This is a genomic window from Saccharopolyspora halophila, from assembly GCF_039531955.1.
GTDB classification, from domain to species: Bacteria; Actinomycetota; Actinomycetes; order Mycobacteriales; family Pseudonocardiaceae; genus Saccharopolyspora; species Saccharopolyspora halophila.
In genome coordinates, this window is the sequence record NZ_BAAARA010000002.1 from 287,332 (window position 1) to 344,396 (window position 57,065).

The following is a 57,065-nucleotide window of genomic DNA, read 5'->3' on the forward strand; positions in this document are numbered from 1 at the left end:
GGAACGCCAGTCCCGGGTGCCGCTCTACCAGCGCGCCGAGGGCTACGGCTTCCGCGGCATCCGCGTGGACGGCAACGACGTGCTGGCCAGCCTCGCGGTCAGCCGCTGGGCCATGGACGAGGCCCGGCACGGCAACGGACCGGTGCTCATCGAGGCGTTCACCTACCGGATGGACGCCCACACCACTTCCGATGACCCGACCCGCTATCGGATGTCCGATGAGCAGGAGGCCTGGAAGCTCAAGGACCCGATCGAGCGGCTCAAGGCCTACCTGATCCGGGAGCACGAGGCCGACCAGGACTTCTTCGACAAGATCGATGGCGAGGCCGACGAGCTCGCCGAGCGGTTCCGCGAGTTCTGCTTCAACATGCCCGATCCACCACCGGAGCGGATCTTCTCCGAGGTCTACGCCGAGGAGAGCCCCCAGCTGGTCGCGCAGCGCGAGGATCACCTGCGCTACCTGGACGGATTCGCCGACGACGAAGCGGTGGCAGGAGGTGTCAGCTGATGGCCGCGCCCGCGCTCGAACGCCCGACCACCCCGTCGGGAACCCAGACCGTCACGATGGCCAAGGCGCTGAACATGGGATTGCGCGCTTCGATGGAGCGCGACCCGAAGGTGCTGATGATGGGTGAGGACGTCGGCAAGCTCGGCGGCGTCTTCCGGATCACCGACGGACTGCAGAAGGACTTCGGCGAGCACCGGGTGCTCGACACGCCGCTGGCCGAGTCCGGGATCATCGGTGCCGCGATCGGCCTGGCCATCCGCGGCTACCGCCCGGTGTGCGAGATCCAGTTCGACGGCTTCATCTTCCCCGGTTTCGACCAGATCGTGTCCCAGCTGTCCAAGCTGCACTACCGCAGCCAGGGCAAGGTCAAGATGCCGATCGTCATCCGCGTGCCCTTCGGCGGCGGCATCGGCGCCGTGGAGCACCACTCGGAGTCCCCGGAGTCGCTTTTCGCGCACGTCGCCGGGCTCAAGGTCGTGTCCTGCTCGAATCCGGTGGACGCCTACTGGATGCTGCAGCAGGCCATCGAGTCGGACGATCCGGTGCTGTTCTTCGAACCGAAGCGCCGCTACTACGAGAAGTCCGAGCTGGACACCTCCGTCGAACCGATGCCGCTGCTGCGCTCCCGCGTGGTGCGGCCCGGCAACGCGGTGACCGTCGCGGCCTACGGCCCGATGGTGCGCACCTGCCTCGACGCCGCCACCGCGGCGGCCGAGGACGGCCAGGAGCTCGAGGTCGTGGACCTGCGCGCGCTCTCCCCGCTGGACCTGCAGCCGGTGTACGAGTCGGTGCGGCGCACCGGTCGGCTGGTGCTGGTCAGCGAGGCGGCCGCCGAGTCGTCGGTGACCTCCGAGATCGCCGCCCGGGTGCAGCAGGAGTGCTTCTACTCGCTGGAGGCCCCGGTACTGCGCGCGACCGGGTACGACACGCCCTACCCGCCGTCGAAGTTGGAGGAGAGCTTCCTGCCCGACCTCGACCGGGTGTTGGACGTGGTCGACCGTTCGCTGGCGTACTGAGGGGGCTTTCATGGCAGTCAAGCAATTCCCGCTGCCCGACGTCGGCGAAGGGCTGACCGAAGCGGAGATCGTGGGCTGGAAGGTCCAGCCCGGTGAGAACGTCACCGTCAACCAGACGATCGTCGAGATCGAGACCGCCAAGGCCTCGGTCGAGCTGCCCTGCCCGTGGGCGGGCACCGTCCGCGAGCTGCTGGCCGAGCCCGGTCAGACGGTCGACGTGGGCGCACCGATCATCACCATCGACATGGCGGGCGCCGAGCCCGAGCCGGAACCCGAGGCCCAGCCCGCCGAGAGCGGGTCGGGCGAGAGCGGTTCCGGGAAGATCGGCGAGGAGTCCAACGGCCGGGTCGCGACCCTGGTCGGCTACGGCCCGCGGACGTCCTCGGCCAAGCGCAGGCCGCGCAAGGACAAGACCGCGCCCGCGGCGCAGACTCCGGCCGCCGCCGAACCGCGCCCCGAGCCGGAGCCGGTCCAGCCGGAGCCGGTCGCGGCCACGCCGAAGACCGAGGAGGGCGGCTACGTCCCGCTGGCCAAGCCACCGGTGCGCAAGCTGGCCAAGGATCTCGGTGTCGACCTGCGCTCGCTGGCCGGATCCGGGTCCGGTGGCGTGATCACCCGCGAGGACGTCCGGGCGGCGGCCGAGGGCACGGCCGCTCCGGCCGCCCCGGTGCGCAGCGGCGAACGCGAGCGGCGGGTGCCGGTCAAGGGCGTCCGCAAGGCGACGGCGCAGGCGATGGTGGACAGCGCGTTCAGCGCACCGCACGTCACCGAGTTCCTCACCGTCGACGTCACGCCGATGATGGAGCTGCGCGCGAAGCTCAAGTCGGATCCGAGGTTCAGCGACGTGAAGGTCACGCCGCTGGCGTTCGCGGCGAAGGCGCTGTGCCTGGCCGCCCGCCGGACTCCGGACGTCAACGCGACGTGGGACGAGGAAGCCGGCGAGATCGTCTACAAGGACTACATCCACCTGGGCATCGCGGCCGCCACGCCGCGCGGCCTGGTGGTGCCCAAGGTCCGCGACGCCGACGGCATGTCACTGCGCGAGCTGGCCGAGTCGCTGGAGCGGCTGACCGAAACGGCCAGGGAGGGCAAGACCGCCCCTGCGGACATGGTCGGCGGCACGATCACGATCACCAACGTCGGCGTGTTCGGCGTGGACACCGGAACCCCGATCATCAATCCCGGTGAGTCGGCGATCCTGGCGTTCGGCGCGATCCGGGACATGCCGTGGGTGGTTGACGGGCAGGTCGTGCCGCGCAAGGTCTGCCAGCTGGCGCTGAGCTTCGATCACCGGGTGGTCGACGGGCAGCAGGGCTCGCAGTTCCTCGCCGATGTCGGCGCCATGCTGGCCGACCCCAGCATGGCGATCACCTACTGAGCGCTCACCCGCTGAGCACCGCGTCGAGGGCCTCTTCCGCTCCGGGAGAGGCCCTCGTCATGTCCGCCGGAACGTGCGCAGCCCGTCGGCCGGGGTCCACAGGGTGATCACCAGATGCGTCTGGTCGTCGGCGACCGCCGTGCTGACGACCTCGGTCAGGTCCAGCCGGAACAGGTGCGCGGCGGCGTCCGGTGGCTGCACCTCGGCCAGCCGGGCGGCGTGCTCGTCGCCGGTCACCTCGATCGCCGCGCCGCTGAGCTTCACGTCGGCGTCCGCACCGGTCATGGACCCGTCGCCGGGGTTGCAGTGCAGTGCGAAGCGGGAGTCCCGCTGCAGGTCGCGGGCCTTGCGCGCGGCGGGCATCGAGCCGATGGTCAACTGCTCGCGGTGCCAGGCCACCTCGGTGCCGCTGACCCGCGGTGCGCCGTCGGCCCGCAGGGTGGCCAGCACGTGATGCCGCGCGGCCTCCAGTCGGCCGCGGACGGTCGTGGCGAGCTCGGGTGCCTGCGCGGCGAATTCCTGCCAGTCAGCCATGGCCGGAGGATGACATCGGCCACCGACAGCGGACCGACACGACGAACGGCCCGTTCACCATCCCCCCGGAGGTAAACGGGCCGTTCGCCGCGTCTCGTCTTCTCAAGCGTCGTTCGCGCCAGCTCTCGAAGATCCGACACCTGCATCCCGGCGTCTCGCGCCGGTGGTCTGGTGGGGCCGCTCACGCAGCGGCCGCGTTCGGTGCGGCCGCGTCAGCTCCCCTTGCGGCGGCGCCCGCCGCGACGAGAGCCACCCGAACCGCTGCCCGCGGCCGCGGCGACCGGTTCGCCGGTCTCCTCGTCCGCTGACTCCTCGGCTTCGGCCGTCGCCGTGGTGTCCTGCTCGGACTTCTGCTCGTCGTACTCGCGGAGAAACTCGAACGCGTGCTGGTCGAAGTCGTGGATGTCGATCTCCGGCAGATCGCCGAGCTCCTTGTTCAACTCCTGGAAGATCGGTGTCTCTGCCTCAGGGTTCAACTTCTTCACCGCTTCGCCCTCCCGTTCTCTTCGAAGCGTTGGTCGAGCTTCGAGCTCTCCCCGCAGAGCTCTGCCGACGAACTGCGGGCTCCTTGCGCCCGCGCTCGCCGGTGGGACGAACACTGTCGCTCCGCATGACGCGACAACGCCAGTCATTCATCCATTCGGCCTAGGGATTGGTACACCTTGCCCACGCGCATGCTGCACCCGCCCCTCCCGAACGGCCAGTTGGCCGGAGTGATCCTGCCTGCCAAAGGGTTGAACACGCGATTGAAATGTGCAATTCCGCACGGTGTCATACGACACGAGCGCCCTTAACCCTCCGCTCACGCGCATGTAACCCGAGCGGGGGTGGTCGGCCCGTCCCGAGGTGGGAGACGGGCCGACCATCATCAGCAGGAGGTCCACCGTTGGGGGGCGGATACGGCGGGCTCGAGCTGACGTCAGGGTTGCGGGATGCGGAACAGCTTCGGCAGCGCGGCGGCGAAGGTGAGATCGCCGGAGACCTTGAGCCTGCCGGTCATCAGCAGCTTCCCGGGCGAGGTGTTGCCGGCGGCCAGCTTGATGAACTCCAGCGGTGGCATTGTCAACGTCGTGCGCGGCTCGCCCGCGGTCGAGCCCTTCGAGACGGTGCACTCGCCGCCGGCGAGCTCGCACTCCCAGCGCAGCAGGTCGTCCCCGGTGTCGACGCGCCAGCGCACCGTTCCGGCGGCCTCGCCGCCGGTGTAGTGCTCGCGCATCCGCCGGAAGACCTCCTCGAGGATCTTCTCGCGCAGCTCGGGCCGCCCGAGCACGGCCTTGAGCTGCTCGCTGGTCGCCCGTGAGACGATCCGCGCGAACTGCTCCGGGGGCAGCGCGGAGAGGCCGGTCCCGTCGCCATCGGGTGCGGAGGCGGCTTCCAGCAGCGTCACGAACTCATCGCGGCCGAGCCGTTTCGGGTCCGTCTCGCCGAGCGCTGTGATGGGGTCGTCCTGAGGCCGAGGCAACGCTGCCACCTCCAGTTAGGAGATATCTCGGTGTGGGGCTCGCGTGGCGGTGCCGGTGGCGGAACCTGACGCGTCGTGCGGCTGCGGGATCCGCTCCTCGAGCAGCCCGTCCTGCGCGGCGTCGCGGCTGTCCTCGCCGCACGACGCGTCAGAACCGGCAGCGGTGGGAGTTGCGGTCCCGCGAGGACCCTAACTACTGAAGAGTAAGTCTACGTAGGAGTAGGTTGGCGGGCAAGCAATCGCGGTTCGACGGGGCACTCGACTAACCTGATCGAGATTTTCCAGTGCGTAAGAGGTGAGATGGTCGATCAGCGGGAAGACGAACGCCCCCGTTCCAGGAGGTTGCCGAGAGAGGTCCGGGAACGCCAGATCCTGGACGCCGCGGTCGAGGTGTTCGCCAAGCACGGTTACTACAACGCTTCGATGGACGAGATCGCCGAGACGGCCAGCATCTCCAAGCCGATGCTGTACGCCTACCTCGGCGCCAAGGACGAGCTGTTCATCGCGTGCGTGCGGCGGGAAGCGGCTCGTCTGGTGGAGGCCATCGGCGTCGAGGTCGAGTCGGGCCTGACTCCGGCCGATCAGCTGTGGAACCGGCTTCAGCTGTTCTTCGAGTACGTGCGCTGCAACAAGGACGGCTGGCGGCTGCTGCACCGGCAGGGCGACGTCTCCGGCGAACCCCAGGTCGTCGAGCTCACCGAGTGGCGGGACCGCGCCACCGAACTGATCACCGCGCTGCTGGCCCAGGCGACCGAAGACCAGAAGCAGCCGATGCAGCCGGAGCAGACCGAACCCTTCGCGGCCGCGCTGGTCGGCGCGGGCGAGGCGCTGGTCGAGTGGTGGTTCCAGCACCCCGAGCACACCGCCGAGGGCATGGCCCGACGCCTGATGAACCTGCTCTGGCTCGGCTTCGGCGAGCTCGTGGAGGGAAAGACCTGGCACCCGCAGGGCGAGGCCTGAGGAGATGCTTCGGTGCGGGGTTGGCGTGGCGGTGCGGGCTGAGCCCCGCACCGCACGCGGCTGCCGCCGCGTACTCGAACGACCCCTGAGCCCGGCGGGCGGCCGTGCCCGGAACCGCGCGGAGATCGCCGAGCGGTTCCGGGCGCGACCGAGGGTCAGCCCGCGGTTCCGGTGAGGTGGGGCTTTCCGGAACGGGAGTGCAGGGCGAAGTCCCAGCCATCGCCGTTGGGCCGCATCGTGAAGTCGACCTTGGACGGCAGCAGCAGCGGCTTGGCGAAGTCGACCTCGACCGTGCAGGCGTCCGGCAGCCGGCCCTCCAGCGCCGCCAGGCAGCGGGCCTTGGACCACATGCCGTGCGCGATGGCGCGCGGGAAACCCAGCGCCTTGGCGGTCAGCGGGTGCAGGTGGATGGGGTTCTGATCGCCCGAGACGCTCGCGTACGCGCGCCCGATGTCACCGGGCACCCGCCAGGTGCCGGACGGCGCGCCCGGTTCGATCTCGCGGCGCTCGCCCTGCGGCGCGTCCGGGTTCGACTTGCCGCGGCGCAGGTAGGTGGAGATCTCCTCCCACACCACCTGGTCGCCGACGCTGGTCTCGGTGACCACGTCGAACTGCAGCCCTTTGGGGTGTGGCCGCAGGTCGGCGACCCGGACCCGCTGGCTCAGCTCGTCGGTGACCAGGACCGGCCGGTGCTGCCGGATCCGGTTTCGCACGTGCACCAGCCCGACCAGCGCGAACGGGAACTCGCGGTCGGTCATCAGCTGCACCGACAGCGGGAAGGACAGCACGTGCGGGTAGGTGATGGGCAGCTCGTCGCGCAGCCCGAAACCGCAGACCCGGTTGTACTCGGCCAGTTCGGCGCGGTCGATGGTGATCCCGTGCCGCACGTACTCGGTGTCCGGCAGCGTCTCGCCCCGTCGGGTCGGGCCGGTCGCGGCCGCCTTGAAGTAGAGCGCGCCGAGCTTCGGCGCGGTGGTCAGTTCCGGCATTGCGGCCTCCTCTGAGTGCCTGTCGTTGATCCGGCGCGAGCGGTGGACCCGCTGCCCGGCCCGGCGGCTCGCGACTCGCGGGTCGGGCGGTTCCGCGGTCGGGCGGCGGGTCGTTCGCCGCCCGCAACACCGAGCAGACGGGTTCTTAGGGTCCTCGCGGTATGCGGTGGTAGCCGCACGCGGTGCGGGACTCAGCCACGCGGCGCGGCAGGTTCCACCACCCGCACCGCCACGCAAACCCCCGCGCTGAAACGTCTCCTCAGGCGCCGAGCAGGCTCTGGCCGCACACGCGGACGACGTTGCCGTTGACCCCGGAGGACGCCGGGTTGGCGTACCAGGCGATGGTCTCGGCGACGTCGACCGGAAGGCCGCCCTGCGACATGCTGTTCATCCGCCTGCCGGCCTCGCGCACGAACAGCGGGATGGTCGCGGTCATCTTGGTCTCGATGAAGCCGGGCGCGACCGCGTTGATGGTGGCGCCCTTCTCGGCGGCCAGCGGCGCGTGCGACTGCACGTGACCGATCACGCCCGCCTTCGAGGTGGCGTAGTTGCCCTGGCCGACGTTGCCCGCGATGCCGCTCATCGAGGACACGCAGACGATCCGGCCGCCCTCGTTCAGCGGCGAGCCCTCGCCGAGCAGCTTGGCGTTGATGCGCTCCTGCGAGCTCAGGTTGACCGCGATCACGGACTCCCACTGCGCGGCGGTCATCCGGCCGATGGTCTTGTCCCGGGTGATGCCCGCGTTGTGCACCACGATGTCCAGGCCGCCGTGCCGCTCGTCGAAGTGCTCGGCGAGCTTGGCGGGCGCGTCCTCGGCGGTGATGTCGAGCTGCAGGGTGGATCCGCCGACCCTGTTGGCGACCTCGGCGAGTTCGCCGCCCTGCGCGGGCACGTCCAGGCAGACCACGTGCGCGCCGTCGCGCGCCAGCGTCTCGGCGATCGAGGCGCCGATGCCCCGGGAGGCGCCGGTGACCAGCGCGACCTTGTCCGCCAGCGGCTTCTCCCAGTCGGTCGCCGGGACCTTGGCCGCGCCGATGCGGATGACCTGCCCGGAAACGTAGGCGGACTTGCCCGAGAGCAGGAACCGCAGCGTCGAGCCCAGCGCGCCCTCGCCGCCGTCGGCGACGTAGACCAGCTGGGAGGTGGCGCCGCGCTTGAGCTCCTTGCCCGCGGTGCGGGTGAAGCCCTCCAGGGCGCGCTGCGCGGTGGCCGCGCGCGGGTCGCTCAGCGATTCGGGCTGGGTGCCAAGCACGATCACCCGGCCGCAGCGGTCGACCTGCTTGATCGAGGCGGAGAAGAAGTCGTAGAGGGAGCGCAGCTGCTCGCTGTTCTCGATACCGGTGGCGTCGAAGACCAGCGCGGCGTAGCGCTCGCCGGTGGCCGGGTCCTTGTGCGCCGCGGCGCCGATCTCGCGCAGCGTGTTGCCGATGGCGTCGCAGAGCTTGCCGTTGCCGCCGATGAGCACCGGCCCGGTGAGCAGCGGCTCACCCGGCTGGTAGCGGCGCAGCGGCGTCGGCTGCGGCAATCCGAGCCGCTTGGTCAGCTGCCGCCCGAGCGAGGACTGGGTGAACTGCTGGTATCGGTCGGTCATGGGGCGCTCCCGCGACGGTCAATGTGGTTGGTGGACGAAAGTCAGGCTGCCGCTCGACGGCTAACTTACCCGCGGGTAGGTTAGATTGGCCAGGAACGAAGCAGCAACGAGGGAGTCAACATGGCCACCGTTCGGCGAGTCGCGATCCTCGGCGGCAACCGGATCCCGTTCGCGCGATCCGGCGGTCCGTTCGCCAGCGCCTCCAACCAGGACATGCTCACCGCAGCGCTGGACGGGCTGGTTGCCCGCTTCGGCCTGTCCGGCAAGACTATCGACGAGTTCGTCGCCGGCGCGGTGCTCAAGCACAGCCGCGACTTCAACCTCGCGCGCGAGACCGTGCTGGGCTCCAAGCTCGACCCGCGCACTCCCGCCCACGACGTGCAGATGGCCTGCGCCACCGGCCTCGAGGCCGTGGTCTCGGTGGCCAACAAGATCGCGCTGGGCCAGCTGGAGGTCGGCGTGGCCGGCGGCGTCGACTCCGCCAGCGACGCCCCGATCGCCGTGAACGACGACCTGCGCAGGGTGCTGCTCAACGCCAACCACGCGAAGTCCACCGGCGCCCGGATCAAGGCCCTCGGCGGCCTGCGCCCGAGCCACGTGGTGCCGGAGATCCCGCAGAACTCCGAGCCGCGCACCGGCCTCTCGATGGGCGAGCACGCCGCGAAGACCGCGCTGGCCTGGGGAATCTCCCGCGAGGAGCAGGACGAGCTGGCCGCCCGCAGCCACCGCAGGCTCGGCGCCGCCTACGACCGCGGCTTCTTCGACGACCTGCTGACCTCGTTCCTGGGCGTGTCCAAGGACCAGAACCTGCGCCCGGACAGCTCGGTCGACAAGCTCGGCAAGCTCAAGCCGGTCTTCGGCGCGGGCGAGGGCGCCACCATGACCGCGGGCAACTCCACCCCGCTGACCGACGGCGCCTCCACCGTGCTGCTGGCCAGCGAGGAATGGGCCGAGGCCAACAACCTGCCGGTGCTGGGCTACTTGACCGACGCGGCACCGGCCGCCGTCGACCACGTCAGCGGTGACGAGGGCCTGCTGATGGCCCCGGCCTACGCGGTGCCGAAGCTGCTGGACCGCAACGGCCTCGACCTCGGCGACTTCGACTACTACGAGGTGCACGAGGCGTTCGCCTCGCAGGTGCTGGCCACGCTGAAGGCCTGGCAGGACCCGGAGTTCTGCAAGAACCGCCTGGGTCGCGACAAGCCGCTGGGCGAGATCGACCCGGCCAAGCTCAACGTCAACGGCTCCTCGCTGGCCGCGGGCCACCCGTTCGCCGCCACCGGCGGCCGCATCGTGGCCACCCTGGCCAAGCTCCTGTCGGAGAAGGGCTCCGGCCGCGGCCTGGTCTCCGTCTGCGCCGCGGGCGGCCAGGGCCTCACAGCGATCATCGAGCGCTGACCCGAGCCCCCGCGGGGCCGAGAAGCGAGCGAGGGAACCTTCCTGTCACTTCAGCGGCAGGAAGGTTCCCTTCTTCATGTGTGGAGCGACAGGAAGGTTCCCTCGCTCGTCATCGTCGCGGGACCGACGGGATGCGGTCGGTCCCGCGACTCCCCGGTTGAACACGCCCCGGAGGTCGCTGCGCGGCAGCCGGTGGTCGAGTTCGTGGTGCGCTCGGTAGAAGTGCTGGTCGGTCCGCACCGCCGAGGTCCACGTGACGAGCACACCCGCAGCGAGCGCCACCCGTCCGGCGGGCTGCGGGCCGAGGAGCAGCGCGGTGACCAGCAGGGCGAAACCGAACCCGAGTCCGATCCACGTGGTGGGACGCACCGACTTGCGCTGCCGGGCCAACGCGATCGTCGCGATCAGCGTCACGAACGTCATCCAGCTTCCGACGAGCCATGCCACGCCGGGCAGGGTGAACGCGACGACGAGCCACAGCGCGAACGGCAGCACGAGGAGGGCTCGGTTCCGGTTCATGGCGGGAATGTTTTCCGTTCGGCGTCGAGACCAGTGGTCAGCGCACTTGCGCGTTCGGGCGTGCCACGGCGAGCCGATGATTCCCTCGGGCTGTATTCGGTTTTCTAGGGATATTGATAGAAATCCAAATACGACCCGATCGGTGACACGCGGGATTCGGGTTTCTGGCGAAGTATCGGTTCAGGGCTAGAGAAGTCGATACAGTCCCAGAGCTATGGACCCCGTCCGCAACCCCTTCGCGCCCGGTGCCGGTCAGCGCCCGCCCGAGATGGCCGGTCGGGACAAGGAGGTCGATGCCTTCGAGATCGTGCTGGAACGCGTCGCGCGCGGTCGTCCGGAGCGCAGTCTGGTCCTGACCGGGCTGCGCGGTGTCGGCAAGACCGTGCTGCTCGGCGAACTCCGCTCGATGGCGGTTCGCCGCGGTTGGGGCGCGGGCAAGGTGGAAGCTCGGCCCGATGCGGGGCTGCGGCGCCCGCTGTCGGCGGCGCTGCACCGGGCGATCCGGGACCTGGCGGTCAAGCACCGCGCCCCGGACCGGGTCGAGGAAGTGCTCTCGGTGCTGAAGGCCTTCGCGCTCAAGGCCAACCCGCAGGACGCCAAGCTGCGCGACCGCTGGCAGCCGGGCATCGACGTCCCCGCCGCGCAGGGGCGCGCGGACTCCGGGGACATGGAGATCGACCTGGTCGAGCTGTTCACCGAGGTCGCCGAGCTGGCCGCGGACGTGGGCACCGGCATCGCGCTGCTCATCGACGAGATGCAGGACGTGCAGCCCGCGGACGTCTCCGCGTTGTGCGCGGCCTGCCACGAGCTCTCGCAGTCCGGTGCTCCGCTGGTGGTCGTCGGGGCCGGGCTGCCGCACGTGCCTGCGGTGCTGTCGGCGAGCAAGTCGTACTCCGAGCGGCTGTTCCGCTACGTGCGCATCGATCGCCTGGATCGCTCGGACGCCGATCACGCGGTGGTCACCCCGATCGAGCGCGAGGACGCGGGCATCACCTCGGAGGCGCTGGACACGCTGTTCTCCGTCTCCGGCGGCTACCCCTACTTCGTGCAGGCCTACGGCAAGGCCGCCTGGGACGCGGCCGTGCGCTCGGAGATCGCGGAGGAAGACGTCCGCCTGGCCGCTCCGGAGGCCGAGCAGGAGCTCGCGGTCGGTTTCTTCGGTTCCCGCTACGAACGCGCCACGCCCGCCGAGCGCGAGTACCTGCGCGCGATGGCCGAACTCGTCGAAGGCCGCGACGAACCGGCGCCGACGGCGCGCATCGCGGAGTACCTCGAGCGCCGCGCGTCCTCGCTGTCGCCCGCGCGCGACGCGCTGATCAAGAAGGGGCTCGTCTACTCCGGCGAGCGCGGGCAGATCGCCTTCACGGTCCCGCACTTCGGCCGCTACCTGCTCACTCAGGACTAGCGTCCGATCGGACTCTCTACCGCCGTATAGCTCTGGATTTATACAGCTGAATACGGCGCGAGTTGCGGACCAAAATCGACACGAAAAGTGCAAAACCATTGCCGTTACGAGTGAATATATGTGACCTAAGGCACACCTCCCAATCTGTGTAACGAACGCAGGGTGGGCATCGATATCCAGGATGACCCCGCGGTGCTGTCGGACCCCCGACCTGGCAGCATCGCGGGGCTTTTCAATTTCCGGGGCCTGTGTCCCCCTTCCCGGTCTCCGCAAGCGCCGGGAACGTCGGTGGTGCCCGGCATGCTGCTCGCATGATTCTCTGGTCTCTGGTCGAGGTGGAACGAGCGCTCCGGTCCTCCTGGGGGTCGGATACCTGCGCGCCCGAGGACGTCGCGGATTGGCGATCCGACAACCCGGCCGGCGGTCAATGCGGCACGACGGCCCTGGTGCTGCACGACTTCTTCGGCGGTGACCTGATGTGCGGCGACGTTCACCGCGACGGTCGGCTGTCCGACCACCACTGGTGGAATCGCCTGGGCGATGGCTTGGAACTCGACCTCACGCGCGAGCAATTTGCCCTAGATGAGCTCGTCGGACCTGGCGAACCCGTCGCCCGGCCGACCGGTGTTCACCGACTCGACGGCGAGTATCGAACGCTCCGCCAGCGAGTCTTGGCGATTCTCTCGGGCGCGAGTTGTGGTGGCTGATCACCTCGGTTTGAGGTGTCCTCTTGCGTGGGTATTCGAACTACCGGCTACCCCTGAAGGAGGTTGGACATGGCTGACGAGCTCAACGGTCGCAAGGTCGCGATCCTGGCCACCAACGGTGTGGAGCAGGTCGAGCTGGAGAGCCCGCGCAAGGCCATCGAGCAGGCCGGCGGCCAGGCCGAGGTCGTTTCCTTGCAGGCCGGTGAGATCCAGGCGATGAACGGCGACATCGACAAGGGCGACAGCTTCCCGGTGGATCGCGAGGTATCCCAGGTCTCGGTGAGCGACTACGACGCCCTCGTGCTGCCCGGCGGCACCATCAACCCCGATCAGCTGCGACGCGACGGCACGGCCGTGTCGTTCGTCCGCGACTTCGTCACCGGGGGCAAGCCCGTCGGCGCGATCTGCCACGGCCCGTGGACGCTGGTCGAGGCCGACGTGGTGAAGGGGCGGCAGCTGACGTCGTACCCGAGCATCCGCACCGACATCCGCAACGCGGGCGGCGAGGTCACCGACCAGCAGGTGGTCGTCGACGACAACCTGGTGACCAGCCGCAACCCGGACGACCTGGCGGCCTTCCAGGACGCGGTGATCAAGGCCATCGCCGCCAGCTGAGCGATGCCGGCGGCAGGGGACTCACAGTTTTAGGCAAAACTGTCAGGTCGTTGACCACCTCGAGTACCGGCGGTGGGGAGCTGCGCGCGAGACGGCCGCGTGGGTCGCGTGAGGTTGGCCTCCCGGGCGCGTCCCCGGGGAACAGTCGTGCGTGCGGTGTTGTTGACTGCTCATGTGAGTGCTGAGCAGAAGCGTCGCGCCAGGGTTCGCGCACCCGAGCTGGCCGGACGGCAGTGGTTGAACACCGGTGGCAAGGAGCTGCAGCTCGCCGATCTCCGGGGCAAGGTCGTCGTCCTGGATTTCTGGACCTTCTGCTGCATCAACTGCCTGCACGTGATCGACGAGCTGCGGCCGTTGGAGGACGAGTTCTCCGACGTGCTGGTCACCGTCGGCGTGCACTCGCCGAAGTTCGAGCACGAGGCCGACCCGGACGCGCTCGCCGCAGCCGTGGAGCGCTACGAGGTGCACCACCCGGTGCTCGACGACCCGGAGCTGAGCAGCTGGCAGAACTACGCGGTCAAGGCCTGGCCGACGCTCGCGGTGGTCGACCCCGAGGGCTACGTCGTGCACGTCGCCGCCGGTGAGGGGCACGTCGAGGCGCTGCGCAGCGTCATCACCGAGGTGATCGCCGAGCACGAGGCCAGGGGAACCCTGCACCGCGGCGACGGGCCGTACGTGCCGCCGCCCGCCTCGGAGACCACGCTTCGCTTCCCCGGCAAGGTGCTGGCCCTGGAGGACGGGAACCTGCTGGTGTCGGACTCGGCGAACCACTCGCTGGTGGAGTTCGCCGCCGACGGCGAGACCGTCCTGCGCCGCATCGGGAGCGGTTCGCGCGGGTGGACCGACGGCACCGAGCCGGAGTTCTCCGAACCGGCCGGACTGACCCGGCTGCCCGCCGAGGTCGCCGAGCGGGTCGGCTACGACGTCGTGGTCGCCGACACCGTCAACCACCTGCTGCGCGGCCTGCGGCTCTCCGACGGCCGGGTCAGCACGCTGGCCGGGACCGGTCAGCAATGGCGCGACGGCGAGGACGCCGGGGTTGCCGCCGAAACCCCGCTGACCAGCCCCTGGGACGTCGCCTGGTGGGAGCCCGCCGGTGGCGTGGTGATCGCGATGGCCGGGAACCACACGCTCGGCCTGTTCGACCCGATCGCCGGGCGGGTCCGGCGCTTCGCGGGAACGACCGTCGAGGGGCTCCGGGACGGGGCCGCCGAGGACGCGTTCTTCGCGCAACCGTCCGGGCTGGCCGCCGGGGGCGAGCGGCTGTGGCTGGCCGACTCCGAGACCTCCGCGCTGCGCTGGGTCGAGGTGGACGGGGACGGATTCGCCGTGCGCACCGCGGTGGGGACCGGGCTGTTCGACTTCGGTCACGCCGACGGTCCCGCGGGCGAGGCGCTGCTGCAGCACCCCTTGGGCGTGGCGGTGCTGCCGGACGACTCGATCGCCGTCTGCGACACCTACAACGGCGCCGTTCGCCGCTACGAGCCCGCCACCGAGGAGGTCTCCACGCTCGCCACGCACGTGTCCGAGCCCTCGGGCGCGGCCGTTGTCGACGGGGAGCTCGTCGTGGTCGCCTCCGCCGCGCACCGGCTGGAGCGGCCGGTCCCGCCCGGACTCGCGGCCAAGCTGATCGACGGCGGATCGCAGCAGGTCAAGCGGCCCGCTACCGAGATCGGTTCCGGCGAGGTCGAGCTCGAGGTGGTCTTCACCCCGCCGCCCGGGACGAAGCTCGACGAGCGCTACGGGCCCTCCACCCGCCTGGAGATCACCTCCACCCCGGAGGAGCTGCTGGTCGAAGGCGCCGGTGCGGGCACCGACCTCGCGCGCAGGCTGGTGCTGGCCGAGGGCATCACCGACGGCGTCCTGCACGTCGTCGCCGCCCAGGCCGCCAGCTGCGATGACGACGAGACGATCGAGCACCCCGCCTGCAGGCTGACCAGGCAGGACTGGGGCGTCCCGATCAAGGTCAGCCCCGATGGCCCGGCGCGCCTGCCGCTCGTCATGGGTGGTCTGGACGCCTGACCGCGGCGTCTACGCGTCATGAGTCGGATGACCCGGTCGGGTAGTGGTAGAGGCGGCCGCTACCCGCCGTGGCCGGGAGCTTCGTGCATCACAGGTCACCTGAAACGTCGTGAAATGCGAAAAGGACGCGTAACCGGCATCGGGTCGAAAACCTCGATACATACCCCCTTGCTGATTGGTCATCCGTTGGGGGCAAGTAAACTTTTCGGGTGACCGATGCCAAGCTCGAGATCCAGATGCTGCACGACCGGGTCATGGTGCGCATCTCCCCGGACACCGGGGAGCGCCGCAGTAACGGCGGCATCGTGATTCCGGCGACCGCCCAGGTGGCCAAGCGGCTGATCTGGGGTGAGGTCTTCGGCGTTGGCAGCCACGTGCGCACCGTCAAGGTCGGTGATCAGGTGCTGTTCAACCCCGATGAGCAGTACGAGTTCGAGGTGCAGGGCCAGGCGTACCTCGTGATGCGCGAGCGCGACCTGCACGCCGTCGCCACTCAGGACACCGAGCAGGGCACGGGTCTGTACTTGTAGTCCCCGAGCCGGACCCCCGGCGAAGCGGGCGCAACGCCCCCACCGCAGGACCGAGGAGAAGGGGAAGCGGTGCCGGAAAACCACGATCACTCCAACGGAGCGGGCTCCACCGGGTGGAACCGCGACCAGGACCAGGGGCCTTCCGACAACGCGCAGGCAGAGCCCCAGTGGCCCGCTGCGGATACCCCGCCCGCCGAATCTGCCGCCGAGCAGACCGGCAAGATCGAGATGCCGCCGGAGCAGGGCGAAGCCCAGCCGCCGCGCGCTCCGGAGCCGGACGCCGAGCAGACCCAGCAGATCGCCGCACTGCCGGACGACTTCCACGGGTTCCCCCTCGGCACGACCCAGAGCATCCCCACCGTCGGCTCCGAACAACCGACCACCGGTTTCGGCCCGGTCGGTGGCGGGGTCGCGGGGAGCGGACTCGGCTGGAGCGCGGCCGAGCAGCCCGTCACTCCCGCCGAGGCCAAGCGGCAGCAGCTGCTCAAGGGCGGCCTGATCGCGGGCATCGCCGCGGCCGCGCTGGTGCTGCTCTACATCGGGGACCTGGTGTTCACCAGCGGTTCGTTGCCCCGCGGCACCCTGGTGGCCGGCGTGGACGTCGGCACCATGAGCAACCGGGAAGCCGAGTCCAAGCTGCGCAACGAGCTCGGCGCGGACATGCAGGGTCCGGTGGAGCTGCAGGTCGGTGAGGCCTCCACGACCATCCAGCCGGACCGGGTCGGGCTGGAAACGGACTGGGAGGCCACCGTCGCCAAGGCCGACGACCAGCCGCTGAACCCCTTCACCCGGATCGGCTCGTTCTTCTCCACCCACGAGGTGGAGCCGGTCAGCACCGCCGACCGCGGCAAGCTCGTGCAGGCGCTTGAGGACGCCCGCGTGCAGCTGGACCGCCCGTCGGTCGAGGGGACCATCCGCTTCGACGGCACCACCCCGGTCGCGGTCGACCCGGTGCACGGGCAGAAGCTGGACGTCCAGCGCGCCGCCGACAAGATCATGGCGCACTACGCCGAGGGCTCGACGATCGAGCTGCCCGCCAGCCAGAAGCCCGTAGGCACCACCGAGCAGGGCGTGCAGCGCGCGCTCGAGGAGATCGCCAAGCCCGCGGTGTCCGGCCCGGTCACCGTGCGCGGCGACGGCACGGACGCGACCTTGTCCCCTAAGGACATCGCCGACGCGCTGCGCTTCGCCCCGAACGGCAAGGGCGGTCTGCGGGCGAGCTTCGACGAGCCGACCGTGATCGGCGAGATCGAGCCGCAGCTGGCCGACACCATCAAGCCGGGCAAGGACGCCGAGATCGTGCTCGAGGGCGGTCGCCCGACCGTGCACCCGTCGGAGGACGGTCGCGGCATCGACTGGAAGAAGTCCCTCGAACCGCTGATGCAGACCCTGCGCCAGCAGGACGGCCGCGAGATCAAGGCCATCTACCACCCGCAGCCCGCTCAGTTCACCACCGAGCAGGCCAATCAGCTCGGCGTGCGCGAGGTCGTCGGCCAGTTCACCACCGGCGGCTTCGAGCAGGCCTCGGGCGTGAACATCCGGCGGGTCGCCGAGCAGGTCAACGGCGCGCTGATCCGGCCGGGCGAGCAGTTCAGCCTCAACGGCTACACCGGCCCGCGCGGCAAGCCGCAGGGCTACGTCGAGTCCGGCATCATCAAGGACGGCCGTCCGGACAAGGCCGTGGGCGGTGGCATCTCGCAGTTCGCCACCACGCTCTACAACGCCTCGTACTTCGCGGGCATGAAGGACATCGAGCACAAGGCGCACAGCTACTACATCAGCCGCTACCCGGAGGGCCGGGAAGCGACGGTGTTCCAGGCGCCGAACGGCAAGAGCATCATCGACGTGAAGTTCAAGAACGTCTCCGACAGCGGCATCATGATCACCACGCAGTGGACGCCCTCGGACATCACGGTGACGCTGTGGGGCACCAAGCAGTTCGACGTGCAGTCCAAGACCGGGCCGCGCTTCGACCCGACTCCGCCGGAGGAGAAGGTCGTGCCGCCGGGCGAGCCGTGCGAGCCGAGCAAGGGGAAGCCGGGCTTCTCCGTGGTCAACACCCGGACCGTCCGCGACCTCAAGACCGGCCAGGTCCGCACCGAGGACCAGAAGACGGTCTACGACCCGCACCCGATCATCCACTGCGGCGCGCCACCGCCTCCCGGTCCGCGCTGACCCGACCGATGAGGGCCCTTCCCGTGCGCGGGGAGGGCCCTCGGTCGTGCGGAGGCGGAACCGGTGGGCGAGTTGTCGACATGGCGATGACGCGCTCGGGCGATTCGGGGACGTGGCGATTTGTCGACACGGTGAGTGCACGGCGAAAGTCGAGGGATATCCGATCCCGGCGCCTCCGCCAGTGGTGGTCGCCACAGCCGAATGACGCTTTGCCGGTCGGGCCATGCGGACATCCGGCGCGAGTGGGGCTCAGGGGCCGAAAATTCTTTCTCCGGGATCTTGCGGACGCTCAAGGTTTACCGAGCGTGACCGGATGTGCGGCGCGTGATTTCCGAGGAACTTGATGGATTCGCAACATGAACTATTGGGTTTACGTCCGATCGAGTGGCACCATTCGTTCACTTGCGTTCTCACATACTAGGAGTGACATCGTGGCGCGTCGCAGAACCCTTCGTGCGCTGGCATTGTTGCCCGCGGTTGCCGTGGCGTTGGCCGCCGCGGGCTGTGCGGAGTCGACCAAGAGTGAAGGAACCGTCGCCGGGGGCGAGATCAGCCTCGTCGAGCCCGGCACGCTGACCACCTGCACCCACCTGCCCTACGAGCCGTTCCAGTTCAAGCAGGGCGGCAAGACCGTGGGCTTCGACGTCGACCTGGTCGACCTGGTCGCCAGGGACCTCGGCGTCGAGCAGAAGATCGTCGACGCGCCCTTCGACGAGGGGATCCAGTCCGGTGAGTCGCTGAACTCCGGGCAGTGCGACGTGGCCGCGGCCGCGATGACCATCACCGAGGAACGCAAGAAGAACCTGGACTTCTCCGACCCGTACTTCAGCGCCGAGCAGGCGCTGCTGGTCAAGAAGGGTTCCGAGATCACCGACCTGTCCCAGCTCGACGGCAAGACCCTCGGCGTGCAGGTCGGCACCACCGGCCAGATCTACGCCGAGGAGAACAAGGACAAGTTCGGCTACAAGATCAAGGTCTTCGACGACCTCGCGCTGCAGCAGACCGACGTGCGCACCGGGGGCGTCGCCGCGGCGATCAACGACAACGGCGTGCTCCTCAACTTCGCCAAGAACCACCCGGACACCGAGGTGACCAAGGAGTTCACCACCGGCGACAAGTACGGCATCGGTGTCCAGAAGGGCAACAAGGCGCTGCTGGCGAAGGTCAACGAGTCGCTGGCCAAGGCCAAGCAGTCCGGCGAGTACGACAAGATCTACGAGAAGTGGTTCGGCGCGAAGCCCGAGTGACCAACCCTCGTCGTCACCCCGGGGCCGGTGTGGAACACGCCGGCCCCGAGCGGTGCGCGGACCACCGCGCCGGAAAAGGGCGTCCCGCCGGATACATGGAGATTCGATGACAACCGAGACCGAGGAGCGGCCCAAGCCCCGGATGGGCAGGCGGCAGCGGGAGCGGCTCAGCCGCGGCATCCAGTACGGAGTGCTGGTGGTCGTGGCGGTCGTGCTGGCCTTCCTGGCCGACTGGGGCGAGATCGGCCGGGCCTTCTTCAACCTCGAGGTCGGGGCCGCGCAGTTCCCCGACGTGATCACGACGGCGTTGGTGAACACCATCGTCTACACCGCGGTCGGCTTCGCCTTCGGCCTCGGCCTGGGCGTCGTGCTGGCCCTGATGAAGCTCTCGTCGGTCGGCCCGTACCGCTGGATCGCCACCGGCTACATCGAGCTCTTCCGCGGCCTGCCCGCGCTGCTGGTGTTCATCGCGCTGGGCTTCGGCGTGCCGATCGCCTTCCAGCTGCGCTTCGACATCTACTCGACCGTGATGCTCAGCCTCGGCCTGCCCGGTGCGGCCTACATCGCCGAGACCATCCGCGCCGGCATCCAGGCGGTGCCCAAGGGGCAGATCGAGGCCGCGCGGTCGCTGGGCATGTCGTCCAGCCGCACCATGCTGACCGTGGTGCTGCCGCAGGCGTTCCGGATCATCCTGCCGCCGCTGACCAACGAGCTGATCCTGCTGACCAAGGACTCGTCCCTGGTCTACCTGCTCGGTCTGACCTCGCAGCAGTACGAGCTGGCCAAGTTCGGCCGCGGCGCGCTGAATCAGTACCAGTCGCTGACGCCGATCCTGATCGCCGGTCTGTGCTATCTGATCATCACGGTTCCGCTGTCCCGGCTCTCCGAGCTGCTGGAGCGCAAGTACGGCGGGGTGCGAAGCAAGGGAGCCAGCAAATGAGCGACGTGATGATCGAGCTCTCCGGGCTCGGCAAGTCCTTCGGTGACCTGGAGGTGCTGCGCGGCATCGATCAGCAGGTCGAGCGCGGTGAGGTCGTGTGCGTCATCGGCCCGTCGGGTTCGGGCAAGTCGACCCTGCTGCGGTGCGTGAACCTCCTCGAGGAGCCGTCCGCGGGCAAGGTCGTGGTGGACGGCAACGAGCTCACCGACCCGGACAACGATCTGGACGGGTCGCGCAGGCACATCGGCATGGTGTTCCAGCAGTTCAACCTGTTCTCGCACCTGTCCGTGCTGGACAACCTGACCGTGGCGCAGCGCAAGGTGCTGGGGCGCGGCAAGGAGGAGGCCGTCCGGATCGCCGGGGAGAACCTGGAGCGGGTCGGGCTGTCGGACAAGGCCGACGCGATGCCGGCGCAGCTCTCCGGCGGGCAGCAGCAGCGCGCGGGCATCGCGCGGGCGCTGGCGATGAACCCGAAGGTGATGCTGTTCGACGAGCCGACCTCGGCGTTGGACCCGGAGCTGGTCGGCGACGTGCTCGGCGTGATGCGCCAGCTCGCCGACGAGGGCATGACCATGCTGGTGGTCACCCACGAGATGCAGTTCGCCCGCGAGGTCGCCGACCGCGTGCTGTTCATGGACGGCGGCGGCATCGTCGAGCAGGGCAAGCCGGCCGACGTCATCGGCAACCCCAAGGAGGAACGCACGCGCTCCTTCCTGGCCCGCGTGCTGAACCCGACCCACGCGGACGCGGCCGAGTAATCGAGCCGATCGCGGTCCCGGCGAGTCGCTGAACGACTCGCCGGGACCGTTTCACGTGGAACGCCCCGCGCCGCTGCTCCGTTCGGAGTGTCATACCCCGCTGCTAGAAACCAATCGCCCGGTTCGCACGTCTCACCAGTAGGTGATCGGGAACGATGGGGGACCATGGCGATTCTTCCGGGGGCGAGGATGCCTAGTGGCAAGGAGAACGGGAACGGTCCCGCGACGGCGGCCGAGCGGCAGATCGACGAGCTGCTGCGCACCGGCCGGGCCGAGCGTGCCGAGCTCGAGCCGCTGGACGTGCACGCCGACGAGCACGATGCCGAACGGGAGATCCGCGGTGCGTTCCTGACCCGGCGATTGATCGACTCGCCGGACGAGGGCTCCTCCGGCTGGCACCCGTTCGCCAAGAGCGACGGCGGGCAGCGCCCGGTGATCGTCATCGAGGACGCGGTCATCACCGGCGATTTCAACCTGCGCGCCGCCGACCTGCCGTACCTGCTGGAGTTCGTGCGCTGCCGGTTCGAGCGGCAGCCCGACCTGCGGCAGGCGACCCTGGCCGGGCTGGTGCTGCGCGGGTGCCTGCTGCCCGGCCTGAGCGCGCGCAACCTGCGCACCGGCAGCGACACCGTGCTGCAGCGCTGCACCAGCCGCGGCGGCCTCATCCACCTCGCCGATGCCGAGCTCGGCGGATCGCTGGTGCTCAACGACAGCGAACTGATCAACCCGGGCAGGCGCGCCGTCTACGCCGACCGGCTGCGCGTGGCGGGCGCGATGCTGGGAATGCGGCTGCGGGTCTCCGGCGAGATCCGGATTCCCGGTGCCCAGATCGGCGGAAACCTGACGCTGTCCGGGGCCGCGCTGCGCAATCGCGGCAGGCTGGCGTTCAACGCCAACGGCGTCCAGCTCGGTGGTTCGCTGCGCTGCGACGTGGACCCGAACACCAAGCAGCCGTTCACGGTGGCGGGGCGGGTGTTCCTGCCGAGCGCGAAGATCGCGGGAGACCTGCGGATGCGGGACGCGGTGCTGGAGCCCGGGATCGCGGCGCCGCAGCGCGGCGAGTCGCCGCACGACGACCCGACCAGCACGCTGATCATCGACCGCTCCACGATCAGCGGGGACGCGCAGCTCGACGAGGGCTTCCGCAGCGGCGGCACCATCCGCATGGTCAGCTCCACCATCGGCGGCGACCTGCGGATGTCCCGCGCCTGGCTGGATCTGAGCTGGGCGCGGACCCCGCAGCAGTCCGTCGACAACCCGCTGCGCGCGCTGCACATCGACGGGAGCGCGATCAGCGGCAACCTCGACGCCCGGCAGATCGTGGTGCTCGGCCAGATCCGGATGATCGATGTGCGGGTGCAGGGCAGCTTCCAGCTGAACAAGTCGCGGTTGCACGGCCCGCGCACGGACGTCCTGCAGGCCAATCGCAGCACCGTGGGCAGCAACCTGGAGATCCGCGAGGCCGACGTGGTCGGCTCGCTGCAGCTGCAGGGAACCTGCATCGGCGCCAGCTTCGACCTGCGGTCCACGACGCTGACCAGTCCCGCGTGGCACCAGCACAAGCTCGCCTACAAGCCCTCGCTGGACCTGCGCGCGGCGCGGATCGCGCGGGACCTGGTGTGCGCCACGGGCAGCCGGCCCTTCCACTCCGAGGGCGAGATCCAGCTTCGGCGGGCCGAGATCGGGCGGCAGACCAACTTCTGGGGCGCGCGGCTCGGCGACTACATGAGTCCCACGGCGATCGGGGCGTTCGGGCTGGTCACCCAGGAGCTCACGCTGCTGCCGGAGCAGCCGCCGCTGGGCCGGGTCCTGCTGCGGCAGGCGCAGTGCGAGCTGCTGGACGACAACGCGCAGCTGTGGAAGGCCGAAGGCGGCGTGGACGTCGAGGACTTCAGCTACGACAACCTCGCCAAGATCGTCGAACCGACCGATCGCGAGACGGTCCGCGAGCGGCTCTCGTGGCTGCGAGCCAATTCCGGGGGCCGCTACCAGCCCGGTCCGTACGACCAGCTGGCCAGGGTGTTCAGCGGCAACGGCAACGAGGAGCACGCGGTCACGGTGCTGATCGAGAAGGAGCGCCGGCGCTACCAGGCGATCGCGCGGGCGACCCGGCCCGTGTTCCGGCCGCCGGTGCGGTTGTGGAGCGCGATGCAGCGGTCCACCGTCAGCTACGGCTACCGGCCGCTGCGGGCGTTGATCTGGCTGGTGATGCTCACCGCGGCCGGCACGATCTGGTTCAGCTGGCATCCCTTGCGGGAACCGGTGAATCGCGATGACAACCCGGTGTGGGACCCGTTCCTGTACACGGTGGACCAGCTGGTTCCGATCATCAACCTGGGCCACGACTCGATGTGGCAGAGCACCGGGGCCTCGAAGTGGATCACCGTGGTGCTCATCGCGGCGGGCTGGATACTGGCCACCACCGTCGCAGCGGGCATCACCCGGGCGTTGCGGCGCGAAGTGCGGTGAGCAACGAGATTCCTTTCGGGCGAATCGGGCTCGTGAACGGGTGAATTCGGCTGTTATCGGCGGAGTTCCGTGCTCAGATCAACGCGGTTTGAGCTACGAGCACGGAGGTTCGCGTGGCCCGGTTGTCCCTCGCCGTCACCGCCGCGATCGCGGCGACCGCACTGCCCCTGTCGCCCGCGCAGGCGGAGGAGTCCGTGGAGTACGTCGCGATGGGCGACTCCGCCGCGGCCGGGCCGCTGGTGCCGCACCCGGATCCGAACCTGCTGTGCTTCCGCTCCACCTCGAACTACCCGCGGGTCGCCGCCGCCGAGCTGGGCGCCGAGCTGACCGACGTCACGTGCTCCGGCGCCGAGACCGAGGACTTCGCGGGACGTCAGCACGTGGTGCTGCCGCCGCAGTACGACGCGCTGAGCCCGTCGACGGACCTGGTCACCGTCACCATCGGTGGTAACGACGTCGACCTGGTGCAGGCCGCGGTGTCCTGCCTGAACCCGCTGCCGGAGCCGATCGCGAACTCGTGCGCGGACGAGTTCACCGAGGACGGCGACGAGCTGGCCGAGCGCGTTGCCGCCCTGACGCCGGAGATCGACGCGATGCTGGACGAGATCGCCTCGCGCGCCCCGGACGCGCGGATCGTGGTGGTCGGCTACGGGACCTACATCCGGCCGGGCGGTTGCTATCCGATGCAGCCGATCCTGGCCAGGGACGCGGACTACATCCAGTCCAGTGTGGACGCTCTGAGCGAGATGCTGGCGGAGCGCGCGGACGCGCACGGGGCGTCGTTCGTCGACCTGCGTCCGGTCAGCCAGGGGCACGACGTCTGCGCAGCGCGCGATCAGAAGTACTTCGAGGGCTTCGTGCCCACCTCGCTCGCCGCTCCGCTGCACCCGAACGCCCGGGGCATGGAGGCCTTCGGCGAGGCGGTCGCCGACGCCGTGGCCGACCGCGAACTCGTGCGGTGATGGCCGTTCGCAAGTCGCGGGCCCCGGAGCCCGGAACAGCTCCTCAGGAGCCGAGCAGCGTGTTCAGCCTGGGCGAGTAGGTGTGATCGAAGACCAGCGACGCCGCACCGACCGCGGCGGCGTCGCTGCCGATCAGGGCGGATTCCACCTGGACCGGACGCACGTGCGACGCCCAGACCTGGGTGTTGACGACCTTGGCCACGCGGGCGCGGACCAGCTCGGCGACCTGGCGCAGCGCGGGACCGCCGAGCACCACTCGGTCCACGTCCAGCACGCTGACCACCGAGGCGAGGGACTGGCCCAGGCGGGTGGCCGTGCGGTGGAGGACGTTGCGCGCGGCGGTGTCGCCCGCCACCGCTTCGCGGCAGAGCTGGTCGTAGGCGGCGGTCACCGAGGTGGGCTCGGGCTGGCCGTTGGACTCCCGCCAGTCGGCGACGATGGAGCGCATCGAGCAGTAGGCCTCCAGGCAGCCGCGCCTTCCGCAGTGGCACTGCCTGCCGCCACCGCTGTGCACGTGGCCGATCTCGCCCGCGTTGTTGCTGACGCCGCGATGCACCTGTCCGTCCAGCACCACCCCGATGCCGACACCGGTGCCGAGGTAGGCGTAGACGAACGACCCGGTGCGCTGCTCGCAGCCCGACCAGCGTTCCCCGATCGCGGCCGCGGTGGCGTCGTTGTCCATCACCACCGGTACGGCGAACCGCTCCTCGACCAGGTCGGCGAGCGCGACCTCGTGCCAGCCGGTCAGGTTCGGCGGGTCGAGCACCATGCGGTGCGCGGCGTCCATCGGACCCGGCACCGCCAGTCCCGCGCCCAGCACTCGATCGGCGGGAAGGCCGGAGCGCCGCACGAGCTGCTGTCCGGTGCGCGTGAGCGCGGCCGTGATCGCCGAGGGGCTGGAGTCGGCGGGAATCCGGCGGGTGGTGCGCAGCCGCACCCCTCCAGCGAGATCCAGCAGCACCCCGGTGATCCGCTCGGGATCCAGGTGCAGGCCCACCGCGGTGTAGGCGTCGGGCACCACCTTGAGCAGCACCCGCCGCTTGCCGCCGGTGGAGGGGGCGTGGCCGTTCTCGGTCACCAGCCCGTCGGTCATCAGCGCCCGCACGATGTTGGACATGGTCTGCGCGGTCAGCCCGGTGTGCTCGGCCAGTTCGACGCGGCTGATCTCGCCGTGCCTGCGGATCGTCTCGAGCACGACGGCGCGGTTGAACCCGCCCACCCGAGGCAGGTTGGTCCCCTGCCAGGAGGAATTCGACATCGAAGCTCCCTTTGGCGGTGGCTGTGGTCGTCGTGCGCGGCCGAATCCGAGCGGTTCCGGAGGACCACGGCCCTCGCCGAAGGGTTCGGCGGCGGTACCGGCGGTTGCGGTGGTTCGGCCTCCACGTGGTCCGGGGAAGGCGTGCTCATCGACTTGTGCAAACGAATGGAATTACCAGCACTGAGTGTGATCCGGGTCTCAGGTAAACCGCAACCACCGTCGGTGTGATCGACCCGGTTGCCGGGCCGCGGCGGGACGGCGATCTCGCCGGTTCGAGTCGGGATGTGCGTGCCGGCCCCCGCGCGGTCCGGGCTCCGCGCCCGCACGTGGTGCGGGGCGCCCATCGGCACCTCGACGGCCGAGGCGGAATCTCAGGCCTTTCGGTGTCGCCGAAGAGCGAAAGCGGTGCGCGAGGCCGGGTTCGACGCTGTCGTGTCCGGCCTCGCGCACCGCTCGGTCGTGCATCGGATCGCGATCATCGGCTCACCCGCGAAACGCGCGGTGGAAGCTCGATGTCCTCTCGGGTGGCTTCGGTTTCCTCGTCGTCTTCGTCGCGCAGGGCGATGAACACAGCGGCGACGGCGACCAGCGCCAGCACCAGCAGAGCCAATCCGGCCATCACTCGACACCTCCTCGTCCGGCTCCCGCTTCCCCGTTGGGGCGGGTTTTCGTAGGACGCACAGAGTGTCGATCCGGTTGCTGGCGGTAGACGAATTCCCATCTACTCGACTCGATCGAGTAGATCTACTCAAAACGGGGCGAACGCGAAACGGCGCTTCCCCGGAACCACGTCCGGGGAAGCGCCGCTCGGAACGCGCACGGATCCTGCCATCCGCCGCTCCGGATGGGTGGCCGCGAGGTTTCCCACGACACGTCGCAGCCACCCACCAGGGTTTTAGGGGTTCTTTCGGAATGCGGCGGAGCCGCATGCGGTGTGGGACTCAGCCAGCGCCGCGGCGTCCGAGGTCGCTCCCGGCACCGCAACGCAAACCCCAAGCTGAAACGTCTCCTTAGGGTTGTTCTCGGTTCGAGGTTCGCGGCGGAGCCGCTGTCCCAGGTGTGGGACTCAACCGGCTCCGCTACCGGCACCGCCGCGCGAACCGCACCCGAAACCCCTACTCGCCGAGGCGCTGCTTGAGCGCTTCGAGCTCGTCGCGCATCGAGCTCGGCAGGGCGTCGCCGATCGTGTCGAACCACTCCTCGATCAGCGGCAGCTCGGCCTTCCACTCGTCGATGTCGACGTGCAGCGAGGTGTCGACGTCCTCGACCGGGCAGTCCAGGCCCTCGAGGTCGATCTGGTCCGAGGACGGGACCCGGCCGATCGCGGTGTCCTCGGCGGCCGCGTTGCCCTCGAGCCGGTCGATGATCCACTTGAGCACGCGGGAGTTCTCGCCGAAGCCCGGCCACACGATCTTCTTGCCGGACTCGTCGCGGCGGAACCAGTTCACGTAGAAGATCTTGGGCAGCTTGGAGGAGTCGGCCTCCTTGCCCATGTTCACCCAGTGCTGGAAGTAGTCGCCGACGTTGTAGCCGATGAACGGCAGCATCGCCATCGGGTCGCGGCGGACCTCGCCGACCTTGCCCGCGGCCGCAGCGGTCTTCTCCGAGGACAGCGTGGCACCCATGAACACGCCGTGCTGCCAGTCGAAGGACTCGTTGACCAGTGGAATCGTGGTCTTGCGGCGGCCACCGAACAGGATCGCCGAGATCGGCACGCCGTTCGGGTCGTCCCACTCCGGCGCCAGGATCGGGCACTGCGACATCGGCGTGCAGTAGCGGGAGTTCGGGTGCGCGGCCTTCTCCTCGGAGTCCGGAGTCCAGTCGCGGCCCTTCCAGTCGGTCAGGTGCTCCGGCTGGTGCTCCATCTCCTCCCACCACACGTCGCCGTCGTCGGTCAGCGCGACGTTGGTGAACAGCGAGTTGCCCTTCTCGATGGTGCGCATCGCGTTCGGGTTGGTCTTCCAGTTGGTGCCCGGGGCGACGCCGAAGAAGCCGGCCTCCGGGTTGACCGCGTAGAGCCTGCCGTCCTCGCCGAAGCGCATCCAGGCGATGTCGTCACCGAGGGTTTCGACCTTCCAGCCCGGGATGGTCGGCTCCAGCATCGCCAGGTTGGTCTTGCCGCAGGCCGACGGGAAGGCGGCCGCGACGTAGTGGACCTTGTTCTCCGGCGAGATCAGCTTCAGGATCAGCATGTGCTCGGCGAGCCAGCCCTCGTCCCGGGCCATCGCCGAGGCGATCCGCAGCGAGTAGCACTTCTTGCCGAGCAGCGCGTTGCCGCCGTAGCCGGAGCCGAAGCTCCAGATCTTGCGCTCCTCCGGGAAGTGGGTGATGTACTTCGTCTCGTTGCACGGCCAGGGCACGTCCTGCTGGCCGGGCTCGAGCGGCGCGCCGACCGAGTGCAGCGCCGGTACGAAGTCGCCGTCCTTGCCGAGGCGCTCGATGACCTTGGCGCCCATGCGGGTCATGATGTGCATCGAGACGACCACGTACTCGGAGTCGGTGATCTCCACCCCGATGCGCGGCGGGTCGGCGTCGAGCGGGCCCATGCAGAACGGGATGACGTACATCGTGCGACCACGCATGCAGCCCCGGTAGAGCTCCGTCATGATCGCCTTCATCTCGCTGGGGTCCATCCAGTTGTTGGTGACCCCGGCGTCCTTCTCCTCGGCCGAGCAGATGAAGGTGCGCTCCTCGACGCGCGCCACGTCAGCAGGATCCGACGCCGCGTAGAACGAGTTCGGCTTCTTGTCCAGGCGTTTGAACGTCCCGGCTTCGACCAGGCGGTCGGTCAGCCGCTGCCATTCGTCCTGCGAACCGTCACACCACACCACGCGGTCCGGTGTGGTCAGCTCCGCGACCTCACGCACCCACGACAGCAGGCGCTCGTGCTCGGTCGGGGCCTGGTCGAGACCGGGGATGGTCACTGCGGTCATCGCGACGTGTCTCCTGACTGGGCGCCACAGCCCGGATAGGCGTCGATGGGATGCCCCCATCGACCTTTACAGGGAACGCTTCGACCGGCCCGACGACCGGGCGAAGTGAAAAAGGGATGCATTGAGGCTAACGGCGATGAGCGCGAGCATTGAAGATCAGCGATGTCGGTTCTCTCACAGGAACGATAAGGGAATCGATTCAGTAGCAAATTCTCGGGTGCCACGTGCGGAAATCTCCTCGTGGCAGGCTTTGTGCGCTGGCGGATTTCCGGCGAACCGGACGCGCTCGGGAAGCCCTGGTGCGTAGCCGCTGCGGCCGAATGGCGGTTGCCGCAAATGGAAAACCGCCCGAAGGCTTGAATAATGCCCTCGGGCGGGTGATGAATTCACCTTCCCAGGTGGTGTTTTCCGCATTTAGTTTGAGGGGTCAAATCTGCATCGCGGAAAACCGCAGGTGGCCTACTCCCAGACGGCGTCCGAGTCGGGAGCGGCGGCACCACCGCGGTGCGCCCGAGGCCGGTCGTCCGCGGCGCTCGCGTGCTGGCCGGGCTGCTCGGCGTGCTCCCCGACGGGCTGCTGGGGCTCCGGCTCGTCGAAGGTCCACGTCGCGTCATCGGTGGCCGCGGTGTGCGGATCCGGCGCGTACCGGCCGTCGTCACCGATCTTGCCCTGCTCCACGACGGTCCACTGCCCCTCGCCGGTGTGGTGCGAGATGGTGATGTCGCCGCTGCTGGAGACCTCCACGACCTGGTCGGCGGACCCGTCGCCGTCCAGGTCGGTGACCATCATGGTCGCGCCGTCCTCGCCCTCGACCATGGCGGTGTCGGCGATGCCGTCGGAGTTGGTGTCCTCGGTGGGCAGCCCGACCTGCCGCTCCCCCTGGCCGGTGTCGATGACCAGGCTGCGCTCGTCGTGCTCCCGCCGGTCGTGGCCGCCGGGGTCCGGGTGGTTGCCGGGGCGTTCGCCGATCCACTGCCCGGTTCCCGGGTCGAACCGCGCCTGCTCGGTGACGTCGCCGTTGTCGTTGATCGACTGCAGCACGTCGGCCCGGCCGTCGCTGTCCTCGTCGATGTAGGCGACGAACCCGTCCCCGGTCATCACCGCGATGGTGTCGTCCATCCCGTCGCCGTCGAGGTCGTAGTTCGCCTCGGCGGTGTAGTCCTCGCCGTCGACGGTGACCTTGATGTCCCCGTCGCCCGCACCGGTCTCCTCGATGTACACGTCAACCCCTCAGTCCGTGTCCGCGGCCTGCGCCGCTGAGACGCAGCGTAGGGCCCGCGGGTTCCAGCCCGAAACCATCCCATCAGGGGATTCGGAGGTGGTTCCGCCCGAACCGGGCGGGTGAAGCGCGCGGCTACTCCGCCGTGTCCCGGAGGTTGCGGATGCTCGCGAGGAGGTGCTCGGCCCGGTCCCGGCCGGTGGTGGCCTCGGTGAGGCGGTGATCGACGTCCCGCAGGCGGCGGCTGCGCTCGGCGGCGTCCATCTTCAGCGCCTTGTCCACCTCGCGGAGCTCCTCCTCGATGGCCTCGATCCGGCGGCTCAGCGCGTCGTCCAGGGCCAGCGACAACTGCTGCTCGGCCTCGATGAGCTGCTCGGCGACCAGCTGGTCCAGCGATGAGCGGGCATCGGCGATGGCCTCGGTGAGCCATTGCTTGAGGTGCTGCTTGTCCGCGGCGTGCTTGCGGGTGCGGGCCATCCACCAGCCCGCGCCGAGGCCGAGCACGATCGTCACCGGCAGCACCACCGGGTTGAACGCGGCCACGCCGAGCCCGGCCAGCGGCATCGCCGCCGCGCGGCCCACGCCGAGGCCACCGGAGACGCCCATGAACATCAGCAGCTTGTCCTCGGCCGTCGGCGGTCGCCTGTCCGGCGGCCGCAGCGCGATCGGGGACTGCGCACCGCGGGCGAACTGGGAGCGGATCACGTCCAGCTCCTCGGCGGAGAACAGGTTCTCCAGGGTCTGCTCGGCGACCCCCGCGAGCCGGGCCGACAGCATCGCGGCGACTCGGGTGGAGGCCATCTGCAGTGCGACGTCGACCTGCCGGGGCAGTTCGACGAGCTGTTCGCGGTCGGCGCCGTCGATGGCGCGCCGGAACCAGTTCTGCACCTCGCGGACCTGATTGCTGACCTCGTGCGAGGTCTCCACCCGGGCCCGCTGGACCTCCCCGCGCAGCTTGACCTGCCAGCCCCGGGTGGACGAGCGCCGGGCGGTGGTGAGCTCGTCGCGGCGCGCGCGCAGCGACTCGGCCTCGTCCTCGCCGACGGTCAGCGCGCGCTTCTCCGCATCCAGGTTCGCGGCCAGCTCGGCGAGCACGGTCGACAGCGCGCGCATCGTGTTGGCCTCGCCGAGCATCGCCGAGCGGCTGCCGATCAGCCGTTCCAGGTCTTCGCGCAGTTCGGCCACCCCGGACTTCTCCCGCAGCAGCGCGGCGGCCTGCTCGCTGGGGGCCTGCTCGGCGAGGTGTTCCATCCGCGCCGACACCGGGTGCATCGGGGCCTCGGCGAAGCGCGGTGCGTGCTCGGCCAGCAGCCTGCGGTTCTCCTCCAGGATTCGCCGCCAGCCGCGGTGCGCGTCGGTCTTGGCCAGGGCGAAGACCACGGTCTCCACCCGTTCGCCGAGCTGCTGGAGGAAGTTCAGCTCGCCGCGGGTGAACGGGGCGGAGGCGTCGACGACGAACAGCAGCGCGGTGGCCGATCCCGCCGCCTCCATGGCCAGTTCGCCGTGCAGCGCGTCCAGTCCGCCCGCGCCCGGCGTGTCCACGACGGTCAGCTGCGACAGCGCGTCCAGGGGCGCGCCGACTCGCACGAAGCGGGGCGGCAGCTGGCCCTCCGGGAGCTCGCGGCTCGCGCTGCACCAGTTCGGCAGCTCGTCGATGCCGAACGGCACCGGTTCCTGCCTGCCCGGGTAGCAGGCCTGCGCGGTCCACTCCGGGGCGTGCTCGAACTGCAGGTAGGTGCAGGTGGCGACCTCGGCATCCACCGGCGACAGATCGGGGCGCGCCAGCAGGGCGTTGACCAGCGAGGACTTCCCGCGGTTCGTCTCGCCGACCACGACGACGCCGGGCGTGCCCGGCCGGCCGCGCCGGACCTGCTCGACCCACTCGGCCGCCACCGGATCGCTCTCCCGCAGGAAGCCGATCAGCTTGTCCCGGGTCTGCTTCACCTGCTGCGGAAGCGCCGCGGCCACGGCAACCCCGGAAGCAGCCGCCATCTCCACCCCTTCCTGGTCACGTGACAGTTTTGCCTATAACTGTGAGGCTCCGAGCCCGAGATGTCCGCGCAGTTTTAGGCAAAACTGTCAACTCCACCGGTCACCGTAGTCGGTAGACCGTGACGACCGGGGTGCGCAGGAGCTGGTCACGGTCGGCGAAGCCGGGGATCTCGGTCTCGGCGATCGTGCCGTCGAGCACGGGGTCGGTGGTGGGCAACGTGCCGCCGGCCTCGTGGCGCGCGGGATCGAAGCGCTCGCCGTCCGGGTACAGCGCGTGCACGCCGATCTCGTGCAGTCCGTCGGCGAGGCGCTGGGCGACCCCGGTGCTGCGCGCCCGGTCCAGCGCGTACACGCACAGTTCGATCAGCTTGGCGCGCTCGGTGAGCGCGTGCTCGAGCGCACCGTTCTCGCTGGTCACGGCGATCATCTCTGCCCCCAACTCGGCGTCGGCGTCCGAGGCCGCATCGGTGGCCTCTTGCTGCACAGACGGATTCCGAGCGGGACTGGTTCCGCTTTCGGGTGATTTTCTCGCACGTCGCCAACGCACCGTGATCACCCCTCGCGCAGCTGCTGCCAGATCAGGAAGTACGCCCGGTGCACCACGTGCGCCACCCGCGCCTGCGCGGGAGTGGAGCCGAACGAGGAGAACGAACGCCACCAGTTGGCGCGCTCGAGGGCGTAGTCGGCGAGTTCCTTGCGCTGCCTGCCGGGGAGCCCGAGCTGCTCGTCGAGCTCCGTCGAACCGCCCACCCGAAGCACCTCCTCGGCCAGGTCGGAGGGCATCTCCACCGCGCCCGCGGCCACCTGCGTCAACGCCTCGAGCACCCGCAGCTGATGGGCTTCCGGCCTGGTCAGCAGCCCCTCGATCGCGTCGTGCACCTGCTGCCGCTCGCCCAGGTCTCCGGAGGCGTGCGCGAGCGCGGTCAGCGATGCCAGCGCGGCGGCCGCCTTGATGCCGTCGGCCCGCGCCCGGAACACCGCGCGCAGCCGCTGCAACACCTCGGCCAGCCCGGAGCGCTCCTTCAGCCTGCGCCGGAGATCGCCCGCGGTGATCTCCGGCGACTCGTCGATGACCTCCAGCGCGCACCGCACGCCGTAGAGGTCGAACCGCTCCAGCAGGCTGCTCCGGGTGCCCGCCGGAACCGGGCACTCCCAGCTGGTGAACAGATCCGCCGACAGCAGCAGCGTCTCGCGGGTCTCGGCGTCGAGCCCGGCCAGCGACCGCAGCGCTTCGGCGTCCTCGGCGGTGAACCCGCCGGACTCCACGGTCTCGGCGAGCAGCCCGATCACCGGCAGCACGTCGGCCACCTTGGGCTTGAGCAGCTCGGCCTGCTTGCCCGCCAGCAGCTCGGCGGCGCGCCAGACCCGGCCATCGGAACCGGAGACGGTGTCGGCCTCGATGGTGTCGGCCTTGTTGAGCACCGCGAGCGCGTTGATCGGTCCCGCCTCCCGGCTCGCGGTCGCGGCGGTGAACGAGGCCAGCGCCTGCTCGTCGTCGGCCCGGACGCCCTGGGTGACCACGTACAGCACGGCCTCGGCCCCGGCGACGGCGTTGCGCGAGACCGGGTCGAGCTCGTCGGAGGTGCCCAGCAGTTCCTCGGTCCGGGCCACCGACGCGGAATCCAGCGAACCGAGCCCCGGTGTGTCGATCACGGTGAGGTCCTGCAGCACCGCGTTGGTCAGGTAGGCCTCCAGGTGGGAGACGTCGGAGATGTCCACCCCGAGCTCGGCGGGGATCCCGCCGTCGGCCTCGAACGGCACCGCCTGCCGCTCGCCGGTGTGGAAGACCACCTCGACCCGATCCACCGTGCCGTACTGGAAGCGGGTGACCAGGCGGGTGCACTCGCCGACGTCGGTAGGGGCCACCCGACGGCCGATCAGGGCGTTGACCAGCGTGGACTTGCCGGACTTGATCCGCCCGGCCACCGCGACCTGCAGCGGCGCCCGCAGCCGGTGCAGCACCTCGGCGAAGCCCTCGGCGGTGCCTTCCGAGACCTGCGGCTGCAAGCCCGTGCACAACCGCGCGACCTCGGCCGACAGCGGGCCGGGCCAGGGTTGCTCGGGTGCGGTGCTCAAGCGGTGAAGCTCCTCCGGGTGCGGAACGGCGCGGACCATCCTGCCATGACCGCGGCCCCGTGAAGTTCGCCTCGCGTGAGCGCGCGTGGACTGCCCGTATCGATAGCCTGCGCAGGTGAGCACCCCAGAACTCATCGCACTCGACGTCGACGGCACCCTGCTGGACCCGGAGACCCAGACCATTTCCCCCGCGGTGAAGGACGCCGTGGCGCGGGTGCTGGACTCCGGCGCGGAGGTGGTCGTCTCCACCGGGCGAACCTTCCTGGGCACGCAGCCGATCCTCGACGAGCTGGGACTGCCCGGCGGGTACGCGCTGTGCTCCAACGGCGCGGTGCTCGTCGACGTCGCCGCTCGCGAACCGGTCTCGGTGACCACCTTCGACGCCGCCCCGGTCATGGCCGAGCTCGCCGAGCGGCTGCCCGGAAGCATCTTTGCCACCGAACGCGTCGGCATCGGGAGCCTGGTCACCGCCGAGTTCGACCCGGCGAAGCTGCACGGCCCGCAGCAGCGGGCCACTCCGGAGGAACTGGTTGCCACCGGGGTTCCCCGGCTGATCGCCGAATGGGTCGATCACGATCCGGACGAGCTGCTGGCCGCGCTGCGCGGGGTCCGGCTCCCGGAGTGCACCTACACCCTCGATCAGTACGAGCCGTGGGTCACCGTGGTTCCGGCCGGGGTGTCCAAGGGCGCGACGCTGGAGAAGCTGCGCGCCGAACTCGGCATCGCGGGCGAACTGACCTTCGCCGCAGGCGACGGCGACAACGACATCGAGATGCTGCGCTGGGCCGCGCACGGCGTCGCGATGGGGCAGGCCCGCCCCGAGGTGCACGCCGTTGCCGACGAGATCGCGGGCCCGGTCGAGGAGGACGGGATCGCGGCGGTTTTGCACCGTTTGTTCGGCTATTAGATCCGCAGCGCACGGCGCCGCACCGAGGGTTCGCGCGATGTGTTCCCCTACCCCCGGGTGCTCGGATCGATCGCGACAACCGGGGATCGGTCCGGGGCAACCCTGAGGCGCGCGGCACCCGTTCTGCCGTTGACTTCCACGCGAAACCGGCTCCGTTGAGCGGGAACGGTCCCGGTGCACAACTCGATCGGGCAAGCTGGCCGCGAACCCCGATCCCGATGGCGTCCGCAACAGGAGTGAACATGATCGAGGCAATAGGCCTCACCAAGCGCTACGGCTCGAAAGTGGCCGTGCAGGACCTGTCCTTCACGGCCGAACCCGGGCACGTGACCGGGTTCCTGGGGCCGAACGGCGCGGGCAAGTCCACCACCATGCGCATGATGCTCGGGCTCGATGCGCCCACCTCCGGCGACGTCCGCATCGACGGCAAGCGGTACGCCGAGCTCAAACACCCGCTGCACACCGTCGGCGCGCTGCTCGAGGCCAAGTGGGTGCACCCGAACCGCTCGGCGCGCAGCCACCTGCGCTGGATGGCCCGCGCCAACGGGATCTCGAACAAGCGGGTCGACGAGGTGCTCGGCCAGGTCGGGCTCAGCGAGGTCGCGGGCAAGAAGGCGGGCGGCTTCTCGCTGGGCATGTCGCAGCGGCTGGGCATCGCGACCGCGCTGCTCGGGGATCCGCAGGTGCTGCTCTTCGACGAGCCGGTCAACGGCCTGGACCCGGAGGGCATCCACTGGATCCGCCGGTTCATGCAGGGCCTGGCCGCCGAGGGGCGAACGGTGCTGGTCTCCAGCCACCTGCTCTCGGAGATGGCGCAGACGGCCGAGGAACTCGTGGTCATCGGCCGCGGCAAGCTGCTCGCCCAGTGCAGCACCCGCGAGCTGGTCGAGGGCGCCGGACGGGGCGAGGTCCTGGTCCGCACGCCGGACACGGCCAAGCTCGAGGAACTCGTGCGCGGCGAAGGGTTCGGCGTGCGGTCCGATTCGGACGGAGGCCTGGTCGTCGAGGGCACCGAAACCGCGCGGATCGGGGAGCTCGCCGCGGAGAACCGGATCGTGCTGCACGAGCTCACCCAGCAGCGCGGTTCGCTCGAGGACGCGTTCATGCAGATGACCGGCGATGACGTGGAATACCAGACTTCGCTCGGCGGATCCGCCGAGCTGACCGGCCAGGGGGTTGCCCGATGAGCCTGCTCGCCGTGGAACGGATCAAGCTGTTCTCCGTGCGCTCCACCTGGTGGTGCATGCTGCTGGCGGTCGCGCTGCCGGTCGGGCTGGCGGCTCTGGTGGCCGGGTACGCCGATCGGCTCGACGTGCGCAGCACCCAGGCGGGTTACCAGTTCGGGATGATGGTCGTGCTGGTGCTGGCGACCTTGTCGATCACCACCGAGTACCGCTTCAGCACGATCCGCGCGACTTTCCTCGCGGTGCCGAACCGGATCGCCGCGCTGACCGCCAAGACCGGCCTGATCGCGGCGCTGGCGTTCGTCCTCGGCGAGGCGGTCTCCTTCGGTTCCTGGGCGATCGCCAAGGTGATGCGTCCCGAGGCCGCTCTCCCGCTGGGCGATGCCGAGACCATGCGGATGGTCGCCGGCGTCGGGGTGGTGTTCGCGATCAGCGCCGTGCTGGGCGTCGCGGTCGGCGCGCTGCTGCGGCAGACCGCGGGTGCGGTGGCGCTGCTGCTCGTGTGGTCGCTGCTGCTGGAACAGCTCACCATGCTGATCCCGAACATCGGCCCGGACATCAACAACTGGATGCCCTTCGTCGCCGGCGATTTCTTCCTCACCGGCGGTGGCCCGCTCAGCAACCCGGGCGCCCCTTACGGCCCGTGGGGAGCGCTCGCGTACTTCGCCGCGGTCACCCTCGGTGTCTGGTTGGTGGCGGCGTTCGTGGTGCGCAAGCGGGATGCGTGACCAGGGTTTTCGATCTTGAGGTGAGTCGGCCGTGATCAACTTTGGAAATTCGCAGCTGGCCGGGGGATCGCGAAACGTTACCGAGCCCGGCCGAGAGTCTGGTCACGTCGACCGATAGGATCGGAGCCAAGATCGGACCGATTCCCGCACGTGGGCGGCCCGATCGAGCACAACCAGAGACGACCGACTGCAACAGCGCTCGGGGGCGCCGGCGGTCGGGACGGGGGAGGGCCCGGGCTGTCATTCGGGGGATGGTCCGGGCCCTGTGCTTTCTACTTCCTTCTTCGCGGCCGATCCGCTCGGCGTTACCCGCAGGAGCGCTCAGCGCCGCGCAGAACTCTCCGCGCGAGCGGCCGCCGTTCCTGGTCGTCGGGTCGCTCAGCGGGCCGTGGCGGCTCGCTCGGCGCGAGCGGCGGGGCTCTACACCGATGGGCGGGTCACGAGCACCGGGCAGGCCGCGTGCCGCACGCATTGCTCGGCCACCGAGCCCAGCATCAGCCCCGCGAAGCCGCCTCGCCCCCGGTGACCCACCACCAGGAGGTCTGCTCCCCGGGAAGCCGACAGCAGGGCCTGCGGCGAGGGCGAGTGGACCGCGTGCACCTGGATCTTGATCTGCGGGGTCTCGCCCAACTTCTTCGCGATGAGCCGCCGGGTGTCCTGCTCCACCTCTTGCTGGAACGCGTCCATGCTCGGGACCGCGTTCGGCGGGCAGTCGTCCGGGCGCGGCGCGGTGCGGATGCTCCACGCGCGGACCACGTGCAGCACCGCGCTGCGGCGGGCCGCTTCGTCGGCTGCTGCGGTCAGCGCGTGCAGCGAGGAGCTCGAGCCGTCCACGCCGACGACGACTCCGCCGTCGACCTCCACGCGCTGGTACATCCGGTCAGGCACCACTCCACTCCAACCCCGGCGAGGTGTTGTGTCGACTCGGGTCGCCACTGACTATCCGATCGAGTTTTAAGGTGATATCAAGCACATTTTACACGGACGTCTCATTCCGCTGGCCTTCTGGTGGTAAAGCAGTAGTCGAGGGTTGTCCCGAACCAGTGTTGCTTGGGGGCAAGGCGCGGGGTCGTGGACGAGATCCCCGGCTCGCGCCCTTCTCGAGAGAGGAGTGAGCCACATGCTGCACTCGCAAGAACGCTCGTTGATCGAACTACCGCGTGGCCGTGCGCAGGCGGACCTGCCGCACGACCGAGGGACCGATGTCGCAGTGGAGCCGGTCCCCCGCCTGGAGTGGTCGCTGGCCACCGAATCGCACCCGTCGGTGTCGGAAGGCACCACGCCCGGATCGCTGCGCCGCAGCTGGATCCACACCGCTCCGGAGCGGCAGGTGCTGGGGCTGTTCCGCAAGCTGCACGGCGCTCGCCGCGGGCTGCCCGCACCGTGGTGGCTGCGGGCGCTGGATCGCGGGGAGATCGAGTCCCGCGAGGCCGCGTTCGCCTTCGAGGACGAGGTGCACGCCATGCTCTCGAACCGCCCGGGCTGGGTCTTCGTCCCCTGGTGCGGTGCCGGCGAGTCCGGTTACTGGGAGTACGCCCCTTCGGACCGCGCCCCGGTGAGCGAGCCCACCGCCGTGGTGCTCACCGACGAGCACCTGGGCTGGCTCAACGTCGTCCCGGCGCACGCCGACGACGAACCGCTGCCGGTCCCGGCGCACCGCGTCGACGGTCTGCTGTCGATCCTGGAGCAGGTCGAGACCTGGTGAACTGAGAACTCGGTCACCTCGCACGCCCGCATCGCGGGTTCGGTGCTCGGGGCTGCCGAGCGGTTTGCGATACTGGGTTCCCGTGAATGCCTCTGACCAGCAGGTTCCGTTTCGCCGTACCGTCGTGAGCTACGTCCAGCGTGGCGAGCGGATGACCGCGGGCCAACAGCGCGCCTGGGATCGCCACTGGGCCGACCTGGGTGCCGACGTCGCGGAGCTGCCCGAGGGCTCGCTGGACGTCGAGTCCTGGTTCGGCCGCTCGGCCCCCGTCGTCCTCGAGATCGGCTCCGGGATGGGCGAGACGACCGCGCAGCTGGCCGCCGAGCAGCCGGACGTGAACTATCTGGCGATCGAGGTCTACAAGCCCGGGCTGGCGCAGCTGATGCTGCGCGCCGAGAACCTCGGGGTCGAGAACCTGCGGCTGCTGCGCGGTGACGCGATGGTGCTGCTGCGCGAGCACCTCGCGCCGGAGTCCCTGGACGAGGTGCGGATCTACTTCCCGGACCCGTGGCCGAAGAAGCGGCACCACAAGCGCAGGCTGGTCCAGCCGGAGACCGTCTCGATGATCGCCTCCCGGCTGCGCCGCGGTGGTGTGCTGCACCTGGCCACCGACTGGGAGAACTACGCCGAGCAGATGCTCGAGGTCTGCGAGGCCGAGCCCGAGCTGCGCAATCGCCACGCCGCCGAACCCGGTGGCTGGGCGCCGCGGCCGGACTGGCGGCCGGTCACCAAGTTCGAGAACCGGGCGCACGAGGAGGGCCGGGAGATCCGCGACCTGATCTACGAGCGCGCCTGAACTCCACGGCGGATTTTCGTGGTGTCACTCGAATAGCCGATCAAGGTGGCACCGACGGGGGTCGAAGATGATTACGTCACGTCAGCGGCAACTCGTTCGTGGGAGTAAACACCACCGGAAAGAGCGGTCGCTCAGGAGTGACGAGTGATCGGCTCGGAGTACTACGTTTCGCCGCGTGACGGCTACCAGAGATGAAGTCATTCCGAGTCAGGCGAGCCCGTCGGACGCCGACGGGCGGGTCCTCGACGCGCCTGCCGAGGGGCGGTCGCCTTCCGGCTGCGCCGATCTCGCGGCGGCCGAGGAGTTCCTGCTCGCCTTCCACGACGCGCACCCGGAAGCCGGTTCGCTGACCGCGCGGCTGGCCGAGGTGCGGCGCAGCATCGCCGAGACCGGTACCTACCAGCACACCGGCGCGGAGCTGGCCTACGGAGCCCGGCTCGCGCTGCGCGACAGCGGCTGGTGCACCAGCGGCGTGCCCTGGCAGCGCGCGCAGGTGCGCGATCTGCGCGGGCTGCGCAACGCCGCGGCCATCGCCAGCGAGTGCTTCGAGCACCTCCGGCTGGCCACCAACGCGGGGCGGATCCAGCCGATGATCACCGTCTTCGGGCCGGACAGCCCGACCTGGTCGGGTCCGCGGATCCGCAACGAGCAGGTGGTGCGCTACGCCGGGTACTCGCTGTCCGACGGCGGGGTGCTCGGCGACGCGCGCAACCGCGCCTTCACCGCCGAGGTCATGCGACTGGGCTGGAAGCCCCCAGCCGTGCGCAGCCGGTTCGATCACCTGCCGCTGGTGGTGGAGACCCACCACGAGGGGGTCAAGCTCGTCCCGGTGCCGCGCGACGTGGTGCAGGAAGTCCCGCTGGAACACCCCGAGTACCGCTGGTTCGGCGAGCTCGGCCTGCGCTGGCACACCGTTCCGCTGGTCAGCGACGTGCAGCTGCGCATCGGCGGCCTGACCTACCCCGCGGCGCCGTTCAACACCTGGTTCGTGGGCACCGAGATCGGAACCCGCGCCCTGGCGGGCGAGAGCGCCTACGACATCACCGGGCAGGTCGCCGAGCGGCTGGGCCTGGACACCTCGACCGAGCGCTCGCTGTGGCGGGATCGAGCGATCGTGGAGATCAACCGAGCCGTGCTGCACTCGTTCGACTCCGCGCGCGTGGTGATCACCGATCACCACGGCGAAGCGCTGCACCGGCAGGTACGGCCGCGCCCCGGCCAGCGCGGCGACGGGGGCAAACCCCGCTTCACCCGAAGCCGGGATTCGGCACGTCCGGACGGGGCGACACCCGACGAGGCTCCAGCAGCGCCAGCTCGGCCCCGCTATGACGTCCTCGCTCGGATGAATCGCCGTTGTCTGGGCACCGATCCGGTTGCGGAGTGACTCCGGGGCCGCTGGAGCCGTTCCGGTTCGTCCCGTAGCCGTCCAGCAGGTCCGGCAGCACCGAACTCAGCGCCATCAGCACCAGCGCGCCCACGGCGATGGCCGCGGCGATCGCGGTGATGGTCGTTTCCAGCATCGTGAGCCTCCCGACTCGATTCCCAACCCCACAGCGTGACCGTTGTGGGTGCTTCGACGGATCGGCCACACGGGCAACATTCGTCCGTCCGTTCGTGGTGCGGTCCGTCGATGAAGACCCTCGTCGCCGCGCGGCGCTTCCGGATCGGGTCGGAGACCGGAGTCCGACCCTGAGATCGCCGGTGCTCTTCCTAGGGGATCACCCGCGCGGTGGTCGCGCCGGTGTGTTGGTGGGGTGCGCTGCGGCTTCTCGCGCATCGTGATGGCCCACGACGACGGGCCCACGACGGGAGGCGCAGATGAACCTGACCGAACGCGAACTCGCGGTGGTGCGCGCGGCCGCCAAGGGGCTGACCAACGTGGAGATCGCCGCGCGGCTGTACATCTCGGCCTCGACGGCGAAGGCCCACCTGGCGGCTGCCCAGCGCAAGCTCGGCGTCCGCAACCGGGTCGAAACCACCGCCTGGGCCTGGAAGAACGGCCTGATGGACGGTGGTTAGCCCGGGTTCGAGGCGCTGCTCCGCCGCGTCCCTCGACGACTCCCAGCCGCACGATCCGGGCCATCGGCCCGTCCTGGGTCCACTGATCGTGCGGCACAATGCCAGGCATGCCGACCGCACTTCGCCTGCACGCACCGATGGTTCTTCCCTGCGATCCGGCTTGCTCGGTGATCAGGGACGCGGTGGTCGACGTCGATGAAACCGGCCGAATCAGCTACTGCGGACCGCGGCAGAACGCCCCGGAGCGGACCAACGACGCTCAGGTGCGCGAGTGCGGCGGGATCCTGATGCCCGGGCTGATCAACGCGCACGCGCACAGCCCGATGACGCTGCTGCGCGGGATGGGTGCCGACCTGCCGCTGCTGCGCTGGCTCAGCGAGGTCATCTGGCCTGCCGAGGCGCGGCTGCGGCCCTCGGACGTCAAGGCGGGCATGGAGCTCGGCTGCGTGGAGATGCTGCGCGCGGGGGTCACCACCAGCTCGGAGATGTACTTCATCGGCGAGTCGGTGGTCGAGGCCGCGCTGGCAACCGGGTTCCGCGTGGTGCTCGGTTCGGCGGTGATCGACGCCCCGGCGCTGGAGGCCCTCGGCGGCTGGTCCGGCATGGTCTCGCGGGTCGACCGCTGGATCGACAGCGACGGCCTGCGCTTCGGCCCCGGAGATCGGATCGAGCTGGCCTACGGCCCGCACTCGGCCTACATGCTGCCGACCGAGGCGCTCCAGGCCATCGGTGAATCCGCGCAGCAGCGCGGGGCGCTGGTGCACACGCACGTCGCCGAAACCCTGGCCGAGGACGTCGAGCTGCGCGAGCAGCACGGCTCGGTGCCCGCGCTGCTGGAGAAGCTCGGCGTGCTCGAGGGCCGGGTGCTGGCCGCGCACGGCGTGCACCTCTCCGATGCCGACCTGGCGCTGTTCGCCCGGCGCGGCGTCGGCGTGGCGCACTGCCCCGGTTCCAACGCCAAGCTCGCCTCCGGCACCGCTCGCCTGGTGGAGCTGCTCGCGGCGGGCGTCCCGGTCGGGCTCGGCACCGACGGGCCCTCCAGCAACGACGACCTCGACCTGTGGGAAGAGGTGCAGCTCGCGGGCATGTTCGCGCGCGCGAGCACCGGGGACGCGACCGCGCTGCCGGCGCGCAAGGCCCTGCTGGCCGCGACCCGCGGCGGCGCCGAGGCGCTGCACCGCGAGGACATCGGGTCGCTGGAGGCGGGCCGCTGGGCCGACATCGTGCACCTGGACGTGGACAACCCCGCCTTCGCCACCGGCTTGGAGGCCCCGGACGAGCAGGTGCTGTCCAACGTGGTGTGGGCGGCCGGATCGCGCTGCGTGCGCGACGTCTGGGTCGCGGGCGAGCAGGTCCTCGCCGAACGCGAGACCACCCGCGTCGACCGCCGGACCGTGCAGGCCGCGGCCCGCACCGCGGCCCGGCACATCCGCGGCTGACCCGGCACGCGGTCGGCCCGGAACGCGAAAACGGCGCCCGAACCAGGTGGATCGGGCGCCGCGAGATGCTGTCTCAGCTGGGCCGGAGGATGATCTCCGTGAGGTGCGCGTCCGGCGTGGCCTGCACGGCCGACACGACCGGGCGGGCGACCGACTCCGGCTGCAGGTACTGCTCCGGCTCGTAGGTGCCGCCTTCCTGCGCACGCAGCTCGCGCTGCATGTCGGTGGCGGTGCGACCGGGGAACACGGAGGTCACGCGGACGCCGTTGGCGGACTCCTCGGCGCGCAGCACGTCGGCGAAGGCGCGCAGCGCGAACTTGCTGGCGGCGTAGGTGCCCCAGTTCGGCTTCGCGGCGAGGCCTGCACCGGAGTTGACCAGCACCACGTGCCCGCTCGCGGCGCGCAGCGCGGGCAGCGCGAGGCGGGTGAGCTCGGTGACCGCGAACAGGTTCAGCTCGAAGGTGCGCCGCCAGGCGTCGCCGGTCATGTCGGACACCGGGCCGATCTCGACGAGTCCTGCGCTGTGCACCAGCGCATCGAGCCGGTCGATGCCCGCCACCTTCTCGGCGACGGCGTCGTGGTCGGTGAGTTCGACGGCCCACGGCTCGGCGTGGCCGGGAAGCTCGTTGGCGAGGGTTTGCAGAGCGTCGGTGTCGCGGCCGCCCAACAACAGGTCGTGTGTGTTGGAAAGCTCGCGCGCGACAGCGGCACCGATGCCTCGTGAGGCGCCGGTGACCAGGGCAATCGGGCGTTCGGGCATGGCCTCACGGTACCGTTCCAGAGATCCGGCTCACCGACCGGCCTTCCCAGCCGCCGGGAGGATCTTGACCGCTCGCGGTGCGGGCGCGTATGCCACTCGAGTGAGCAGCGTCGATGTCACCCCCGCCGAGGGAGACCGGGTCCTGCGCAAGGTCGCGGTCCGGTTGATGCCCTTCCTGTGCTTGCTCTACTTCGTCAACTACCTGGACCGGGTCAACATCGGTTTCGCCGGCCCGAACGGGATGAACGACGAGCTGGGCCTGACCGCGACCGCGTTCGGCTTCGCCTCGGGCGTGTTCTTCCTGGGCTACCTGGTGCTGGAAGTACCCAGCAACCTCGCGCTGCACCGCTTCGGGGCGCGCAAGTGGCTGGCCCGCATCATGATCACCTGGGGCGCGGTGGCCACCGCGATGGCGTTCGTGTCCGGCCCGGTCAGCCTGGTCGTGCTGCGGTTCCTGCTGGGCGTGGCCGAGGCGGGTTTCTTCCCGGGGATCATCCTCTACCTGACCTACTGGTTCCCGGCTGCGCAGCGGGCGAAGGCGGTGGCGATGTTCATGGCCGCCGTCCCGATCTCCAGCGCGATCGGCGCGATGGTCTCCAGCGCGCTGATCAGCGCCGGGCACGGCGTCTTCGGGCTGTCCGGCTGGCGGTTCATGTTCCTGGTCGAGGGCGTGCCCGCGATGCTGCTGGCAGTGGTCACCTGGTTCTACCTGACCGACCGGCCGGAGCAGGCGAAGTGGCTCAGCGTCCCCGAGCGGGAGTGGCTGGCCGGGCAACTCGCGGCCGAGCGCACCGAGACCGAGTCGAAGCACGGCTGGCCGCTGCGAAAGGCGTTGACCCACCCGAGGATCCTGGCGCTGGCGTTCGTCTACTTCGGCATCGCCTACGGGCTCTACGCGCTGGGGTTCTTCCTGCCCACCATCATCGAGGGCTTCGAGCAGAGCTACGGCACCGAGCTGTCCACGATGGAGAACGGGCTGATCACGGCGATCCCGTACGTGATCGGCGCGGTGGTGATGATCTTCTGGGCCGCGCACGGCGACCGGACCCGGGAACGCACCTGGCACGTCGCGCTGCCGATGCTCATCGGCGGGATCGCGATCCCGATCGCGCTCTACCTGAGTAACCCCTACCTGGCGATGGCCGCGATGACCGTCTGCGCGGTGGGCGTCTGCGCGGCGCTGCCCACGTTCTGGGCGCTGCCCAGCAACTTCCTCGCCGGAGCCGCCGCGGCGGGCGGTATCGCCATGATCAACACCCTGGGCAACATCAGCGGCTTCGCGGCCCCGTACATCACCGGATCCCTCGCCGACATCACCGGCTCCCAGCGCACCGGCCTCTGGGTGGTGGGCCTGGTGATGATCGCAGCAGCCGGCACAGTCCTAGCCCTCCGCGCGAAACCCCGCGAACCCTAGGCGCTGACGTCGCCCAGCCCTGCTGACAGTTTTGCCTAAAACCGTCACGTGATCACGCCCGTTCCACGCTGACAGTTTTAGGCAAAACTGTCAGCGGCCCGAAATGCCACGAGGGCCCCCGACTTTCGTCGTAGGGCCCCCGCGCTCGCCGGGTGAGGTTCAGGACTGGCCGATCTCACCGCCGTTGCCGGGATGCACGGCCACCACGGACGGGCGAGGCTGCGAGTTGCCGCCGTCCGGCCAGTGCGAGGCCGGTTCGTCGGCGCTGGCGCCGTCGACCTCGCCGGGGTGCTGCACGCAGACCGTCACCACGCTGTCGTGGATGACCGGGCCGCAGGTCTCGGCACCCTTGGGGACCGTGAGGAACTGCTTGACGTGACCGCGCTCCGGGCCCTCGACCGGGACCGCGAACAGGCCGTCGTTGGACCCCAGCGCGTTGCCGTCGGTGGAGATCCAGAGATTGCCGTGCCGGTCGAAGGCCACGTTGTCCGGGCACGAGATCGGGCTGACCGCGGACTTGTCGAACCCGCCGTAGTAGGTGGACTCGTCGTTCGGGTCGCCGCAGACCAGCAGCAGGTTCCAGCCGAAGCGGGTACCGGTCGCGTCGTCGTCGACCTCCAGGACCTGACCGTTCTTGTTGCCGACGCGCGGGTTGGCCTCGTCGACCCCGGCGTGGTCGGCGGTGCCCCGGTTGGAGTTGTTGGTCAGCGCGCAGTAGATCTTGCCGTTGACCGGGTTCGGCTGGATGTCCTCCGGCCGGTCCATCTTCGTGGCGCCGGCCTCGTCGGCGGCCAGCCGGGTGAAGACGTAGACCTCCTCGGCGGTGAAGCCGGGCACGAAGGACTCGTTACCGCTGGCCAGCTTGATCCACTCGCCGGTGCCGTCGAAGTGCCCGTCCGAGGGCAGCTTTCCGCTGCCGTCGATCTCGCTCTCGGGGCTGTTGCCCTCGAACTTGGCGACGTAGAGCGTGCCCTCGTCGAGTAGGGCCATGTTGTGCCTGCGCGCGTGCGCGCTGACGCCCTTCTTGACCGTGCCGTTGGAGACGAACTTGTAGATGTAGTCGAAGCGCTCGTCGTCACCGCTGTAGGCCACGACGCGGCCGTCCCGGGCGATCTGGATCGAAGCGCTCTCGTGCTTGAAGCGGCCCAGCGCGGTGTGCTTGACCGGCGTGGAGTTCGGGTCGTTCGGGTCGATCTCCACGATCCAGCCGAAGCGGTTGGTCTCGTTGAGCTCCTGCGCGACGTCCCAGCGCTTGTCGAAGCGCTCCCACTTGCGGGTGCTCGCACCGCCCTCGAGGCCGTAGCGCGCCAGGCGCTCCTGCGCGGCCGGGTCGGTGACCTGCTCGGCGTTGGCGAAGTACTGGTGGAAGTTCTCCTCGCCGGAGAGCACGGTTCCCCACGGGGTGAGGCTGCCCGCGCAGTTGTTCTGGGTGCCGAAGACCTTGGTGCCGGTCGGGTCGGCCGAGGTCTTGAGCAGCTCGCTGCCCGCGGCCGGGCCGCGCACCTCGAACTCGGTGTTCAGGCTGATGCGCCGGTTGTACTTGCTGGGCACCGGCTTGAGGTCGCCGTTGTGGTCGCGCTCGACGCGGACCACCGAAAGACCGTGCGCGGCCCAGGCGATGCGCGCCTGCTCCTCGGTCGGGTCGGCCTCGTCGTAGCCGCGGAACATGTGCTCTTCGCTGGTGTACTCGTGGTTGCACACCAGCAGGTTGTTCCGGCCGTTGCCGTTGAGCGGGATGAGCGCGGCGAAGTCGTTGTTGTAGCCGAACTGCTTCTCCTGCGCTTCGGCGCTCTGGTTGTCGAAGTCGAACTCGGGCGCGCCCTCGACGACCGGGTCGCCCCACCGGATCACGACGTTCTGGCGGTAGCCATCGGGAACGACGACCGCGTCCTCGGTGTTCGGGGCGACCGGGGAGAAGTTCGTGCCGGGCGCGCCACCGGCCGGGCGGCCGGGCTGCGCCGGAGCGGCGGCCGCAGTGCCGGACAGGGCGGCCGCGCCGCCGAGGGTCAGCGCCATCGCGCCGGTGGCCTTGAGCGCGGAGCGGCGGCTGAGCACCGACTCGACGATGTCGCCGAAGTAGCTGTTGTCCGAGGTGTTCGGCGCCTCGTGAGCGCAGGCGTTCCCGCACCGGTACTTGCAGGTGACCGAGGAGCGGTTCGCGGTGTGGTGGGTGGCCAGCGGGAGCGGGATGACCCGCCCGCTTTCCGGTCTGCTGGACAAGCGGACCTCCAGAAGTCTCGTGGGAACACTCCAACGTTAGGCAGATCAGGCGATGTGCCTTGGTCTTTTGGGTGAACAGAAGTCGAACAAGCGACGCGGAGTCACGTTTACCGCGCTAATCACACCGAACCGGGTCGATGTCGCAAATCCGCCGTCTCCTTCGCGCGCTCAGCGAGTGGTGAACTCCCGCAGCGGGCGGTTGCGGACGCCTTGCGTGGTGACGCCCGCGATGCACAGCAACGCGCCAGACACGGCGGCGGTGGTGGCCGAGGTGGCGTCGGCGACCAGACCTGCCCGGAAGTTGCCGAGGTCGGGTCCGGACGCGCCGACGATGTAGTTGACGGCGTTGACCCGCCCGCGGTGCGAATCCGGCGTCGCCAGCTGCACGACCGCTCCGCGGCTGATCACCGAGGCGGTGTCGGCCGCCCCGGCGATGGCCAGGCAGCCCAGCAGCGGCCACAGCGCGTGCGACAACCCGAATCCCGTGAGCGCCAGCCCCCAGATCCCGGACGCGCACACCATCACCAGCCCCGGGTGCCGGGCACGGGTGACCGGCCCGGAGGCGATTCCGGCCACCAGCCCGCCGAACGCGATCGCGGACAGGAACAGCCCCAGCGTCCGCGGGTCACCCCCGAACCGCTCCGCGTTGATCACCGGGAACAGCGCGATCGGGAACGCGAGAAGGGTGGCCAGCGCGTCGTTGAGGAACACCCCGCGCAGCACGCGGGAACGCAGCACGAACCGCCAGCCCTCCCGGACCTCGGCGAGATTCGGGCGGGCGCCCGCGCCGTCCGGACGGATGCTGGGCAGGCGCGCGAGACCGTAGAGCGCGATCGCGAAGCTCGCCGCGTCGAGCAGGTAGCAGAACGCGACCCCGGCCCAGCTGATCAGCGCTCCGGCCAGGGCCGGGCCGACCAGCATCGCGACCTGGAACCCGATGTGGTTCAACGCGACCCCCGCGGCCACCTGATCGGCGGGCAGCAAGCGCGGGACGAACGCGCTGCGCGCGGGCGCGCCGAGTCCGCTGCACGCCGCGGCCAGCGACGCGAGCGCCAGCAGCACCCACATCGATCCGGGACCGGCCCAGGCCTGGGCGGCCAGCAGCGCGGCCGCGAGCAGCTGCCCGGCGGTGGCCAGCAACGAGAGCAGCCTGCGGTCGGCCGCGTCGGCCAACGAGCCGCCCGCCAGCCCGAACGTCGTCCGGGCGACGGCCTGCGCCGCGCCGAGGGCGCCGACCGCGGCGGCGTTGCCGGTGATCTGCCAGATCTCGAAGAGCACGGCGACCGCGGTCAGCTGCGAGCCGGCGGTGGACAGCTCGCCGCTCCACCACAGCCGCCGGAACGGGGCGTGCCGCAGCGGGCGGACGTCGATCCAGGCGCTCACGGCCGCTGATCATGCCCGAACCGGTCGGCGGAGGCGATTGAAATCCGCAGTTGCCGGGTATACCCCCTCGGGGTATATATGCGTAGTCGGAAGGAGACGTCGTGGAGGCGCACCAGGAGCAGCAAGCACACCACCAGGACCACCAGGACCACCAGCGCTCGGGGCTGACCCGGCAGGCGATCTCGGCGACCGCGCACTGCCTGACCGGCTGCGCGATCGGGGAGATCCTCGGGATGGTGATCGGTACCGCGCTGGGCTGGCACAACGCGGGAACGATCGCGCTGGCCGTCGCGCTGGCGTTCGTCTTCGGCTACAGCCTGACCATGTGGCCGGTGCTCAAGACCGGGATCGGGCTCTCGGCCGCCCTCGGCGTGGCACTGGCCGCCGACACCGTCTCGATCGGCGTGATGGAGCTCGTGGACAACCTGTTCATGGTCGTCATCCCGGGCGCCATGGAGGCGGGGGTCGCGAGCTGGTTGTTCTGGGCCGCGCTGGCGGCTTCGCTGGCGGTGGCCTTCGTGATCACGGTGCCGGTCAACCGGTTCATGATCGGGCGCGGCAAGGGCCACGCGGTCGTGCACCAGTACCACCACTGACGAGTTCGGCCCCGGCGCGAGCAGTGCGCCGGGGCCGATTCGTGGTGCGCGTCGCTCAGGCGAACACGCTCAGCACCAGGACGAAGGCGAAGCCGATGACGCCGATCAGCGTTTCCAGCACCGTCCAGGTCTTCAGCGTGGTCTTGACGTCCATGCCCAGGAAGCGGCCGACGAGCCAGAACCCGGAGTCGTTGACGTGCGAGAGCACGGTGGCACCGCAGGCGATGGTGATCACCAGCAGCGCCCGGTAGAGCGGCGAGACGCCCTCGGTGGCCGCCACCGTCGGCGCGAGCAGCCCGGCGGTGGTGGTCAGCGCCACGGTCGCCGATCCCTGGGCCACGCGCAGCGCGGTGGAGATGACGAACGCCGCGAGCAGCAGCGGGAATCCGAAGGAGCTCAGCGTGTCGGCGAGGGCGTTGCCGATCCCGCTGACCTTGAGCACCTCGCCGAACATGCCGCCCGCACCGGTGATCAGGATGATCGCGCAGACCGGCGCCAGCGCGCCGTTGACGATGCCCTCAACGGAGGCCCGGGAGCGCCCGCGCCCGAGGATCGCGATGCTGGCGATCGCGGTGATCAGCAGGGCGACCGGGGTCGCGCCGAGCACCTGCAGCGCCTGCACCCAGGTGGCATCGCCGTTGACGACCCCGGCGGTGTCCAGCGTGTCCAGCCCGGTGTCCAGGAAGATCAGCAGCATCGGCAGCAGCAGCAGCGCGATGACCGTGCCGAACTTCGGGTACGGCAGGGTGCTGTCCTCGGCCTCGGTGGTCTTGCCCGCGGCGGCAGCCGAGATGGCGGGCACCGGCACGTCCACTCGCCTGCCGATCAGCTTGCCGCCGACGTAGCCCGCCAGGTACCAGGTCGGGATCGCGATGACCAGGCCGACGATGAGCACGAGGCCCATGTCCGCGCCGAAGAACTCCGCCGCGGCCACTGGCCCGGGGTGCGGCGGGACGAAGGCGTGCATCACGGCGAACGCGCCCACCGAGGGCAGCGCGTAGAGCAGCACCGAGCCGCCGAACCGGGTGGCGACGCTGAAGATGATCGGGACGAACACCACGAAGGCTGCGTCCAGGAAGATCGGGAAGCCGAAGATCAGCGAGGCCACGCCGAGCGCCAGCGGTGCCCGCTTCTCGCCGAAGCGGGTGATCAGGCTGTTGGCCAGCACGTCGGCGCCGCCGGTGACCTCCAGCAGCCTGCCGACCATCGCGCCGAGGCCGACCAGCAGACCGACTTCGGCGAGGGTGTCACCGAACCCGCCCACCAGGGTGTCGACGAGTTCGTCGAGCGGGACGCGGGTGGCCAGCGCGGTCAGGACGCTGACGAGCACGAGCGAGATGAACGCGTGCAGCCGGAACTTGATGATCAGAAGCAGCAGCAGCGCGACGGACGCGAGCGCGATCGCCAGCAGCGGACCTACTCCGTAGGCCGGAGTTATCGTTTCCATCTTGGTTATTCCTCAGCACTGAGCGAATACGATCTGTCGGGACGCCCCTGGTGGGGCCTGTTCACCGCCGGTGCGGCGGGTGGTCGGGGGCGGTCAGCGGTGCTCGCCGCGCCCGTCGGTCTCTGGAATTCCGGCGTCGTCCACCTCTCCGAAGCTCATCGGGCGTCGGCTGCCGCGCCGGGCCTCGTCTCGGACAGCAGGGCGCGCGCTCGGCGGCTCAGCTCGGTGCGGTCGCCGCCGTCGAGGGCATCGCCCAGCAGCGGTCCGCCGACGCCGATGCCGCAGGCCCCGGCGTCGAGGTAGGCGCGCGCGGTTTCCAGCGAGACGCCCCCGGTGGGCAGCATCTCGATGTCGTCGAGCGGGGCGCGGAGCTCTTGCACGTACCCGGGCCCGCCGAGGCTGGCCGGGAAGATCTTGACCGCGCTGGCTCCCAGCTTCGCGGCCGTGGAGACCTCGGTCGCGGTGAACGCGCCCGGGAAGTAGGCCAGGTCGTGCGCGGACGCGCGGGTCGCAACGTCGCCGTCGGTGTCCGGCGAGACGATGAATCGGGCTCCTGCCTCGGCCGCGCGGTCCACCTGCTCCGGGGTGCGCACGGTGCCCACGCCGAGCTCGACGCCGGTGCCGTGCCGTTGCCCGGCGGCGCGGACGGCCTCCAGCGCCCCGGGCGTGTTCATCGTGACTTCGAGGCAGCGCACGCCGGCTTCGACGAGCGCGTCGATGACCGGGTCGAGGTGTTCGCCGGTGCGGCCCCGGAGGATCGCGATCACCCGGGTCTGCCGGAGGCCGTCGCTCAGGGGGATCTTCTTCGAACTCAATTGCCTGACCTTTGTTTGCAGCATGTGCAAAAGCTATGTAAATGTTGCACTAGTCTGTAGGCTGCCCCGTCAGAGGTCAAGGAGCGATATGTCGAGAACCGTCGCCAAAGCCGTGGTCGTGCTCAACGAGCTGGCCGAGGGCCCGCAGCCGCTGTCCGCGCTGGCCGACTCGGTGGGCGTGCACTCGTCCACCGCGTTGCGCATGATCCAGCCGCTGGTCGAAGCGGGCCTCATCACGCGCGGCGGGGACGGGAAGTACCGCTTGGGATTGCGGCTGGCCGAGCTGGGTCAGCAGGTCATCGACAACCTCGATCTGCGCGCCACCGCGCGCGAGCACCTGCTCCCGCTGGCCGAGGCGACGCGGGCGACCGTGCACCTGGCTCAGCTGATCGACGATTCGATCGTGTACATCGACAAGATCGAGAGCTCCGCGACCATGCGCACCTGGTCCCGGATCGGCAGGCCGGTGCCGCTGCACACCTCGGCGGTGAGCAAGGCGATCCTCGCCGGCCTCGACCCGGTGGTGCGCGACCGGCTCATCGACGAGTGCGGTTTCGAGCCGCACACCGAGGCCACGATCACCACCCGCGAGGCGTTCCTCGACGAGCTCCGGGCGACCGGGGAGCGCGGTTACGCCACCGACGCGGGGGAGTTCGAACCGCTGGTCCACTGCGTCGGCGTCCCGGTGCCCGACGTGTCGGGGATCAAGGCGGCGATCTCGGTGACCACCATCCAGGCCGAACCCGACCACGACGAGCTCCGCGGGCTGGTGCCCCGGCTCGTCGCCGCGGCGACCGCGATCGCCGCCGACCTCGGACACCGGAGCTGACCGGACCGGGCGATCCCCGAACGCAGACACGGACAGGAGAAGTCGACCAGTGAAGATCACCAGCCTCAAGACGTACCTGATCGAGCCCCGCTGGCTGTTCCTCCGGATGGAGACCGATGACGGCATCGTGGGCTGGGGCGAACCGGTCGTGGAGGGACGCGCCGAGACGGTCGCGGCCGCGGTCGGCGAGCTCTCCGAGTACCTGATCGGCGCCGACCCGCGCCGCATCGAGGACCACTGGCAGGTGCTGACCAAGGGCGGCTTCTACCGGGGTGGACCGATCCTGTCCAGCGCGGTCGCCGGTATCGACCAGGCCCTCTGGGACATCCGCGGGAAGTCGCTGGGCGTGCCGGTGCACGAGCTGCTCGGTGGCGAAGTGCGCGACCGGATGCGCATCTACTGCTGGATCGGCGGCGACGAGCCCACCGCGGTGGGCGAGGAGGCGGCCAGGCAGGTGGAGGCCGGTCTGACCGCGGTGAAGATGAACGCCACCGGGCGGATGCGGCCGCTGGAGACCAAGGCGCAGATCCAGGCGGCCGTCGATCGCGTGGCGGCGGTCCGCGAGGCGATGGGCCCCGACCGCGACGTCGCGGTGGACTTCCACGGCCGGATCTCGCCCGCCGTGGCGCGCGTGCTCTGCCGCGAGCTGGAGCCGCTGCAGCCGATGTTCGTGGAAGAGCCGATGGTCCCCGAGCTGTCCAACGACCTGCGGCGGATCTGCGACTCGACCACGATCCCGATCGCCACCGGCGAGCGGTTGTTCTCCCGGTGGGACTTCCGCGACGTGCTGCCCTCCGGTGTGGCCGTGGTGCAGCCGGACCTGTCGCACGCGGGCGGGATCTCCGAGTGCAGGCGGATCGCCGCGTTCGCCGAGGCCTACGGCGCGAGCTTCGCACCGCACTGCCCGCTCGGGCCGGTCGCGCTCGCGGCCAGCCTGCAGGTCGACTTCGCCAGCCCGAACGCGCTGATCCAGGAGACCAGCCTGGGGATTCACTACAACCAGGGCTCGGACCTGCTGGACTACCTCGTCGATCCGTCGGTGTTCGAGTTCGCGGACGGATCGGTGCAGCGGCCCACCGCACCGGGGCTGGGCGTCGAGATCGACGAGCAGGCCGTGCGGAAGGCCGCCGAGGTCGGCCACCGCTGGCGCTCGCCCATCTGGCGCCACGAGGACGGCAGCTTCGCCGAGTGGTGAGGGGTGATTCGTTCGGGGCTGCGTGGCGGTGCCGGGAGCGGAACCTCAGCGGCCCGCTGGCTGCGGGAACCGTTCCTTGAGTAGTGGCCTACGCGGCGTCGCGGCGCTCCGGAGTCGGGCCGCTGAGGACCCGCCGCGGTGCGGGTTGAGTCCCGCGCTCGAGACGGCGGCTTCGCCGCGAACTGGAACTCGAAAACAGCAGGGGCGCGTGAAGTTCATCCGCGCGCCCCTGCTGTTTCCCGTGGCGTGGGTCAGAGCTCTTCGCCGACCAGAGCGGCCTCGGCCGGGACTCGGTGCGGGTTGCGGCGCAGGCCGGGTGCCAGCAGCAGTGCGGCGATGACGCACAGGACCGCGCCGACCGCGAAGGGAGCGCTGTCGAAGCCGAGCCACTCGGCGACGTGCCCGACCAGGGTGGCCGCGACGGCGCCGCCGAGCCAGCGGCAGAAGTTGTAGCCGGCGCTGGCGACCGGGCGCGGGGCGTCGCTGACGCTCATCGCGCTCCCGGTGAACAGGGTGTTGAGCAGGCCCGAGGCGATACCGCTGACGATCACCCCGACGACCACCACCGGCTTCGGGCCGATGGCCATCACCGCCAGCACGACCGCGTAGAGCAGCACGGCGATCACCGTGCCGCCGACCTCGCCGAAGCGGGCGGCCAGCCGGGGCGCCAGCGTCACGCCGGCCACCGCCACGCACAGGCCCCAGCCGAAGAACACCAGGCCGACCGCGATCGCGCCGAACTGCAGCACGAACGGCGACCAGGCCAGCACGATGAAGAACGCAGCGGTGTAGAACGCCGAGCCCAGCGAGGTGCGCAGCAGCCCGCGGTGCTCGAGGGCCTTGAGCGGGTCCAGGATCCCGACCTTCGGGCGCTTGGCCTCGTCCTTGGGCAGGAAGCCGGCCGACAGCACCAGCGCGATGGCCATCAGCACGGCGGTGCCCGCGAACGGGCCGCGCCAGGAGATGTGGCCCAGCAGCGCGCCGAGCAGCGGGCCGGTGGACAGTCCGATGCCCAGGGCGGCTTCGTAGAGCAGGATCGCGGCCTGTTGCCCGCCGGAGGCCGCGCCGACGATCACCGACAGCGCGGTGGCGATGAAGAACGCGTTGCCCAGGCCCCACACCGCGCGCAGCGCGACCAGCTGGCCGATCGAGCTCGCCAGCGCGCAGGCGACGGTGGCGGCCACGATCAGGATCAGCCCGGTCATCACGGTGCGCTTGGCGCTGAAGCGGGCGCTGAACGCGCCGGTGATCAGCATCGCCACCACCTGCACGCCCAGGTAGGACGAGAACAGCAGCGTGACCTGGGATGGTCCCGCGTTCAGCGCCTCCGCGATGGACAGCAGGATCGGGTCGACCAGGCCGATGCCCATGAACGCGATGACGGCGGCGAAAGCGGTGATCCAGACGGCTTTCGGCTGCCCCTTGAAGACTTCGGCCAACCGAACATCGTGCCCGGCACTCATGAGACCTCTCAACGACCGCGGTGGTGAACCGCCCAGCGAAGCATTTCGTTCGCAATGCTAACCACTAATTCATTAGCAGGACCAACGAAGATGAGCGGGCTCACCGACCGCGGCCGTCCGCGCGGCGGGCGCGTCAGCTCAGCGCGGCGCTCGCGGCCGCGGCCACCTTCTCGTCCGGGTGGTATTCGCCCAGCGCGTGCAACAAGGTGGTGGCGCTGGAGGTCTCGGCCTTCGCCATCTCGTTGATCAGGCTGAGCTGGTCCTCGGTGGGCTGGCCGGAGAAGTCCGCGATGAACTCCTCGAGACCGCCTTCCAGCGTCGCGGCCATGCCGTCCAGGGTCACCGCGAACTCGTCGCCCGCCCTGGTGGCCTCGAGCCCGGCAGCGGCCTGGAGCCAGACCCGCACCGCCGCTCCGCAGCACTCGTCCTCGACCAGCCCGCGAGCTGCGGCGACGCCCTCCTCGCCCGCGTACTCCAGGATCGCCAGCGCCGCGAGCCGGACCCCGGGCTCGTCGACGCGCCCCAGCACCCCGGCCAGGTCCGCTGCGGCCTGCCGCGCGCCCCGATGCGCGATCCACTGCTCGCTCAGCGCCCGCTGGGTCTGCGGCGGGGACTCCGCGAACAGCAGCGCGATCAGCTCGGCGGGCGCGGTTCCCAGCTCGTCGACGGTGGGCACCCGGAACCCGAAGGCGCGCAGCGACTCGCGCGCCGCCCACTGGCCCGCTGGACGCATCTCCAGCGACTGCTCGTCCTCATCGGCGACGTGCACCGCGTCCATCGCGATCCACTGCGTGACGATCGTGCGCACCACCGGGTCCAGGGCCTCGGAGTCCTCGAGCTCCAGGGCTTCCGCGGCGAAGTCGATCAGCGCGTCGACCGGCACCGGCTCGGTCGCGGTGTAGAGGACGCTGAGCAGCGTCTGCACGATCTCCGGGAGCGCGTCCTCGTCGACGTCCTCGAGCTGCTCCCGGAACGCGTCCTCGATCAGCACGAACCGCTGCCACAGCCGGGTCCACAGCAGCCCGGGCTCCTCCAGCATCGGCGCGGCGATCAGCGTGGGCACGATCCGCTCGTCGGACATGCGCAGCAGACCGGTCCGCTCGCACCACTCCAGCACCAGGTCGGCGGTGGTGGTGTCGCCCAGCGCCTCGACCAGCTCGTCGGCTTCCGACGGGTCGCCGCTGGACTCGGCCCACCGCACGGCGGCGGCGACCTGCTGGATGATCGGTGCGTCCGCGGCGATCTCGGGGTGCGGTTCCTCGCCGGAGAGCTGCACCGGAGGCAGCCACAACGCCTCTTCCTCGGTCTCGCCGTCCCCGTCGAGCCGTTCCGCGAGCTCCTCGTCGACGTCGGCCTCGCCGTTCTCCACCAGGGTCGCGAACTCGGCGACCGCGTCCACATCGGTCTCGTCGATGCCGCGCTCGATCATCGCGGTGCGCCAGAACTTCTCCGTCCCCCACTCGGAGGGGTCGGCCATGCCCGCGAGGTACTGCTGGGCGGCGGCGTCGACGGTCTGGTGCAGCGCGTCGAGCGGGTCGCCGGTGAGCAGGTCCTCCTCGGCGAGGAAGTCCAGCCAGTGGTGGACGAACTCGGGCAGCGCCGCCCAGTTGCTCCGCAGCAGCGCCTCGCGGGGCGCGGTCTGGGCGACGAAGTGCGCGACGTCGGCCTCGGTCCAGTGGGCGAGCAAGCCGTCCCGGGCGTACTTGTCGCGCAGCAGCAGCATCGCGAGCTCGGCCGAGACCTCATCCGGGTGCCGCTGGGTGAAGAGGGTGACCAGTTCGAAGCGGGCGGCCTCGTACCGCCCGGTCTCGCCGTGGATGAACGCCGTGCGCATGGCCGACTCCGTTCGCTCAGGTGTGCGGAACTGCTGGAACGAGGTTAATGACCTCGCTCGCCCGGACCGCGCAGCGGCGGGCGTGTCGGGACGTGCCGAGCGGGAGATCAGCTCCAGGCGGCCGCCGCCAGCAGCAACCCGATGCCCCCGGCCCCCAGCCCGGCCAGCACGGTGCCGAGCACGTTGAGCACCGCGAACCACCGCGCTCCGTCGGTGACCAGCTTGACGCTCTCGTAGCCGAAGGTGCTGTAGGTGGTCAGCGCGCCGCACAAGCCGACCCCGATCAGGGGCCGCACCAGCGGCGGCGACATCCCGAACAGAGCCGCTCCGGTCAGCAGTCCCAGCAGCAGCGAGCCCGCCGCGTTGACCGCCAGCGTGCCCCAGGGAAACCCGGTGTCGTGCTGCGCCTGCACCCAGCGGTCGGCGAGGAAGCGCAGGCAGGCCCCGACGGCACCGCCCAGCGCGACGAGCAGGACGCTCACTCGGAATCCCGCCCGCTGTAGCGGATGACCTCGACGTCGTCGAGCAGCACCAGCCCTTCGCCGACCAGCTCGTCGAGCTGCGGGACGAACGCCCGCACCCGGGCCTCCTCGTCGACGATCACCACCGCCACCGGCAGGTCCTCGCTCAACGACAGCAGCCGCGCGGTGTGGATCGCCGAGGAGGCG

At 70.1% G+C, this 57,065-nt stretch carries 50 protein-coding genes and 1 pseudogene (2 of these 51 only partly in view); 28 read left to right on the forward strand and 23 right to left on the reverse strand.

Annotation, left to right across the window (positions count from 1 at the left end):
• The 3 genes in view from pdhA to ABD289_RS04215 are tightly spaced (at most 10 nt apart) and all read left to right on the forward strand, a layout consistent with a single transcriptional unit that may run on beyond the window.
• On the forward strand, positions 1-508 hold the end of the coding sequence (pdhA, locus tag ABD289_RS04205; RefSeq protein ID WP_344126701.1) for a pyruvate dehydrogenase (acetyl-transferring) E1 component subunit alpha. 719 nt of this gene lie to the left of the window's left edge; the window shows 508 of its 1,227 coding nt (coding positions 720-1,227); its start codon lies beyond the left edge, outside the window; it ends in the stop codon at positions 506-508.
• A complete protein-coding gene (locus tag ABD289_RS04210; protein ID WP_344126703.1) occupies positions 508-1,524 on the forward strand; it encodes an alpha-ketoacid dehydrogenase subunit beta in 1,017 nt (338 codons plus the stop codon). The genes pdhA and ABD289_RS04210 overlap by 1 nt, the downstream gene beginning before the upstream one ends.
• A gap of 10 nt (positions 1,525-1,534) precedes the next feature.
• Positions 1,535-2,902 carry a dihydrolipoamide acetyltransferase family protein gene (locus tag ABD289_RS04215; RefSeq protein WP_344126705.1) on the forward strand — a complete coding sequence of 456 codons (1,368 nt, stop codon included), beginning with the start codon at positions 1,535-1,537 and terminating at the stop codon, positions 2,900-2,902.
• Positions 2,903-2,959: 57 nt separating this feature from the next.
• Here the strand turns inward: ABD289_RS04215 and ABD289_RS04220 are convergent, their stop codons facing one another.
• The 3 genes from ABD289_RS04220 to ABD289_RS04230 all read right to left on the reverse strand — a co-directional run bounded on the left by ABD289_RS04220 (position 2,960) and on the right by ABD289_RS04230 (position 4,907).
• The gene (locus ABD289_RS04220) at positions 2,960-3,436 is read right to left on the reverse strand and encodes a pyridoxamine 5'-phosphate oxidase family protein (protein WP_344126707.1); all 477 of its coding nucleotides are present in this window, start codon (positions 3,434-3,436) and stop codon (positions 2,960-2,962) included.
• Between the two features lie 212 nt (positions 3,437-3,648).
• On the reverse strand, positions 3,649-3,921 hold the full coding sequence (locus ABD289_RS04225; protein WP_344126709.1) for a hypothetical protein: 273 nt from the start codon (positions 3,919-3,921) through the stop codon (positions 3,649-3,651).
• Positions 3,922-4,355: 434 nt separating this feature from the next.
• A complete protein-coding gene (locus tag ABD289_RS04230) occupies positions 4,356-4,907 on the reverse strand; it encodes an SCP2 sterol-binding domain-containing protein (RefSeq protein WP_344126711.1) in 552 nt (183 codons plus the stop codon).
• Positions 4,908-5,198: 291 nt separating this feature from the next.
• Here ABD289_RS04230 and ABD289_RS04235 point away from each other — a divergent pair, with 291 nt between their 5' ends.
• Positions 5,199-5,858, forward strand: a complete 660-nt coding sequence (locus tag ABD289_RS04235; RefSeq protein ID WP_344126714.1) for a TetR/AcrR family transcriptional regulator — start codon at positions 5,199-5,201, stop codon at positions 5,856-5,858.
• Between the two features lie 155 nt (positions 5,859-6,013).
• Here ABD289_RS04235 and ABD289_RS04240 read toward each other — a convergent pair whose 3' ends face one another.
• Both ABD289_RS04240 and ABD289_RS04245 read right to left on the reverse strand, forming a co-directional pair.
• Positions 6,014-6,847 (reverse strand): MaoC/PaaZ C-terminal domain-containing protein, encoded by an 834-nt coding sequence (locus ABD289_RS04240; RefSeq protein ID WP_344126716.1) that lies wholly within the window; start codon positions 6,845-6,847, stop codon positions 6,014-6,016.
• A gap of 259 nt (positions 6,848-7,106) precedes the next feature.
• Complete coding sequence (locus ABD289_RS04245; protein ID WP_344126718.1) at positions 7,107-8,438, reverse strand: 3-oxoacyl-ACP reductase; 1,332 nt, start codon at positions 8,436-8,438, stop codon at positions 7,107-7,109.
• A gap of 120 nt (positions 8,439-8,558) precedes the next feature.
• Between ABD289_RS04245 and ABD289_RS04250 the strand changes: the two genes are divergently transcribed.
• A complete protein-coding gene (locus tag ABD289_RS04250) occupies positions 8,559-9,836 on the forward strand; it encodes an acetyl-CoA C-acetyltransferase (RefSeq protein ID WP_344126720.1) in 1,278 nt (425 codons plus the stop codon).
• 45 nt (positions 9,837-9,881) lie between these two features.
• Here the strand turns inward: ABD289_RS04250 and ABD289_RS04255 are convergent, their stop codons facing one another.
• Positions 9,882-10,355, reverse strand: coding sequence for a hypothetical protein (locus ABD289_RS04255; protein WP_344126722.1), 474 nt, complete (start codon positions 10,353-10,355; stop codon positions 9,882-9,884).
• A 214-nt stretch (positions 10,356-10,569) separates the two neighbouring features.
• On the opposite strand from ABD289_RS04255, the gene ABD289_RS04260 reads away from it, so the two are divergent.
• The 11 genes from ABD289_RS04260 to ABD289_RS04310 all read left to right on the forward strand — a co-directional run bounded on the left by ABD289_RS04260 (position 10,570) and on the right by ABD289_RS04310 (position 24,185).
• Positions 10,570-11,760 (forward strand): AAA family ATPase, encoded by a 1,191-nt coding sequence (locus ABD289_RS04260; protein WP_344126724.1) that lies wholly within the window; start codon positions 10,570-10,572, stop codon positions 11,758-11,760.
• Positions 11,761-12,071: 311 nt separating this feature from the next.
• Positions 12,072-12,467 carry a YunG family protein gene (locus ABD289_RS04265; protein WP_344126726.1) on the forward strand — a complete coding sequence of 132 codons (396 nt, stop codon included), beginning with the start codon at positions 12,072-12,074 and terminating at the stop codon, positions 12,465-12,467.
• Between the two features lie 69 nt (positions 12,468-12,536).
• Positions 12,537-13,082 carry a type 1 glutamine amidotransferase domain-containing protein gene (locus ABD289_RS04270; protein ID WP_344126728.1) on the forward strand — a complete coding sequence of 182 codons (546 nt, stop codon included), beginning with the start codon at positions 12,537-12,539 and terminating at the stop codon, positions 13,080-13,082.
• A 174-nt stretch (positions 13,083-13,256) separates the two neighbouring features.
• Positions 13,257-15,104, forward strand: coding sequence for an NHL domain-containing thioredoxin family protein (locus tag ABD289_RS04275; protein ID WP_344126730.1), 1,848 nt, complete (start codon positions 13,257-13,259; stop codon positions 15,102-15,104).
• Positions 15,105-15,313: 209 nt separating this feature from the next.
• A complete protein-coding gene (locus ABD289_RS04280) occupies positions 15,314-15,634 on the forward strand; it encodes a GroES family chaperonin (protein ID WP_344126732.1) in 321 nt (106 codons plus the stop codon).
• A gap of 69 nt (positions 15,635-15,703) precedes the next feature.
• Entirely contained in the window at positions 15,704-17,809 is a 2,106-nt protein-coding gene (locus ABD289_RS04285; RefSeq protein ID WP_344126734.1) for a VanW family protein, read from the forward strand.
• Between the two features lie 431 nt (positions 17,810-18,240).
• Positions 18,241-19,056 carry a basic amino acid ABC transporter substrate-binding protein gene (locus ABD289_RS04290; RefSeq protein WP_344126736.1) on the forward strand — a complete coding sequence of 272 codons (816 nt, stop codon included), beginning with the start codon at positions 18,241-18,243 and terminating at the stop codon, positions 19,054-19,056.
• 142 nt (positions 19,057-19,198) lie between these two features.
• Positions 19,199-19,996 carry an amino acid ABC transporter permease gene (locus tag ABD289_RS04295; RefSeq protein WP_344127137.1) on the forward strand — a complete coding sequence of 266 codons (798 nt, stop codon included), beginning with the start codon at positions 19,199-19,201 and terminating at the stop codon, positions 19,994-19,996.
• On the forward strand, positions 19,993-20,754 hold the full coding sequence (locus ABD289_RS04300) for an amino acid ABC transporter ATP-binding protein (protein ID WP_344126738.1): 762 nt from the start codon (positions 19,993-19,995) through the stop codon (positions 20,752-20,754). Before ABD289_RS04295 ends, ABD289_RS04300 begins: the two co-directional genes overlap by 4 nt.
• A 189-nt stretch (positions 20,755-20,943) precedes the next feature.
• Positions 20,944-23,223 carry a translocation/assembly module TamB domain-containing protein gene (locus ABD289_RS04305; protein ID WP_344126740.1) on the forward strand — a complete coding sequence of 760 codons (2,280 nt, stop codon included), beginning with the start codon at positions 20,944-20,946 and terminating at the stop codon, positions 23,221-23,223.
• A 113-nt stretch (positions 23,224-23,336) separates the two neighbouring features.
• Positions 23,337-24,185, forward strand: coding sequence for an SGNH/GDSL hydrolase family protein (locus tag ABD289_RS04310; protein WP_344126742.1), 849 nt, complete (start codon positions 23,337-23,339; stop codon positions 24,183-24,185).
• A 43-nt stretch (positions 24,186-24,228) separates the two neighbouring features.
• Here ABD289_RS04310 and ABD289_RS04315 read toward each other — a convergent pair whose 3' ends face one another.
• The 7 genes from ABD289_RS04315 to ABD289_RS04345 all read right to left on the reverse strand — a co-directional run bounded on the left by ABD289_RS04315 (position 24,229) and on the right by ABD289_RS04345 (position 33,663).
• Entirely contained in the window at positions 24,229-25,443 is a 1,215-nt protein-coding gene (locus ABD289_RS04315) for an ROK family transcriptional regulator (protein ID WP_344126744.1), read from the reverse strand.
• Between the two features lie 475 nt (positions 25,444-25,918).
• Positions 25,919-26,062, reverse strand: coding sequence for a hypothetical protein (locus tag ABD289_RS04320; protein WP_344126746.1), 144 nt, complete (start codon positions 26,060-26,062; stop codon positions 25,919-25,921).
• 496 nt (positions 26,063-26,558) lie between these two features.
• The gene (locus ABD289_RS04325; protein ID WP_344126748.1) at positions 26,559-28,376 is read right to left on the reverse strand and encodes a phosphoenolpyruvate carboxykinase (GTP); all 1,818 of its coding nucleotides are present in this window, start codon (positions 28,374-28,376) and stop codon (positions 26,559-26,561) included.
• Between the two features lie 459 nt (positions 28,377-28,835).
• Positions 28,836-29,597, reverse strand: a complete 762-nt coding sequence (locus ABD289_RS04330) for a DUF6802 family protein (protein ID WP_344126750.1) — start codon at positions 29,595-29,597, stop codon at positions 28,836-28,838.
• 133 nt (positions 29,598-29,730) lie between these two features.
• On the reverse strand, positions 29,731-31,587 hold the full coding sequence (locus ABD289_RS04335) for a dynamin family protein (protein WP_344126752.1): 1,857 nt from the start codon (positions 31,585-31,587) through the stop codon (positions 29,731-29,733).
• A gap of 100 nt (positions 31,588-31,687) precedes the next feature.
• Positions 31,688-32,014, reverse strand: a complete 327-nt coding sequence (gene grpE / locus ABD289_RS04340) for a nucleotide exchange factor GrpE (protein ID WP_344127139.1) — start codon at positions 32,012-32,014, stop codon at positions 31,688-31,690.
• A 125-nt stretch (positions 32,015-32,139) separates the two neighbouring features.
• Positions 32,140-33,663, reverse strand: a complete 1,524-nt coding sequence (locus ABD289_RS04345) for a dynamin family protein (protein ID WP_425564554.1) — start codon at positions 33,661-33,663, stop codon at positions 32,140-32,142.
• 115 nt (positions 33,664-33,778) lie between these two features.
• Between ABD289_RS04345 and ABD289_RS04350 the strand changes: the two genes are divergently transcribed.
• The 3 genes from ABD289_RS04350 (at position 33,779) to ABD289_RS04360 (ending at position 36,482) form a co-directional block, all read left to right on the forward strand.
• Complete coding sequence (locus tag ABD289_RS04350; protein WP_344126756.1) at positions 33,779-34,570, forward strand: HAD family hydrolase; 792 nt, start codon at positions 33,779-33,781, stop codon at positions 34,568-34,570.
• Positions 34,571-34,812: 242 nt separating this feature from the next.
• Positions 34,813-35,757: an ABC transporter ATP-binding protein gene (locus tag ABD289_RS04355; protein ID WP_344126758.1), complete on the forward strand. Its 945-nt coding sequence runs from the start codon at positions 34,813-34,815 to the stop codon at positions 35,755-35,757.
• Positions 35,754-36,482 (forward strand): hypothetical protein, encoded by a 729-nt coding sequence (locus tag ABD289_RS04360; protein WP_344126760.1) that lies wholly within the window; start codon positions 35,754-35,756, stop codon positions 36,480-36,482. Before ABD289_RS04355 ends, ABD289_RS04360 begins: the two co-directional genes overlap by 4 nt.
• A 420-nt stretch (positions 36,483-36,902) precedes the next feature.
• Here ABD289_RS04360 and ABD289_RS04365 read toward each other — a convergent pair whose 3' ends face one another.
• Complete coding sequence (locus ABD289_RS04365) at positions 36,903-37,370, reverse strand: universal stress protein (RefSeq protein WP_344126762.1); 468 nt, start codon at positions 37,368-37,370, stop codon at positions 36,903-36,905.
• A gap of 232 nt (positions 37,371-37,602) precedes the next feature.
• Between ABD289_RS04365 and ABD289_RS04370 the strand changes: the two genes are divergently transcribed.
• The 5 genes and pseudogenes from ABD289_RS04370 (at position 37,603) to ABD289_RS04390 (ending at position 42,441) form a co-directional block, all read left to right on the forward strand.
• Entirely contained in the window at positions 37,603-38,187 is a 585-nt protein-coding gene (locus ABD289_RS04370) for a hypothetical protein (protein WP_344126764.1), read from the forward strand.
• A gap of 151 nt (positions 38,188-38,338) precedes the next feature.
• Complete coding sequence (gene trmB, locus ABD289_RS04375; protein WP_344127141.1) at positions 38,339-38,983, forward strand: tRNA (guanosine(46)-N7)-methyltransferase TrmB; 645 nt, start codon at positions 38,339-38,341, stop codon at positions 38,981-38,983.
• Positions 38,984-39,158: 175 nt separating this feature from the next.
• On the forward strand, positions 39,159-40,367 hold the full coding sequence (locus ABD289_RS04380) for a nitric oxide synthase oxygenase (RefSeq protein WP_344126766.1): 1,209 nt from the start codon (positions 39,159-39,161) through the stop codon (positions 40,365-40,367).
• A 440-nt stretch (positions 40,368-40,807) separates the two neighbouring features.
• Positions 40,808-41,002 (forward strand): annotated as a pseudogene (locus ABD289_RS04385) (response regulator transcription factor); the annotation flags it as partial.
• A gap of 98 nt (positions 41,003-41,100) precedes the next feature.
• Entirely contained in the window at positions 41,101-42,441 is a 1,341-nt protein-coding gene (locus tag ABD289_RS04390; RefSeq protein ID WP_425564555.1) for an amidohydrolase family protein, read from the forward strand.
• A 73-nt stretch (positions 42,442-42,514) separates the two neighbouring features.
• Here the strand turns inward: ABD289_RS04390 and ABD289_RS04395 are convergent, their stop codons facing one another.
• A complete protein-coding gene (locus ABD289_RS04395) occupies positions 42,515-43,201 on the reverse strand; it encodes an SDR family oxidoreductase (protein WP_344126770.1) in 687 nt (228 codons plus the stop codon).
• A gap of 166 nt (positions 43,202-43,367) precedes the next feature.
• Between ABD289_RS04395 and ABD289_RS04400 the strand changes: the two genes are divergently transcribed.
• A complete protein-coding gene (locus tag ABD289_RS04400; protein WP_344127143.1) occupies positions 43,368-44,615 on the forward strand; it encodes an MFS transporter in 1,248 nt (415 codons plus the stop codon).
• Between the two features lie 159 nt (positions 44,616-44,774).
• Here ABD289_RS04400 and ABD289_RS04405 read toward each other — a convergent pair whose 3' ends face one another.
• Together ABD289_RS04405 and ABD289_RS04410 are read right to left on the reverse strand one after the other, a co-directional pair.
• The gene (locus tag ABD289_RS04405; protein ID WP_344126772.1) at positions 44,775-46,835 is read right to left on the reverse strand and encodes a PhoX family protein; all 2,061 of its coding nucleotides are present in this window, start codon (positions 46,833-46,835) and stop codon (positions 44,775-44,777) included.
• Between the two features lie 168 nt (positions 46,836-47,003).
• Entirely contained in the window at positions 47,004-48,218 is a 1,215-nt protein-coding gene (locus ABD289_RS04410; RefSeq protein ID WP_344126774.1) for an MFS transporter, read from the reverse strand.
• 164 nt (positions 48,219-48,382) lie between these two features.
• Here ABD289_RS04410 and ABD289_RS04415 point away from each other — a divergent pair, with 164 nt between their 5' ends.
• Entirely contained in the window at positions 48,383-48,814 is a 432-nt protein-coding gene (locus ABD289_RS04415; protein WP_344127145.1) for a DUF4396 domain-containing protein, read from the forward strand.
• Positions 48,815-48,869: 55 nt separating this feature from the next.
• Here the strand turns inward: ABD289_RS04415 and ABD289_RS04420 are convergent, their stop codons facing one another.
• Both ABD289_RS04420 and ABD289_RS04425 read right to left on the reverse strand, forming a co-directional pair.
• Positions 48,870-50,261 carry a GntP family permease gene (locus ABD289_RS04420; RefSeq protein WP_344126776.1) on the reverse strand — a complete coding sequence of 464 codons (1,392 nt, stop codon included), beginning with the start codon at positions 50,259-50,261 and terminating at the stop codon, positions 48,870-48,872.
• 155 nt (positions 50,262-50,416) lie between these two features.
• Positions 50,417-51,076, reverse strand: a complete 660-nt coding sequence (locus ABD289_RS04425) for a bifunctional 4-hydroxy-2-oxoglutarate aldolase/2-dehydro-3-deoxy-phosphogluconate aldolase (protein WP_344126778.1) — start codon at positions 51,074-51,076, stop codon at positions 50,417-50,419.
• An 88-nt stretch (positions 51,077-51,164) separates the two neighbouring features.
• On the opposite strand from ABD289_RS04425, the gene ABD289_RS04430 reads away from it, so the two are divergent.
• Positions 51,165-51,905 (forward strand): IclR family transcriptional regulator, encoded by a 741-nt coding sequence (locus ABD289_RS04430; protein WP_344126780.1) that lies wholly within the window; start codon positions 51,165-51,167, stop codon positions 51,903-51,905.
• A 49-nt stretch (positions 51,906-51,954) separates the two neighbouring features.
• Positions 51,955-53,100 carry a galactonate dehydratase gene (gene dgoD / locus ABD289_RS04435; protein WP_344126782.1) on the forward strand — a complete coding sequence of 382 codons (1,146 nt, stop codon included), beginning with the start codon at positions 51,955-51,957 and terminating at the stop codon, positions 53,098-53,100.
• 251 nt (positions 53,101-53,351) lie between these two features.
• Here the strand turns inward: dgoD and ABD289_RS04440 are convergent, their stop codons facing one another.
• The 4 genes from ABD289_RS04440 to ABD289_RS04455 all read right to left on the reverse strand — a co-directional run.
• Entirely contained in the window at positions 53,352-54,563 is a 1,212-nt protein-coding gene (locus ABD289_RS04440) for an MFS transporter (protein ID WP_344126785.1), read from the reverse strand.
• Positions 54,564-54,696: 133 nt separating this feature from the next.
• On the reverse strand, positions 54,697-56,397 hold the full coding sequence (locus tag ABD289_RS04445) for a hypothetical protein (protein ID WP_344126787.1): 1,701 nt from the start codon (positions 56,395-56,397) through the stop codon (positions 54,697-54,699).
• A 107-nt stretch (positions 56,398-56,504) separates the two neighbouring features.
• Positions 56,505-56,879 (reverse strand): fluoride efflux transporter CrcB, encoded by a 375-nt coding sequence (gene crcB / locus ABD289_RS04450; protein WP_344126789.1) that lies wholly within the window; start codon positions 56,877-56,879, stop codon positions 56,505-56,507.
• Positions 56,876-57,065 carry the 3' portion of a DUF190 domain-containing protein gene (locus ABD289_RS04455; RefSeq protein WP_344126791.1) on the reverse strand. It continues 152 nt past the right edge of the window, so 190 of the gene's 342 nt are visible here — the last part of the coding sequence; its start codon lies beyond the right edge, outside the window; it ends in the stop codon at positions 56,876-56,878. Before ABD289_RS04455 ends, crcB begins: the two co-directional genes overlap by 4 nt.

What these genes read in the sequence shown, in the direction of transcription:
- ABD289_RS04400 (WP_344127143.1), top strand. Translation starts at nt 43,368, where the DNA reads ATGCCCTTCCTGTGCTTGCTCTACTTCGTCAACTACCTGGACCGGGTC.
- ABD289_RS04220 (WP_344126707.1), bottom strand. Translation starts at nt 3,436, where the DNA reads ATGGCTGACTGGCAGGAATTCGCCGCGCAGGCACCCGAGCTCGCCACG.
- ABD289_RS04335 (WP_344126752.1), bottom strand. Translation starts at nt 31,587, where the DNA reads ATGGCGGCTGCTTCCGGGGTTGCCGTGGCCGCGGCGCTTCCGCAGCAG.
- trmB (WP_344127141.1), top strand. Translation starts at nt 38,339, where the DNA reads ATGACCGCGGGCCAACAGCGCGCCTGGGATCGCCACTGGGCCGACCTG.
- ABD289_RS04215 (WP_344126705.1), top strand. Translation starts at nt 1,535, where the DNA reads ATGGCAGTCAAGCAATTCCCGCTGCCCGACGTCGGCGAAGGGCTGACC.
- grpE (WP_344127139.1), bottom strand. Translation starts at nt 32,014, where the DNA reads ATGATCGCCGTGACCAGCGAGAACGGTGCGCTCGAGCACGCGCTCACC.
- ABD289_RS04245 (WP_344126718.1), bottom strand. Translation starts at nt 8,438, where the DNA reads ATGACCGACCGATACCAGCAGTTCACCCAGTCCTCGCTCGGGCGGCAG.
- ABD289_RS04370 (WP_344126764.1), top strand. Translation starts at nt 37,603, where the DNA reads ATGCTGCACTCGCAAGAACGCTCGTTGATCGAACTACCGCGTGGCCGT.
- ABD289_RS04300 (WP_344126738.1), top strand. Translation starts at nt 19,993, where the DNA reads ATGAGCGACGTGATGATCGAGCTCTCCGGGCTCGGCAAGTCCTTCGGT.
- ABD289_RS04270 (WP_344126728.1), top strand. Translation starts at nt 12,537, where the DNA reads ATGGCTGACGAGCTCAACGGTCGCAAGGTCGCGATCCTGGCCACCAAC.
- ABD289_RS04420 (WP_344126776.1), bottom strand. Translation starts at nt 50,261, where the DNA reads ATGGAAACGATAACTCCGGCCTACGGAGTAGGTCCGCTGCTGGCGATC.
- ABD289_RS04395 (WP_344126770.1), bottom strand. Translation starts at nt 43,201, where the DNA reads ATGCCCGAACGCCCGATTGCCCTGGTCACCGGCGCCTCACGAGGCATC.
- ABD289_RS04325 (WP_344126748.1), bottom strand. Translation starts at nt 28,376, where the DNA reads ATGACCGCAGTGACCATCCCCGGTCTCGACCAGGCCCCGACCGAGCAC.
- ABD289_RS04210 (WP_344126703.1), top strand. Translation starts at nt 508, where the DNA reads ATGGCCGCGCCCGCGCTCGAACGCCCGACCACCCCGTCGGGAACCCAG.
- ABD289_RS04360 (WP_344126760.1), top strand. Translation starts at nt 35,754, where the DNA reads ATGAGCCTGCTCGCCGTGGAACGGATCAAGCTGTTCTCCGTGCGCTCC.
- ABD289_RS04320 (WP_344126746.1), bottom strand. Translation starts at nt 26,062, where the DNA reads ATGGCCGGATTGGCTCTGCTGGTGCTGGCGCTGGTCGCCGTCGCCGCT.
- ABD289_RS04240 (WP_344126716.1), bottom strand. Translation starts at nt 6,847, where the DNA reads ATGCCGGAACTGACCACCGCGCCGAAGCTCGGCGCGCTCTACTTCAAG.
- ABD289_RS04445 (WP_344126787.1), bottom strand. Translation starts at nt 56,397, where the DNA reads ATGCGCACGGCGTTCATCCACGGCGAGACCGGGCGGTACGAGGCCGCC.
- ABD289_RS04255 (WP_344126722.1), bottom strand. Translation starts at nt 10,355, where the DNA reads ATGAACCGGAACCGAGCCCTCCTCGTGCTGCCGTTCGCGCTGTGGCTC.
- ABD289_RS04265 (WP_344126726.1), top strand. Translation starts at nt 12,072, where the DNA reads ATGATTCTCTGGTCTCTGGTCGAGGTGGAACGAGCGCTCCGGTCCTCC.
- ABD289_RS04390 (WP_425564555.1), top strand. Translation starts at nt 41,101, where the DNA reads ATGCCAGGCATGCCGACCGCACTTCGCCTGCACGCACCGATGGTTCTT.
- ABD289_RS04235 (WP_344126714.1), top strand. Translation starts at nt 5,199, where the DNA reads ATGGTCGATCAGCGGGAAGACGAACGCCCCCGTTCCAGGAGGTTGCCG.
- ABD289_RS04250 (WP_344126720.1), top strand. Translation starts at nt 8,559, where the DNA reads ATGGCCACCGTTCGGCGAGTCGCGATCCTCGGCGGCAACCGGATCCCG.
- ABD289_RS04430 (WP_344126780.1), top strand. Translation starts at nt 51,165, where the DNA reads ATGTCGAGAACCGTCGCCAAAGCCGTGGTCGTGCTCAACGAGCTGGCC.
- ABD289_RS04305 (WP_344126740.1), top strand. Translation starts at nt 20,944, where the DNA reads ATGCCTAGTGGCAAGGAGAACGGGAACGGTCCCGCGACGGCGGCCGAG.
- ABD289_RS04355 (WP_344126758.1), top strand. Translation starts at nt 34,813, where the DNA reads ATGATCGAGGCAATAGGCCTCACCAAGCGCTACGGCTCGAAAGTGGCC.
- ABD289_RS04260 (WP_344126724.1), top strand. Translation starts at nt 10,570, where the DNA reads ATGGACCCCGTCCGCAACCCCTTCGCGCCCGGTGCCGGTCAGCGCCCG.
- ABD289_RS04295 (WP_344127137.1), top strand. Translation starts at nt 19,199, where the DNA reads ATGGGCAGGCGGCAGCGGGAGCGGCTCAGCCGCGGCATCCAGTACGGA.
- ABD289_RS04315 (WP_344126744.1), bottom strand. Translation starts at nt 25,443, where the DNA reads ATGTCGAATTCCTCCTGGCAGGGGACCAACCTGCCTCGGGTGGGCGGG.
- ABD289_RS04440 (WP_344126785.1), bottom strand. Translation starts at nt 54,563, where the DNA reads ATGAGTGCCGGGCACGATGTTCGGTTGGCCGAAGTCTTCAAGGGGCAG.